Genomic DNA, 57,317 nt, shown 5'->3' on the forward strand with positions numbered 1-57,317 from the left:
ACCTTTCCGAAGAAAGAAGCAGACCAAACTTGGCTCAAGGTTCAAACGTCTCAAAAAATCAGCCGATATGGCTTCTTTTGACGAGTCGCTTGCCTTGAAGTATCGGTGACTGATCACCCCTTCATCGACAAGCGCCCACATGAATTATCTGATCGATTGTTAAAGAGCAGCTCCGGGCTCTTAAAGAGTGGAGCATCTCGCATTTGCCTGGCCGTTCGGCCGGCGCCCTGCGAGGAAGGCGTATTCTACTGAATCGGCGGCGAATGTCAACCCCTGCTGTTATCGTTCGCTCTAGATGACCGAGTGAACCAGCGGCGAGTTGAGCGCCTATCGAGTGGAGGAGCATTTTACCGTTTCCGGCGTTTTTGTCAATGCTTATCGACTCAAGCGAACCGAAAAACCTTAACGAAAACAAGTTCTTCCAACACCCTTCACCGCTTCCGACGTTTGCCCGTCGGCGGCAGCGGATGCGTACTTTACGGATTATCGACGGGTCGCACAACCCCTTTATGCGAAAAAGGTGACAAAGGGGTTGTGGATAGATGACGGCGACCGACCGGGTGTGGATAAACAGGCCCGCCAGACACGATAACGCCCGCACGAGGGCGGGCGTTTCACGTACCTTTATTCGCATACTACTAATAGCGGGGCCACTATCAGCTAAGGACGTCGATCACTTAGTCGAGGATCACCCGAGCATAGCGCTTCTTGCCGGCCTGGATCACATAGCTGGCACCAGTCGTCAGCATATGATCGCGAGCGACCACCTCGCCATCGACCTTAACGCGACCGTTACCAAGCATGTCCTTGGCCTGGGCGCTGTTGTTGGCAAGACCGGAGCGGTTGAGCACTGCGGCGATCGGCGCCTGCTCATTGCCTTCGAAATCGACATGCACTTCCGGCAGATCTTCGGGCAGCTCACCATCGGCCAACTGGTTGCCGGCAGACTTGTGCGCGTTAGCCGCGGCTTCTTCGCCGTGATAGCGGCCGACCAGCTCGCGGGCCAGCACCATCTTGATGTCGCGCGGGTTGGCGCCCTGCTCGACGTCGCGCTTCAACGCCTCGATGTCTTCGTTGGACTTCAGCGACAGCAGCTCGAAATAGCGCCACATCAGGCTGTCAGGCATCGACACCAGCTTGTTGAACATGGTGCCCGGCGCATCATCGACGCCGACATAGTTACCCAGCGACTTGGACATCTTCTGCACGCCGTCCAACCCTTCCAGCAGCGGCATGGTGATGACCACCTGCGGTGATTGGCCGAAGTGCTTCTGCAGCTCGCGGCCCATCAGCAGATTGAACTTCTGATCGGTACCCCCCAGTTCGACGTCGGCTTCCAGGGCTACCGAGTCATAACCCTGCACCAGCGGATAGAGGAACTCGTGGATAGAGATGGACTGACCGCCCTGGTAGCGCTTCTCGAAGTCGTCGCGCTCAAGCATGCGCGCCACAGTGCTCTGGCCGGCAAGCTCGATCATGTCGGCGGCACTCATCGCGGAGAACCACTCGGCGTTGAAGCGCACCTCGGTTTTCTCAGGATCGAGAATCTTGAAGACCTGTGCCTTGTAGGTCTCGGCATTGGCCTTCACTTCTTCCTCGGTGAGAGGCTTGCGGGTGACGTTCTTGCCGGTGGGGTCGCCGATGCGCCCGGTGAAGTCGCCGATCAAAAAGATCACTGTATGACCGAGGTCCTGAAACTGGCGCATCTTGGTCAGCAGCACGCTGTGGCCCAGATGCAGGTCCGGCGCGGTCGGGTCGAAGCCGGCCTTGATACGCAGGGGACGACCGGACGCGAGCTTCTCCTTGAGCTCATCGGCCAGCAGAATCTCATGGGTGCCGCGCTCAAGCAGCGCCAGCGCATCAGCGACGTCGGACATCGTTACCGTTCTCCCCTCAAAAGCAGTTGATCGCCAGGCAAGACCCTTGGCATCTAGAGCAGGCCTGATAATGGGGGCAGATGGTAGCATGTCTTGCTCAATCGGTTGAGCGCCGGACACACCAGGGAGACAAGCATGCCACTGTTGATTGGATTGATGTCGGGAACCAGCCTCGACGGCATCGACGCGGCCCTCGTCACCTGCGACGAGCCTGGGCCGGATGGCGCAACGCAAGCGCCGCGCCTGCTGGCTACGCATGAAGTCGCCATGCCCTCGGACCTGCGCGCGACCTTGCTCGAACTCTGCCATGCGGATGCCGTGCGCTTTGCCGACCTGGCCCGCGCCGAAGACGCCTTTTGTCGCCTGCAGGCCCGCGCCGTGAGCGAACTGCTGGCAGCGAGTCACACCCCCACAAGCGCGGTAGCCGCGATTGGCAGCCACGGCCAGACTATCGAGCACGCGCCCCTCGGGCATCCTGATAAGGGTAAAAGCGTCCCCTATACCCTGCAGCTCGACAACCCCAGCCTGCTGGCCGAACTGACTGGCTGCCCGGTGGTCGCCGACTTCCGGCGTCGCGACCTGGCCGCCGGCGGCCAGGCCGCGCCACTGGCCCCCGCTTTTCATGCCGCGCTGTTTCGCCATCCACACGACTGGCAGCTGGTGCTCAACCTGGGCGGCTTCGCTAACCTGACCCTGCTACCGCCGGCCTCCAGTTCCGCCGAGGTGATCGGCTTCGATACCGGCCCGGCCAACGTGCTGCTGGATGCCTGGCACCAGCGCCACCGGGGCACGCCTATCGACAGGGACGGCGCCTGGGCCGCAGGCGGGCGCGTCATCGAGCCGCTGCTGTCTCGCCTGCTGGCGGATCCCTTCTTTACCACGCCGCCACCCAAGAGCACTGGCCGCGAGGCCTTTCACCTGCCCTGGCTAGAGGCGCAACTGACCGGCAATGAGTCGCCCCAGGACGTGCAGGCGACCCTCGCCGAACTGACCGCGGCAAGCGTGGCCTCCGGCATCGCCCAGGCCATGGCCCACTATCAGGCACCGCCACCTAGCCGCTTACTGCCCTGCGGCGGCGGCGCCCACAATGCGGATCTGCTCGCACGCTTGGCCCGGCGACTGCCTCAAACCGAGATCAGCCGCATCGACCAGGATGGCTGGAGCGCCGACTGGCTTGAGGCCGGCGCCTTCGCCTGGCTGGCCTGGCGACGCCTGGCTGGCCTGCCCGGCAACCTGCCTGCGGTCACCGGCGCCGCTGGCCCGCGGGTGCTTGGCGGCATCTATTCACATTAATCCGGCCACTGGAGCCATAGGCCCTGATCGAAGCACATCGGCTTCTACATAACCGATGTGAGGGCCTGAATCACCAGCAGGGCAGCGCTAGAAATCATCGCCGCGTCGCAGCTCGAGGTGGCTGGCGGCACCCTGGGCGTCGGCCACCCCTTCTTCATCACCGAACTTGATCATCATGCGCAGATCATTCGCCGAGTCGGCGTGGACCATGGCGATATCCTCACTGATCACCCCTTCCTGATAGAGCTCGAAAAGCGCCTGGTCGAAGGTCTGCATTCCGAGATCCCGAGAGCGGCGCATGATGTTCTTGATCTCGGCGACATCTCCCTTGCGGATCAAGTCGCCGACCAGCGGTGAGCGCAGCATGATCTCGATGGCCGCACGGCGCCCACGATTCTTGGTGGGCAATAGTTGCTGGGCGACGATGGCCTTAAGGTTCAGCGATAGATCGAGCCACACTTGATCGTGGCGCTCGGAGGGGAAGAAATTGATGATCCGGTCGAGGGCCTGGTTGGCGTTATTGGCATGCAGGGTCGCCAAGCACAGGTGGCCGGTCTCGGCGAAGGTCAGCGCATGCTCCATGGTCTTGCGGGTACGGATCTCGCCGATCAGGATCACATCAGGCGCCTGGCGCAGCGTGTTCTTAAGCGCCACTTCGAACGACTCGGTATCGATACCCACTTCCCGCTGATTGATGATCGCCTTCTTGTGTGGGTGCACGTACTCGATCGGGTCCTCGATGCTGATGATGTGCCCGCCCTGAGTCTCGTTGCGCTGCTGGATCATCGAAGCCAGGGTCGTCGACTTGCCGGTGCCGGTGCCGCCGACGACCAGCACCAGGCCGCGCTTGGCGCCAGCCAACTCACCGAGCTTCGCCGGTAGTTTCAGCGTCTCGAGCCGAGGAATCTCAAACGAGATGCGCCGCAGCACCATGGCCGGCTGGTTACGCTGCTGGAAGGCGCTGACCCGAAAGCGCCCGCGCCCAGGAAGGCTCAAGGCAAAGTTGGCCTCCTGCTCGGAGGCGAAGCGCTCACGCTGGGCCTGCGGCAGGGCCGCCTTGACCAGTTCGGCCACCTGAGCCGGCGATAGCACCTGATCGCCCAGCGGGATAAGCTGCCCGGCCATTTTCAGGGTAGGCGGCGCGTTGACCGAGATCAGAAGATCCGAGGCTTCCTTATCGACCATGATCTCGAGCAGTTGCTGCAACCATTCGTTCGCTTTCATGATATTCCGTCTGCTCTCTCTTTATGCTCGCTCAGAGCGGTGGATCATTGGTGTGCTTAAAGGCTAACGGCCCGGCTCATCAATGGCCTCAACTGAGCACACCCTTGGCCACGGCCTGTGCCTCTTCGCGCACCACGACGCCATCGTGGACCATCTTGGCCAGGGCGCCATCCAGCGTCTGCATCCCCAGGTTGCCGCCGGTCTGAATGGCCGAATAGATCTGGGCCACCTTATCCTCACGAATCAGATTGCGAATCGCCGAGGTCGCCACCAGGATCTCGTGAGCGGCTACCCGGCCACCGCCGGCGCGCTTGAGCAGCACCTGCGAAATCACGCCCTGCAACGACTCCGAGAGCATCGAGCGCACCATATCCTTTTCTGCACCGGGGAAGACGTCGATGATGCGGTCAATGGTCTTGGCCGCCGACGTCGTATGCAGGGTACCCAGCACTAGATGCCCGGTCTCGGCAGCGGTCAGCGCCAGCCGAATCGTCTCTAGGTCTCGCAGCTCGCCGACCAGGATCACGTCCGGGTCCTCGCGCAGCGCACTGCGCAGCGCCGGGGCGAAACCACGAGTATCGCGACTCACTTCACGCTGGTTGATCAGGCAACGCTTGCTACGGTGAACGAATTCCACGGGGTCTTCGATCGTCAGGATATGGTCGTAACGCGTGTCGTTGATGAAGTCGATCATCGCCGCCAGGGTGGTGCTCTTGCCCGACCCGGTCGGGCCGGTGACCAGAACCAGGCCACGCGGAAGCTGCGCCATGCGGCGGAAGACATCGCCCATGCCCAGCGCTTCCATGGTCAGCACCTCTGAGGGCACGGTACGCAGCACCGCCGCCGCGCCGCGGCCCTGCTGAAACGCGTTGACGCGAAAGCGAGCCACCCCAGGCACCTCGAAGGAGAAGTCTGTTTCCAGGAACTCTTCGAAGTCGCGGCGCTGACGATCCCCCATGATGTCGTAGATCAGAGCCCTCACTTCACGATCATCCATGGCGGGTACATTGAGCCGGCGAATATCACCATCGACCCGAATCATCGGCGGCAGGCCGGCGGAAAGGTGAAGGTCCGACGCGTTCTGCTTTGCCGAGAATGCCAGCAGTTCGGTAATATCCATTAGGTTCCCTGCTCTCAGGTAAGGTCGCTCCAGTATGACAGAGGTTGTATTAACCGAAACCTTCGCCGCTGCCAAGTCGCGGCTCGCTGCAGCGCTTAGCGCCGCAGGAAGAGCCCCGCAGGCAGCCGAACTGCTGGCCGTCAGCAAGACAAAGCCTGCGGCGATGATTCGTGAGGCCCATGGCCTCGGTCAGCGCCAGTTCGGCGAGAACTATCTGCAGGAGGCCCTCGACAAGCAGTCCGAGCTTGCCGATCTCGACGATATCACCTGGCATTTCATCGGCCCGCTGCAGTCGAACAAGACCCGTCAGGTCGCCGAGCACTTCGACTGGGTTCATAGCGTCGATCGTGAGAAGATCGCCCGACGCCTAGCCGAGCAGCGTCCCGCCGACCTGCCGCCGTTGAACGTCTGTCTACAGGTCAATATCAGCGATGAGCCCAGCAAGTCAGGCGTCACTCTCGAGGCGCTCGAGCCGCTAGCGGAAACGGTGCTATCGCTGCCAGGGATACGCCTGCGTGGCTTGATGGCGATTCCCGCCCCGAGCGACGGCCTCGACGAGCAGCGCGCCCCTTTCGCCAGGCTTCGCGAAGCCCTCGAAGCCCTCAAGGCACGCTTCCCCGACGCCGAGCTCGACACCCTATCGATGGGCATGAGCGACGACCTCGAGGCCGCCGTCGCCGAGGGAGCGACCCTGCTGAGGCTGGGCACGGCGCTATTCGGCGCGCGGCAAAGCGCAGCGACCTGATGCAACGGCGCAGCAGAAGACATGTCGCGCTGAAGAAATAGCAGGCTGACCGGACACGCTAACCTAGCAAACAACGCAGGCATGGCGACGAACACGACCAGGCAGACGGCCAACCAGACACCAGAAGAGGATTCCAGCATGGCGAGCAACGTGACTTTCATTGGTGCCGGCAACATGGCCAGCGCCATCTTCGGCGGCATGATCGAGAGCGGCTACCCCCGCGAGGCGATTACCGCCACTTCCCCCGACGACGCAATGCTGGCGCCGCTGCGCGAGCGGTACGGCATCCACACCGAGACCGACAATAATGCTGGCGTGGCCAACGCAGATGTCGTGGTGCTGGCGGTCAAGCCGCAGATCATGCACGACGTCTGTGCCGCCATGCGCGATGCCACTCAGGATCGCAAGCCGCTGATCGTCTCCGTCGCCGCCGGCCTGACCGCCGAAACCCTCGAGCGCTGGCTGGGCGGGGACCTGCCGGTGATCCGCTGCATGCCCAACACGCCCTCTCTGGTGGGTAGCGGCGCCAGCGGCCTCTACGCCAACCGCCTCGTCGATGACAGCCAGAAATCGATTGCCACCACCCTGATGGAATCCGTGGGCATCGTGGAATGGGTCGACGAGGAAGTGCTGCTCGAAGCCGTGACCGCCGTTGCCGGCAGCGCCCCCGCCTATTTCTATCTGGTCTTCGAGGCTCTCGAGGAGGCGGGCGTCAAGCTTGGCCTACCGGCCGAGAGCGCCCGCCGTCTGGCCGTGCAGACCGGCCTTGGCGCTGCTCGAATGGTCCAGCAGGGTGACGCCGACCCCGCGCAACTGAGGCGCAATGTCATGTCGCCGAACGGCACCACCGAGCGCGCCGTGACCCACCTCGAAGAGGCCGGCCTGCGCCAGATCTTCCTCGAAGCCGCCGAGGTCTGTGCCGCCCGCGCCCGCGAGATGGGCGAGGAACTCGGCAAGCAGTAAGCCGCCAGGGTAAGACGGGCAGCGATGCGTCGCTGCCCGTCTCACCGTCGCCACCGCCGTTCGTTGCCGTCTTTTATCAACAAGGAGCCCCCATGGGCAGTCAATTGGGAAGTGCCGGCCTGCTGCTGGTCAATACGCTGATCAACATCTATCTGCTGATGCTGATGATGCGCTTTCTGCTGCAGGCCTCCCGCGCCGACTACTACAACCCGATCAGCCAATCGGTGGTCAAGGTGACCCAGCCGGTAGTAAGGCCCTTCCAGGGCTTCCTGCGCCCGGTGGGACGCTTCGACCTGGCCACCCTGGCGGCAGCCTTCTTGATCAAGGTGGTCAGCATCATCCTGATCCTGCAGGTCGCCGGCTACGGCATGCCGCCGATCGCAGGCGTTGCCATCGCCGGCGTCGCCGCGCTGGCCAGCGGCATCCTCAAGATCTACTTCTTCGCCCTGATCGTAATGATCATCCTCAGCTGGGTGGCGCCGCAGGCCAGCCACCCGGCCGCGCTGCTGGTCATGCAACTGGTCGAGCCGATCATGGCCCCGGTGCGCAAGGTGATCCCGCCGCTTGGCATGATCGACCTGTCACCGATCGTGGTGTTCATCTCCATCAGTCTGCTCGACAACCTGGTGGTCGGCTCATTGACCCGTGCCGCCGGCGTCTCCGGTGCTCTGGTGGGGCTGTGATCGCTGGCCTCCTGATGGATGCCACCGAGACGGATAAGGTGCTGATGGACAACACCTTGAGCGGGGCCGAGCGCCCCGCTGTCGTATATCTTCTTCTGACAGGACACTGAAACCGCCATGCCCGAGCTTGCTTCCGACTCGGTCGGCGTGGTGGCGCCACAGACGGCCCACTTCGACGACCCTCTGGCCCTGGCCTGCGGCAAGACCCTGCCGAGCTACACCCTGGTCTACGAGACCTATGGCACTCTCAACGCCGAGGGCACCAATGCGGTACTGATCTGCCATGCCCTGTCCGGGCACCACCACGCCGCCGGGCGTCATCATGAAGATGATCGCAAGCCTGGCTGGTGGGATGCCCATATCGGCCCCGGCAAGAGCATCGACACCAACCGCTTCTTCGTCGTCTCGCTCAACAACCTGGGCGGCTGCCACGGCAGCACCGGCCCACTGAGCATTAACCCTGATACCGGCCGCCTCTGGGGCCCGGACTTCCCGATGATGACGGTCAGCGACTGGGTGCACAGTCAGGCAAGACTCGCCGACCGGCTCGGCATTGAGCGCTTCGCCGCGGTAGTCGGTGGCAGCCTGGGCGGCATGCAGGTCATGCAGTGGGCGCTAGACTACCCGGAGCGCATCGCCCATGCCGCGGTGATCGCCGCGACGCCGCGCCTTTCGGCTCAGAACATCGCCTTCAACGAGGTCGCGCGCCAGGCAATCCGCTCCGACCCCGACTTCCATGACGGCTGGTACGGCGAACACGACACCCTGCCACGGCGCGGCCTCAAGCTGGCGCGCATGGTCGGTCACATCACCTACCTCTCCGAGGCGGCGATGGGCTCCAAGTTCGGCCGCGACCTGCGCCAAGATCTCGGTTATGGCTACGACGTCGAGTTCCAGGTGGAGTCCTATCTGCGCCACCAGGGCGATACCTTTTCCGAGTCCTTCGACGCCAACACCTACCTGCTGATGACCAAGGCGCTAGACTACTTCGACCCCGCTGCCCCCCACGGAGGCGACCTTGCCGCGGCGCTGGCCCCGGCGAAGTGTCCTTTCCTAGTGGTCAGTTTCTCGACCGACTGGCGCTTTCCTCCCTGGCGCTCCCGAGAACTGGTCGACGCCCTGGTGCGTGCCGACAAGCCGGTCAGCTATGCCAACATCGATTCCCCCCACGGCCATGATGCCTTCCTGCTGCCCGAGCCCCGCTATCAGGCGGTGTTTGCGGGCTTCATGGCGCGCGTGGCCAGAGACCAGCAGTTGGAGGGCTCATAATGCGCGCCGACCTTAAATTGATTCATGGCTGGGTGCCCGAGGGCGCCCGGGTACTCGACCTGGGCTGCGGCGATGGCACCCTGCTCGACGCCCTGTCCCGCGACAAGCAGGTCAAGGGCTACGGGCTCGAGATCGACCCCGACGGCCTGACCGCCTGCGTCGCACGCGGCGTCAACGTCATCGAGCAGAACCTCGACGAGGGGCTCGCCAATTTCGACGACAACGCCTATGACCTGGTGATCATGACCCAGGCGCTACAAGCCTTGCGCCGCCCCGACCTGATGCTCGACGAGATGCTCAGAGTGGCCGGGGAATGCATCATCACCTTCCCCAACTTCGCCTACTGGCGCCATCGCCTGTATCTGGGTTTCAAGGGCTATATGCCGGTGTCCAAGTCGCTGCCCCATGCCTGGTACGACACCCCCAACATCCACCTGTCGACCTTCAACGACTTTGAACGCCTGTGCCGCGACAAGGGGCTGACCATCACCGACCAGGCCGTTGGCAACGGCGAGCACGAGGCACACTGGAGCTCGCGACTATGGCCTAACCTGTTTGGTGAAACGGCGATCTTCCGCGTCAGCCGTGCAGGCGACGCCTGACCGCCACCGAGCCTTGCGCGTGGGACGTGATCATGATGAAGCATGGGCACCGGCCAAGCGGCCGGGCTTTCAGCCGTGAAATGGCCTGGTGGCTTGGCCTGGTACTGCTACCCGTGCTGCTTGCCGGCGCAGGCATGGAAAGGGCCCAGGCCGAGCAGTTCGAACGCTTCGGCCGCTACCAGGTCCACTACAGCGCGGTGAACACAAGCTTTTTGACACCTGAGGTCGCGGCGGCCAGCGGCATCCAGCGCAGCCGGGTGCAGGCACTGCTGAACATAAGCGTGCGCGAGGAACGGCCGGACGGCACCACTCGCCCGGCGCAAGCCTCGGTGGAAGGCCGGGTCGGCAACCTGGCCGGCCAGTCGCAGCCGTTGAGCTTTCGCAGCGTACGCGAGAATGGAGCCATCTATCACCTGGCGACCTTCCGCATTCTGGAAGACGAGCCGATGCGCTTCGATCTCAGCGTACGCTACGACCGCAATGAACCACCTGGCGAGGTGAGTTTCATCCAGCGCTTCTATATCGACCGCTGAAACGACCGGGAGCGTCCATGCCAGCCCCCCTTCTAGCCCATCTTGCCGACCTCGACGCCACCGGCGGTCTGGCCATCGCCCTCCCCGATGGCCGGGCGGGCTTCCTGGTGCGAGTACATGGCCGGCTGTATGGCTATGAAAACCGCTGCCCGCACCGCGACAGCCGGCTCGATATCGACGCGAATCGTTTCCTTGCGGATGGCGGTGAGCTGATTCAATGCGCCCACCATGGCGCCCTCTTCTTGCCTGAGAACGGCGAGTGCGTGGCCGGCCCCTGCCAGTACGAATCACTGGAGCCGCTAGCGCTCCGCGTCGACGACCAGGGCGGCATCTACCTGGCGAGTGAGTGATACCGGCAAGGGCCGCGTCAGCCGTATGCCAACCGGCGCACCCTCTTGCCAGTCGACCTCACACCCATAGGCCAGCACCTCGACGCCCGCGGCAACGGCCTCGCCAAGCGCCTGGGCATAGGCAGGGTCGATGTGCGCCGCCGGGGCGACGTCCTCGATCCTGGTATGCGCCACGCAAAACAGCAATACCGCCCGCCGGCCTTCAGACGCCAGACGACTCAGCACCTCGAGATGTCGACGACCGCGCTCGCTGACGGCATCCGGAAAATAGCCGTGGCCGTCGGGCTCCCTCAGGGTGACCTGCTTAACTTCAACATAAGCTTCGACATAAGCCGCGCTACCGGCGTCCACGCCAGGCTTGGCCAGGCGGAAATCGAGGCGCGCGCCCTCGACGCGCACTTCTCGCTTCAGTTCGCAGAAGCCCGCCAGCGGCGCGATACGCCCGGCACGCAGCGCTTCCTCGACGATCGCATTGGTGCGCCCGGTGTGCACCGAGACCAGCGCCGTGCCACCGTCCGGCTGTGGCAGCGCGATCAGTTCCCAGGTCCAGCCAAGTTTGCGCTTGGGGTTATCGCTCGGTGACAGCCAGACCCGGGCCCCGGGCACGTTCACGGCGCGCATCGAACCGGTATTGGGGCAGTGCGCCACCACCTCGCGACCATCCTCGAGACGCACATCGGCGAGAAAGCGCTTGTAGCGACGAATCAGGATGCCGGGCACCAGCCGGGGATAGTCCATCAGCGGCGCTCCGCCATCGACGGGCCCGACTGACGCGCCAGGAAGCGCCCGAGGCGCGCCACGGCCTCCTCGAGACGCGCAATATCGGCGGTAAAGGCGATGCGCACATGGTGCTCGCCACCGGTGACCGCGAAATCGATACCCGGGGTGATGGCGACGTTCTCCTCCTCCAGCAGGCGACGGCAGAAGGTCAGGCTGTCCTGACTATAGCGGCTAATATCGAGCCATAGATAGAAGGCGCCCTGAGGCACCAACGAGGGCGAAAGCCCCAGGCCCGCAAGCCCTTCCAGCAACGCATCCCGGCGGCGATGCAGCTCGCGACGGCGGCGCTCCAGCTCGTCGCGGCATTCCGGCGTAAAGGCGGCTAGCGCGGCATGCTGGGAGGGCGTAGGCGCGGCGAGAAAGACATTCTGGGCGAGTCGCGTCAGCGGCTCCACGGCGCCCTCAGGCGCCACCAGCCAGCCGAGGCGCCAGCCGGTCATGCCGAAATACTTCGAGAAACTGTTGACCACATAGGCCTCGGGCGCCACCGAAGCCGCCGACACAGGCGCCACGTCATAGGTCAGGCCCTGATAGATCTCGTCGACCAACAGCGCCCCTTGGTGTGCCGCCACGGTCTCGGCCACCGCGGCGATCTGGCCGGCATCCAGGGTATGCCCGGTGGGGTTGGAGGGGGTGGCCAGCATGGCGAGCCTGGTCTCATCGCGCCAGTGACGCTCGATCAGCCCGGCATCCAGCTGCCAGCCGCTGTCCGGGCCCACCGCCACGGTATCCAGTTCGGCCTCGGCCAGCGCCATGAAATGCCGGTTGCAGGGGTAGGTCGGATCGGCCATCAGCACCCGATCGCCGCGCTGCACCAGCAGTTGGCTGGCCAGCAATAGAGCCCCGGAGGCCCCCGGAGTGACGATGATCCGCGAGGGATCGACCCGGGCACCGAAGTGCTCGGCATAATGGCCGGCAATGGCCTCGCGCAGCGCCGGCAGCCCGGCGGCAGGCGTGTAACGAGTATGGCCCGCGGCCAACGCCTGTTGGCCGGCAGCGATCACCGGCGCCGGCGTCGGAAAATCGGGCTCGCCGATTTCCAGGTGAATCACGTCGTGGCCCGCCGCCTCGCGCGCCTGAGCGACCTCGAGCAGGCTCATGACCCGAAACGGCTGAACCCGATCCAGCCTGTCACTGAACGACCCGGCATTGAACGACCCAGCATTGAACGACATAGACGACTCCCTGACGTGACCCCACGCGTGGCCAAGATGAATAGCTAGAATAAGCGACCGATGGCGAGAAATGCCGGGCATTACCAGCAGACGGCATGGTCAATACGGTATGGTAACCGGTTCACGCAGCGCCTCTACAGCAACGAAGGTGTCACAACGGTTGCGTTCGCGGCTTTTTTTCGCTAAATACACTGGGTTTTGGGCCCGCGATGGATAGCACCCGTCGAAGGGTATCGGCCCCAGTCACTCGAGCAATGAGGCAGCCAAATGCCAGCAGCAGCACAAACCCCGGAAGCACTCCAGCGATTCACCCCGTACGAGCCGGCACCGGGTGAAGAGTATATGAATGACAAGCAGCTAGCGCACTTCCGGCAGATCCTGCTCGACTGGAAAAAGGATTTGATGGAAGAGGTGGATCGCACCGTGCGCCACCTGCAGGAAGACGCCAATAACTACGCCGATCCGGCGGATCGCGCCACCCAGGAAGAAGGCTTCAACCTGGAACTGCGCACCCGCGATCGCGAGCGCAAGCTGCTCAAGAAGATCAACGAGACCATCGACAAGATCGACGAGGACGATTATGGCTTCTGCGAGGCCTGCGGCGTCGAGATCGGCATTCGTCGCCTCGAGGCGCGTCCGACCGCGACCCAGTGCGTCGACTGCAAGACCCTCGCCGAACTCAAGGAAAAGCAGCTCGGCGGCTGATCGCCCCTTGCCCGCCAGATCTGCGCGGTCACCTTGGCCATCTTCGACGGGCACCCTCGGGTGCCCGTCGGCGTATCAGCCCCTTGTCACCTGTGCCGATGAGCCCCTGCCATGAACGATTACCGCGGACGCTTCGCCCCCACTCCCTCCGGCCCCTTGCACTTCGGGTCGCTGGTCGCGGCGCTGGGCAGCTATCTGGATGCCCGTCAGGCGGGAGGGCGTTGGGACGTGCGCATAGAAGACATCGACCCGCCGCGCTGCCCGGAAGGCGCGAGCGATACCATCCTGCGCCAGCTCGAGGCCTTCGGCCTTCACTGGGATGGCCCGGTGCGCTACCAGCAAACACGCGGTGAGGCTTACGCGGCGGCGCTGGAACGGCTCGCTAAGGCAGGGCTCGCCTACCCCTGTAGCTGCTCGCGCAAGCAGTGGCGGGATTACCCCATCTACCCCGGCTGGTGCCGCAACGGCCCCTGCAAGCCCGAGGCGCCCCTGGCCTGGCGGCTGCGCAGCGACCTTGGACTGCGCCCGGTGGTCTGGCACGACCGCCTCTATGGCCGCCAGTGCCTGGACCCGGCCGACCTCGGCGACGTGGTGCTCAAACGCAAGGATGCCCTCTGGGCCTATCAGCTGGCCGTGGTGGTCGACGATGCCGACCAGGCAATCAGCGATGTGGTGCGCGGCTTCGACCTGCTCGACAATACGCCCTGGCAGCGACAGCTGCAGGCTGCCCTGGGGCTGCCTGAACCCCGCTACCTGCACCTGCCGCTAGTGATCGGCGATGACGGCCAGAAGCTCTCCAAGCAGAACCTGGCCCGGCCGCTGCCCGAAGACGAACGCGTCCGCCCGCTGTTGCACCAGGCCATCGCATCGCTCGACCAGGCACCCGACCCCGCTCTTGCCACCGCACCGGTCGAGGACCAGTTGGCTGCCGCCATCGCTAACTGGACCCCATCGCGAATGACCGCTGGCAGCACATCCAAGGCCCCGGACTGGCCCGATGCCTGACGCAGAAGAGGTCACTGCGCCTGGGTAACGCCGGTCGCCTGGTCGGTTAGCCACGGCGAAGCCGGCTCGCCAAGCAGTACCAGCGCCACGGGCGTCCACCATGAGGAAAGATTCATGTACGTCTATCGCATCATGCTGTTGCTGGTCTTCGTTGGCTACCTGCTCTCCCCGGTGCTGATGAATGGCTGGGCCAGCCCCGATAGCGCCTGGTATCGCCCTTTCGTCATCTGGGGGGTGCTGATCGCGCTATCGCTATGGCTGGAGCAAAAGAGGGCCCTGGATGAGCGCTGAAGGCCTGTCCCCCTTGCTGCTGGTAGGCGGTGGCTATCTGGCGCTGCTTTTCCTGTGTGCGCTGGCGGTAGAGCGGCGCTGGCTCCCCTCGCGCCTCGTGCACCATCCGGCGATCTATACCCTGGCGCTCGGCGTCTACGCCAGCGCCTGGGCGGTATATGGCAGCGTGGAGCTGGCCGGCCGGGTCGGCTATGGCTACCTGGCCTACTACCTGGGAGCGGCAGGCGCCGTCCTGCTGGCCCCGGTGGTGCTACTACCGATCCAACGCCTGACCCGCACCTATCAACTGGCGTCACTGGCCGACCTGTTTGCCTTCCGCTTTCGCTCGCGCTGGGTCGGCACTCTGATCACCGTGATCAGCGCCATGGCGGTATTGCCGCTTCTGGCCCTGCAGGTGCAGACCCTGGGCCAAGCGATCCAGCAGCTCACGGGCACGGCGTCGCCGGCGCTTGCGGCGCTCGGGTTCTGCCTGGTGATCGCCGTGTTCGCGGTGCTCTTTGGCGCGCGTCACACCCACCTCAACGCCCATCAAGACACCCTGCTTGCCGTGATCGCCGTTGAGTCGTTGGTTAAGCTCGCCGCCATGCTGGCGCTGGGGGCCATCGCCCTGTTCGGCATCTTCGACGGCCCCAGCGACCTGCAGGCCTGGCTCGAAGGCCCGGGGCTTGCCCATCAAGCCGGCATCAGAGAGCTTGATGCGGGGCAGTGGCGCACCCTGCTACTGCTGTTCTTCGCCGCCGCCTTCCTGATGCCGCACATGTTCCACCTGACCTTCGCCGAGCGCCTTTCCCCGCGTGCGCTGCTGCAGGCCGGTTGGAGTCTGCCGCTGTATCTCTTGCTGATGGCCCTGCCGGTACCACTGATCCTGTGGGGCGCTCAGCGCGTCGGCATTGCGCCTCCGGGCCTTGAGAGCGCCTATCTAGCCTTCGCGCTGTCCGCCTCGCCGTGGATCGATGCGCTGGCGTTCCTGGCCGGCCTCGCCGCAGCCAGCGGCACCCTGATCATCATTGCCCTGGCCCTGTCGGGCATGATCCTCAACCACCTGGTGCTGGTCGCCCATCCACCGGATCACCGGGGCGACCTATACCGCTGGCTGCGCTGGCTTAGGCGGGCGCTGGTAGTGGCGGTGATTCTTTCCGGCTGGCTCTACTATCGCACCCTGGGGCTTGCCCATGACCTGACGACCCTCGGCATCGCCTCCTTCTCCGGTATGGCGCAATGCCTGCCGGGGCTGTTAGCCCTGCTCTACTGGCCCGGCGCCAACCGTAAGGGCATGGTCAGTGGACTGCTGGCGGGCACGGGTCTGTGGATGCTGGGCCTGTGGCTGCCGCTGGTCACCGGCCTCTCGCCCTGGGTGCTGGTGCCACCGGGCTTGGAAAGCCTATCGAACTCACCCGCCTGGTATACCGTGACGCTGGTGGCGCTGGCCGCTAACGGTGTGATCCTGATTGTCGTCTCGCTGCTGACCCGCACCTCGGAAGGCGAACGAACCGCCGCCGAGGCCTGTGCGGCGGATCCGGTGATTCGCCCCAAGCGCCTGCCGCTTAGCGTCAGCCACGGCGAAGACTTCAAGCATCATCTCACCCCGGCGCTGGGGGCCGATGTCGCCGGGCGCGAAGTCGAGCGCGCCCTGGCGTCACTCGAGCTCACCTCCTGGGAGCGCCGCCCCTATGCGCTGCGACGGCTGCGTGACCGTATCCAGGCCAACCTTTCGGGGCTGATGGGCCCCTCGGTGGCCCAGGACATCGTCGATCGCTGCCTGCCCTATAGCCGCGACCGGGCCAGTCTGGAAACAGAGGCGGTCGACGATATTCACTTCGTCGAAAGCCGCCTGGAGGCCTATCGTTCACGTCTCACAGGCTTGGCCAGAGAGCTCGACGGCCTGCGCCGCTATCATCGCCGCACCCTCACCCAGCTCCCCATCGGCCTGTGCGCCTTCGGCGACGACGATGAACTGCTGATGTGGAACGACGCCCTGGCAGCGCTCTCCGGCATCGATGGCGAGCGCGTCGTCGGCGCCCACCGAGATAGCCTGCCGGCGCCCTGGGCGGAACTACTCGGTCGGCTGCTCAGCAACGGCCAGCGCCATCTCTACAAACAGCCGGTGACGCTTGCCGGCAGTACGCGCTATCTGAGTCTGCACCAGGCTACGCTGGATACGGATGACGACGCCTATGGCGGCCGAGTGATCCTGATCGAGGATCACAGCGAGATGAAGTGGCTCGAGGACGAGCTGGCGCACGCCGCACGACTGGCCTCGATCGGCCAACTGTCCGCCGGGGTCGCCCATGAAATCGGCAATCCCATCACCGGTATCTCATCGCTGGCCCAGAACCTGCGCTACGACACCGATGATCCCGCGCTATTGGAGACCGCCGATCAGATCCAGAGCCTTACCGAGCGTGTCTCGCGCATCGTCGGCTCGTTGGTCGGCTTCGCCCACGGCGGCCATCAGGACAACGCCGGGCGCTATGCCATGGTCAAACCCCGCGAGCTGACCGACGAGGCGCTTCACTTGATTCAGTTGGCACGCACGGGTCAGGATGTGATCTATCACAATCATTGCCCCGTCGACCTGGAGCTTGAGGCTGATGCCCAGCGGATGGTCCAGGTGATGATCAACCTGCTGGGCAACGCCCGCGATGCCAGCCCCGCCGGTGGCACGATCGAGATCGATGCCCGGCGGCTTGAGGATGTCGATGGCCGTAATGGCATAGAATGGAGCGTGACCGATGCCGGCACGGGCATCGACCCCAGTGTCCGCGATCATCTATTCGAGCCCTTCACCACCACCAAGGCACCCGGCGAGGGCACCGGCCTGGGCCTCGCCCTGGTCTATGGCATCCTGGCCGACCACCAGGGGCGGATCCACATCGAATCGCCCCCCACCGGGCGCGAACGCGGCACTCGCATCGTCATGTGGCTTCCTGTCAGCAGGCGACCACCGAGCAAAGAGGACAACGAGCTCCCCCATGAGCCGGATTCTGATCGTTGAAGACGAAAGCATCATCCGCAGCGCCCTGAAGCGGCTGCTGGAGCGCCATGGCCACGAGGTCAGCGAAGCCGCTTCGGTGGCCGAAGCCGAGGCGCTGGATCCCCAGCACTTTTCCTTGGTGATCAGCGACCTGCGTCTGCCCGGCGACCCCGGCACCGTGATGATCGAGCGTGCCTCACCGGTGCCGGTGCTGATCATGACCAGCTACGCCAGCATGCGCTCGGCCGTGGATGCCCTGAAACAAGGCGCGGTCGACTACATCGCCAAGCCCTTCGACCATGACGAGCTGCTTGAAACGGTGGAACGGGCGCTACGTGAACATGGCGGCGAGCTCCCTGAGCCTGAACAGGCAAGCGAGACTGCCCCTCAATCGATGATCGGCGACTGCCCGGCCATGCAGGTGGTCTATACCCGCATCCGCAAGACCGCTCCGGCCGACGTCACGGTATTGATCCAGGGAGAGTCGGGGACCGGCAAGGAACTGGTGGCCCGCGCCATTCACCGCCAGAGCAAGCGCACCGCGGCACCGCTGATCTGCGTTAACTGCGCGGCGATTCCCGAGACCCTGATCGAGTCCGAGCTTTTCGGCCACGAGAAGGGCGCCTTCACCGGCGCCAGCGCGGCCCGCACCGGCCTGGTCGAGGCCGCCGACGGCGGCACCCTGTTTCTGGATGAAATCGGCGAGCTGCCGCTGGACGCCCAGGCCCGGCTACTGCGCGTGCTGCAGGAAGGCGAAATCCGCAAGATCGGCTCGGTGGAAACCCGTCACGTCGATGTGCGCCTGATCGCCGCCACCCACCGCGACCTGCAGGCACTGTCGAAGACCGGCGAATTTCGCCTCGACCTCTACTATCGCCTCAACGTGATGCAGATCGACCTGCCGCCGCTGCGCGAGCGCGATGACGATATACTGACCATTGCCGACGTGCTGCTCGAAGCCGCCTGCCGCCGCCATGACCGCCAGGGCCTCAAGCTATCGCGCAGTGCTCGCCGCGAGATCCGCGACTACCTCTGGCCCGGCAATGTACGCGAGCTCGAGAACGCCCTTGAGCGGGGCGTGATCCTCGCCGAAGGGCATCTGATCCACCCCGATGACTTGGGCCTGCGGCCGGTGTCGACCCTGGCTCACCCCACCGCCAGCCCCGCGGCGACCACGGATGACATATCTACTCCAGGAGAGATCAGCGAGGAAGATCTCTCGCTGGAGGACTACTTCCAGCACTTCGTGCTCGAACATCAGGAAGAGATGAGCGAGACCGAACTGGCCCAGAAACTCGGCATCAGCCGCAAGTGCCTGTGGGAGCGCCGGCAACGCCTGGGCATCCCCAGAAAGCGCAGCGCCCGCAGTCGTCAGGCCTGATCAGGCCTGCTTTTCCGCCTCTACACGACCATGGTCTAAGCGCCTGTGAGTTCCAATCGCAGGCGCTTTTCCGCATCATGGCAGCCATCTCTGCACCAGTTGTTACCATCCCACACAAGAAATGCCCCAGTATGCGGCACCAAGGGGTAACACAATCGATGTGCATATCAGACGGAACTGATTCGAAAAAACATAACAAACTGATTTTACTGGACTTTCTTAAACATGGCATGAGCAGTGCAATGTTTAAGGCAAGAAAAACAACAGCCGGACGTCACTGAGCTCTCGTGCCAACAAAAACAAGAACGAGGCCTCAGACACCGCCAACAGCCCAATAACAACAATGCTGATGGCAGACACGGCACCCATGATGGCAATGACGCCAACAAGAACAACGACAAGCCATCCCGGTGCGGCTCGACCACCACAACAATAATTGCGGTCGAGGGTCCGGAAAGCTGACCAGGACGAAACGCATCCCGACAGGGCATAACAACAACAAGCCCGCACGCGATGCACCTCCGGTAACAACAACAACACACCGGAGGTAGGCAAATTCTTTGCCGTCGTGGTTGGACTATTGTTTTGAATACGAGACGGTCGCCATCAGGAAGGTCGACAACAATAAGAATCTTGCTTGCCTGAACCAGATTTGGTGACTGTGGTGCGTATTCAAGGCGATGCGCCATCACGAAGAAAAACCAACAGCAGGGATGCTGATTTCAAGCTTACAGGGGAGGCCAGCTGGCCTCCCCTTTCTGCGTCTGGCGACCACGCTAGACCAGACATTTTTTACGCCAACCCGTTCCCCCAACTAGGCAATGGTTCCCAAGGTGTCGGTGGTCGGCTACACTTGGGTTTTGCCTTAGCGAGTCGATTTCGCTGCATGTTCAAAGGATTTACCCGCTTTCTACAAGCTCCCGGTGAGCGCTTGAAGTCGCTTTTCAGCCCTCAAGGGGCCGCCGACACGACACCCGCGCTGCGCGTGATTCCCCGCGATGACCACGACGTATCCCGCAAGCTCTTCTCTGATGCCGCGCTGAAGGTTCTCTACCGCCTGCACAATGCAGGCTTCGAGGCGTACCTGGTCGGCGGCAGCATTCGGGACTCTCTGCTCGGCAAGACGCCCAAGGACTTCGACGTCGCCACCGATGCGACCCCCGAAGAGCTACGCGATCTGTTCCGCAATTCGCGGATCATCGGTCGGCGCTTTCGCATCGTGCATGTGCGCTTCGGCCGTGAGGTGATCGAGGTCACCACCTTCCGTGGGCGTCCTGGCGACGACCACGGCGGTCAGCAGTCACAGCAGTCTCAAGACGGCCTGCTGCTGCGCGACAACGTCTGGGGCAACGTCGAAGAAGACGCCCTGCGCCGGGACTTCACCGTCAATGCGCTCTACTACAACATCGCCGACTTCTCGATCCATGACTGGGCGAACGGCGTGCGCGACATCGAGTCGCGGACACTGCGCCTGATCGGCGACCCGGCGACCCGCTACCGGGAAGACCCGGTGCGCATGCTGCGCGCGGTGCGCTTCGCCGCCAAGCTCGACTTCGACATGGACGCTGCCACCGAGGCACCGATCCGCGAGCTGGCGCCGCTGCTGTTGCAGATTCCGCCGGCCCGGCTGTTCGACGAGATCCTCAAGCTGTTCCTGGCAGGCCATGCCCTGGATACCTTCCACGCGCTGCGCCACCACGGCCTCTTCCCGATGCTCTTCCCGGAAGCCGACGAAGCACTGCAGGTTCTTCCCTGGGCCGAGCCGCTGATGGAACGAGCACTGGCGAACACCGACGACCGTATCCGCCGCGACCGGCCGGTAACCCCGGCCTTCCTGATCGGCGCCATACTGTGGCCGGCCGTGACGCTTCGCCATCAGGCATTGATCGATGACGGCATGCCCGAGGTTCCGGCCCTGCATAGCGCCGCCCAGCAGGTAGTGGGCCGCCAGCTCAAGCATGTCTCGATCCCCAAGCGTTTCAGCATCCCGATGCGCGAGATCTGGGATCTGCAGATGCATATGCCCAAGCGCCACGGCAAGCGAGCCTTCCAGACCCTCGAGCACCCGCGCTTCCGAGCCGCCTACGACTTCCTGCTACTGCGTGAGGAAGCCGGTGAGATCGACCCCGGCCTGGGCACCTGGTGGACGGCCTTCCAGGACGCCGACGAACACGAACAGCGTCGCCTGCTGCAGAAGCTCGGCAGCGACCCTGCCGGCAGCGGTGGCGGCAAGAAGCGCAAGCGCCGTCCCCGCAAGCGCCGGCGCAGTGCGGCCCCTTCTGCACCGAGCCAGCAGGACTGAGCAGATGCTGTCGCATGCTTACATCGGCCTTGGCAGCAACCTCGACGGCCCGCGCGATCACGTCGAGCGGGCACTCGATGAGCTGGATGGCCTGAAGCTGACCCGCCTGCTGGCTGCGTCATCCTGTTACGCGAGCCGCCCGGTGGGCCCCCAGGACCAACCCGACTTCGTCAATGCCGTGGCCCACCTCGAGACCCGGCTATCGCCGCTCGCACTACTCGACCAGTTGCAGGCCCTCGAGCAGCGTCACGCCAGGGTGCGGCGCCGCCACTGGGGGCCGCGCACCCTGGACCTTGATCTTCTATTGTACGACGATCAGTGCCTGGACCATCCGCGGCTGCGCCTTCCCCATCCCGAGATCGCCGGGCGCGCCTTCGTGGTGGTGCCCCTGCACGAGCTGGCACCGACACTCGAACTACCGGGGCTGGGTCCTTTAAAGGCGCTTCCCGCCTGGCAGGACGCCGACGACTTGCGGGCACTGTTACCCCAAAGGTAGAGTTGCCCGACTTTTGTTACCATTCCACACTCTCAGGGCCGCCGGGGTAACAACCCGATGGCTCCAGCCCCGATGTCATCCCAGTGACCGCGTATCTTCAACGCGGTCCCATGACGCTATCGACGAGACCGCAATACTATGAAAACCGTCACCTTGAGCACGCTTTCGGCCCATAAGCGGGCGGGGGAGACCTTCAGTTGCCTGACCGCCTACGACGCCTCCTTTGCCCGCGCCGCCAGCGACGCCGGGATCGAGGTGCTGCTGGTCGGCGACTCCCTGGGCATGGTGCTGCAAGGCCACGACAGCACCCTGCCGGTCACTCTCGACGACATCTGCTATCACACCCGCTGTGCCGCCCGCGGCAAGGGTTCCAGCCTGCTGATGGTCGACCTGCCCTTCATGAGCAACTCAAGCCTACCCAGGCTGCTCGACGACGCCGGCGCCCTGATGCGCGCGGGAGCGGAGCTGATCAAGGTCGAGGGCGAGGCCTGGATGGCCGAGGGCATCCGCGAACTGACCCAACGCGGCGTGCCGGTGTGCGCGCACCTGGGCCTGACGCCGCAGTCGGTTCATCAGTTGGGCGGCTACAAGGTACAGGGCCGTGACGACGAACGCGCCGAACAGATCCTCCATGACGCCAAGGTCCTACAAGATGCCGGCGCCTCGGTGATCCTGCTCGAATGCGTGCCGGCAAGCCTCGGCCGCGCGGTGCGCGATGCGCTGGACGTACCGGTGATCGGCATTGGCGCGGGCCCCGACGTCGATGGCCAGATCCTGGTCATGCACGACGTGCTGGGCATCACCCATGGCCGCACCCCGCGCTTCGTCAAGAACTTCATGACGGAAGCCGAGGACATTCAGGACGCCTTCCGCCGCTATCACGACGCCGTCAAGACACGCTGCTTCCCGGCCGAGGAGCACAGCTTCTGATGAATACCCTGCATCACATTCAGGCGCTGCGTGAGGCGCTGGCCGGCCCTAGGCGCGCCGGGCAGCGTATCGCCCTAGTGCCGACCATGGGCAACCTGCATGCGGGTCACCTGGCGCTGGTCGCCGAGGCGCGGGCCCGCGCCGACCTAGTCGTGGCGACGATCTTCGTCAATCCGCTGCAGTTCGGCCCCGACGAGGACCTGGACGCCTACCCGCGCAGTCTCGCCGAGGATCAGGCCGGGCTCGCCGAGGCCGGCTGCGACCTGCTGTTTGCACCGTCGACCCGCGAGCTCTACCCCGATGGCCCCGACATGCAGACTCGCGTGCGCGTCGCCGGCATCAGCGAAGGGCTGTGCGGCGGCTCCCGCCCGGGGCACTTCGATGGCGTAGCCACCGTGGTCAGCCTGCTCTTCAACCTGGTGCAGCCCGATCTGGCCTGCTTCGGTGAGAAGGACTACCAGCAGCTGGCGGTGATTCGCCAGTTGACCCTGGACCTGCACTTTCCCATCGAGATCGTCGGCGTGCCGATCGTGCGCGCCGAAGATGGCCTGGCACTGTCATCACGCAACGGCTATCTGAGCGACGAGGAACGTGCACGGGCGCCTGGCCTTCACCTCACGCTTTGCGAGCTGCGCGATGCCATCGTCGCCGGCACCCCAGCGGCCGATGCCCTCGCCATCGCCAATGAACGCCTGGTCTCACGTGGTTTCGTGCCCGACTACCTGGCGCTGCGCCGTGCCGATGACCTCGGCGAGATTGACGCCGATACCCGAGAGGCGGTGATTCTCGCCGCGGCCCAGTTGGGGCCGGCCCGCCTGATCGACAATCTAACCGTTAGCCTGTCGCGTCGCGACGGATAAGGAACGCAATCCGATGTACACCATTATGCTCAAGGCCAAGCTACACATGGCCCGCGTCACTCACGCCGTGCTCAACTACGAAGGCTCCTGCGCCATCGACGGCGAGCTGCTCGATATGGCCGGCATTCGCGAAAACGAGCAGATCCAGATCTACAACGTTGAAGGCGGCCAGCGCTTCACCACCTATGCCATCCGCGCCGAGGAAGGCTCAAAGATCATCTCGGTAAACGGCGCCGCGGCCCATCAGGCCAATGTCGGTGACCGGGTCATCATCTGCAGCTACGCCCACTACGATGATCGCGAAGTGGAGCATCATCAGCCGGCTCTGGTCTATCTGCAGGAAGGCAATGACGTCAGCCACACCAGCCATGCCATTCCCGTCCAGCTCGCCTGAGGCGCAAGGCAAGCAAGGGAAAAGCGTGGCGCCAAGCCGTTAACGGCCAACCACTCGACCACCGGTTCCATCGCCGCGGCCGGCACCTTCGTGCTCGCCGGCCGCGACGCTCTGCCTCCTCGAGTCGCTCAGCTCCCCTTCCCGAATTGCGCTTTGGTCCCATGTAGGCCATTAGCCATTGTCGCGGTGCAAAAAACTCCCCTATGCTAAGTGGTCACTACCCCTTATCGAGGAGTCTCTTTATGCAAGACGTGGTGATTGTTGCGGCCCGCCGCACTGCCGTTGGCACCTTCGGTGGCTCACTCGCCGGCATCCCTGCAAGCGAGCTGGGCGCCTTGGTCATCAAGGATATCCTCGCGCAGACTGGCGTTGCGGGTGACCAGGTCGACGAAGTGCTGCTCGGCCAGGTCCTGACCGCCGGTGTCGGCCAGAATCCGGCACGCCAGGCGGCCATCAAGGCCGGCTTGCCCGACGCCGTGCCGGCCATGACCATCAACAAGGTCTGCGGCTCCGGTCTCAAGGCGCTGCACCTTGCGACGCAGGCGATTCGCTGTGGCGACGCCGAGCTGATCCTCGCCGGCGGTCAGGAGAACATGTCCGCCTCGCCCCACGTACTGCCGAATTCGCGCACCGGCCAGCGCATGGGCGACTGGAAGGCCGTCGACAGCATGGTTCATGACGGCTTGTGGGATGCCTTCAACGACTATCACATGGGCATCACCGCCGAGAACCTGGCCGAGAAGTACGGCATCACCCGCGAGGAGATGGACGCCTTCGCCGCTGGTTCCCAGCAGAAGGCGACCGCCGCCATCGAGGCCGGCAAGTTCAAGAGTCAAATCGTTCCGGTCGAGATTCCCCAGCGCAAGGGCGACCCGGTAGTCTTCGACACCGACGAAGGCCCGCGCCCGGGCGTGACCGCCGAGAAGCTTGGCGGCATGCGTCCAGCCTTCAAGAAGGACGGCACCGTGACCGCCGGCAACGCCTCCTCGATCAACGATGGCGCCGCGGTAGTCATGCTGTGCTCCGCCGACAAGGCCAAGGAGCTGGGCCTCGAGCCGCTGGCTCGCATCAAGGCCTACTCCAACGCTGGCGTCGAGCCGGCGATCATGGGTATCGGCCCGGCGCCGGCAACCCGTCGCTGCCTCGAGAAGGCCGGCTGGGCGATCGGTGAACTGGACCTGATCGAGGCCAACGAGGCCTTCGCCGCCCAGGCGCTGTCGGTCAACAAGGAGCTTGGCTGGGATGCCGACAAGATCAACGTCAACGGCGGCGCGATTGCCATCGGCCACCCGATCGGCGCCTCCGGTTGCCGAATCCTGGTGACGCTGGTTCACGAGATGATCGCCCGCGACGCCAAGAAGGGTCTGGCGACGCTGTGCATCGGCGGCGGGCAGGGCGTTGCGCTAGCGATTGAGCGCTAAGCAACCCTCTGGCCTGACCGAGAAACACTGATCGACGAGTAGCAGCACTAAAAAAAACGCCCCCGCAGCCAAGGCTGCGGGGGCGTTGTCGTTGCGGGGTCGGTCGGGATCAGTCGACGACCACCTCGTCGGCCTCGAAGGCGGCCTTCTCTTCCGGCGTGATCTCCTTGATGGAGAGCTTCACGCGGTTGCGGTTGTCGATATCCAGCACCTTGACGATGACGTCGTCGCCTTCGTTGAGGAACTCACGCACGTCGTTGACCCGCTCGGGCACGATCTGGGAGATGTGCACCAGGCCGTCGGTTCCCGGCATGATATTGACGAAGGCGCCGAAGTCGGCGATGCGCACGACCTTGCCCTTGTAGAGCTTGCCGATCTCGGCTTCGGCGGTGATCGCCAGCACCGTGTCGATAGCGGCCTTAGCAGCTACCTTGTCATCGGCATAGATACGCACGGTGCCGTCGTCGTCCAGGTCGATGGAGGCGCCGGTATCGTCGCAGATCTTGCGGATGGTCGCGCCGCCCTTGCCGATCACGTCGCGAATCTTGTCCGGGTTGATCTTGATGGTGGCCATCGACGGCGCGTTATCGGACACCTCGCTGCGGCTCTGACCGATCACCTGGTTCATCTGCTCGAGGATGGTCAGACGCGCCTCATGGGCCTGCTGCAGCGCCTGCTCCATGATCTCCTCGTTGATCCCCTCGATCTTGATGTCCATCTGCAGGGCGGTGACGCCGGAGGCCGAGCCGGCCACCTTGAAGTCCATGTCGCCGAGGTGGTCCTCGTCACCCAGGATATCGGTCAGCACGGCGAAGCCATCGTCGTCTTTGACCAGGCCCATGGCGATACCCGCCACCGGCGCCTTGATGGGCACGCCCGCGTCCATCAGGGCCAGCGAAGTGCCACACACCGAGGCCATGGAGCTTGAGCCATTGGACTCGGTGATCTCGGAGACCACACGGATGGTGTAGGGGAAGTCGTCATCGCTGGGCAGCATGGCTTGGACGCCGCGGCGTGCCAGACGGCCGTGGCCGATCTCGCGACGCTTGGGCCCGCCCATGAAGCCGGCCTCGCCCACGCAGTACGGGGGGAAGTTGTAGTGCAGCAGGAAGCGATCCTTGCGCTCACCTTCCAGGGACTCGATCAGCTGGGAGTCACGCAGGGTGCCGAGCGTCGCCACCACCATGGCCTGTGTCTCGCCGCGGGTGAACAGCGCCGAGCCGTGCGTCTTGGGCAGCACGCCCACCTGGATGTCCAGCGGACGCACCGTCTTCAGGTCGCGGCCATCGATGCGCGGCTCGCCCTTGACCACTCGTGAGCGCACGACACGCTTCTCGAGAGCGGCGAAGGCCTTGGCCACCTCTTCGGCGTCGAAGGTGCCTTCTTCTTCACCGGCCAGCGCTTCGATAGCGGTGTCCTTGGCAGCGCTCAGGGCATCCTGGCGAGCCATCTTGTCGGTGATGCGATAGGCTTCGCCGACCTTGGCTTCGAAGTCCTTGGCCAGGGCTTCCTTGAGGGCGGCATTCTCTGCGGCCGGCTGCCAGTCCCACTTCGGCTTGCCGGCCTCAGCGACCAGCTCGTTGATGGCGTCGATCGCCACCTGCATTTCCTGGTGAGCGAACAGCACCGCCCCCAGCATCTCGTCTTCGAGCAGTTCCTTGGCTTCGGACTCGACCATCAGCACGGCCTTTGCGGTACCGGCGACCACCATGTTGAGTTCCGAATGGGTCAGCTCTTCGACGGTCGGGTTGAGGAAGTACCCCTTTTCCTCGTCGAAACCGACGCGGGCAGCGCCGATCGGGCCGCTGAACGGCAGGCCAGAAATGGCCAGCGCCGCGGAGGTGCCGATCATGGCGGCGATATCCGGGTCTTCATTGCGGTCGGCGGACATCACGTTACAGATGACCTGGACCTCATTCATGAAGCCCTTGGGGAACAGCGGGCGGATCGGGCGATCGATCAGGCGCGAGGTGAGGGTCTCTTTCTCGGTAGGACGCCCTTCACGCTTGAAGAAGCCGCCGGGGATCTTGCCCACGGCATAGGTCTTTTCCTGGTAGTGCACGGACAGCGGGAAGAAGTCCTGGCCAGGCTTGAGGGTCTTCTTGCCGACCACGGTGCACAGCACCACGGTATCGCCCATGGTGACCTGGACGGCACCAGTGGCCTGACGGGCGATGCGGCCCGTCTCGAGAGTCACGGTGCTGCGACCGTACTGGAATGTTTTCTTGACCGGATTCACGGCGGCTTCCTTCAACTTGTCGAATTCATATTGGGTCTTTTTGACACGTCGACCATTTTAGGAGGTCGTCGGGGCAAGGGCTACCAAGATCCCATAAAACAACAAGCAACCCCTTGGGGTTGCTTGTTCGAAGAACCCTGCGGCGCTGCCGCGGGTTCGGGAAGAATCCTTGGACCCTTCCCTGTCTAGCTACCGGCTGCCGCTTAGCGACGCAGGCCCAGGCGCTGGATCAGCGACTGGTAGCGCTCGAAGTCCTTGCGCTTCAGGTAGTCGAGCAGCTTACGACGCTGGTTGACCATGCGGATCAGGCCACGACGAGAGTGGTGATCCTGCTTGTTGGTCTTGAAGTGATCCTGCAGGCCATCGATGTTGGCGCTCAGCAGAGCCACCTGAACTTCGGGGGAACCGGTGTCATTTTCGACACGGCCGAATTCACTAACGATCTCGGCCTTCTTTTCAGCGGTCAGTGCCATCTGTTTCTCCAGTAAGCAATATGCCTGGTGATGAATGTCGGAGACCACGCATATTTGCAGTCTCCACGCCTGCCCCGCGTGGCAGGTTCCACGCAGGACGGGTTGCTTTACGCGTCGCCACCCGACTGGGCAGCGGCGGTATTCAACAAGCGACGGGGAGCAATCTCCCCAGCCGCCTTGACCGTGACCAGTCCCAGAAAGGCCTCGCCACGATAGAGTCTTACGGTGTCATCGACGCCGAGCTCTCCGGTATCCACTCGGGCCTGCTGGCCGTGCTGGATCCGTGAGGCCGCCACGTCGTCGACCTCGAGGGCCGGCAGATGCGCGACCAGCACATCGATCGGCATCAGCAGGGCTTCCCGCGCATCCTGATCGGCCAATGCTTCCAGCGCCTCCAGGGTGTGCATGCCCTCGCCGTCGAAGGGACCGGTCTTGAGCCGACGCAGGGCCGTGATATGACCACCGCAGCCAAGCGCCTGGCCGATGTCCTCGGCAAGCGTGCGGATGTAGGTGCCTTTACTGCACCGCACCCGCAGCTCGAAACCCTCGGCATCCGCCGCGAGCAGCCGGCTATCATAAACGCTCACGCGCCTGACTGCACGCTCGATTGTCTTGCCTTCCCGGGCCAGCTCATAGAGCTTGCGCCCTTCGTGCTTGAGCGCCGAATACATCGGCGGCACCTGGTCGATTTCACCGCGAAAGCGGGCCAGCACCGCCTCGATATCGGCCTCGTTCAAGGCCGGCACCGGAGTGCTCTCGACGATCTCGCCCTCGGCATCGCCGGTGTCGGTCACCTCGCCCAGCTTCACCCGGGTCTCGTAGACCTTGTCGGCCTCGAGCAGGAAGGAGCTGAACTTGGTGGCCTCGCCGAAACAGATCGGCAGCAAGCCGGTGGCCATCGGGTCCAGCGTGCCGGTATGGCCGGCCTTCTGAGCCTGATAGAGCCGCCGGACGCGTTGCAGTACGTGGTTGCTCGATGCGCCCTTGGGCTTGTCGAACAACAGCACGCCATCGACCGGCAAACCGCGACGCTTTCGCGCCATCAGTGGCCTTCCTCGTCACGATGTTGCTCACCGTTAGAGTCGGCGACATCGCCGTCATCGCCCGGCTCTTCGTGATGCTGGGCACGATCGCTAGCGACCGCTTCCTCGATCAGCGAAGACAGCTGCTGGCCGCGCACCACGCTCTCATCGTAATGAAAGCGCAGTTCCGGCACGTGGCGCAGCTTGATGCGACGGGCGATCTGGCTACGCAGAAAGCCTGCCGCGCGCTTGAGCACCTTGAGGTTGTCTTTGACCCGCTCGGCGTCGTTCTCGCCGAGCAGGGTGACATAGACGTCGGCATAGCCGAGGTCACGGCTGACCGTGACCCCGCTGACGGTGATCATGCCCAGACGCGGGTCTTTGACCTCGCGCTGGATGAGTACCGCCAGCTCCTGTTGCAGCTGGTCGGCTACCCGATCGGTACGCTTGAACTCGCGCATGACCAGCTCTCCTCGGTCGGTTACAGGGTACGCTCGACCTTGACCTGATCGAAGACCTCGATCTTGTCACCGGCCTGGACGTCGTTGTAGTTCTTGACGCCGATACCGCACTCCATGCCGTTGCGCACTTCGTTGACGTCATCCTTGAAGCGACGCAGGGATTCCAGCTCGCCTTCGTAGATGACCACGTTGTCGCGCAGCACACGGATCTTCTTGTTGCGGTGAACGGAGCCCTCGACCACCATGCAGCCGGCCACGGCGCCGATCTTCGGCGCGCGGAAGACGTCGCGAACCTCGGCCACGCCGACGATCTCTTCCTTCCACTCCGGTGCCAGCATGCCGCTCATGGCCTGCTTGACCTCGTCGATCAGCTGGTAGATCACGCTGTAGTAGCGCAGATCCAGGCCTTCACGCTCGATGATCTCGCGGGCCGCGGCATCGGCACGGACGTTGAAGCCGACCACGATGGCCTCACTGGCCAGCGCCAGGTTGGCGTCAGTACCGGTGATACCGCCGACACCCGAGGACACCACGGCGACCTCGACTTCTTCAGTGGACAGCTCTTCGAGGGCGCTCTTGATGGCTTCCAGCGAGCCTTGGACGTCGGCCTTGAGGACGATGTTGACCTTGGCGACTTCTTCCTTGCCCATCTGGCTGAACATGTTCTCCAGCTTGGCTTTCTGCTGGCGAGCCAGACGCACTTCGCGGTACTTGCCCTGACGGAAGTTGGCGATCTCGCGGGCCTTCTTCTCGTCTTCGAGCACCATGAAGTCGTCACCGGCGTCCGGCGTGCCGTCGAGACCCTGGATCTCGACCGGCATGGACGGACCGACCTCGTCGACCTGCTTGCCAAGCTCGTTGGTCAGTGCACGCACGCGGCCGTGGTGAAGGCCGGCGAGTACGATATCGCCCTTCTTCAGGGTGCCGTTCTGGACCAGCACGGTCGCGACCGGGCCACGGCCCTTGTCGAGACGCGATTCGACCACGACGCCCTTGCCGGGCGCTTCCGGTACGGCCTTGAGCTCGAGCACTTCGGACACCAGCTGGATGGATTCCAGCAGGTCTTCGATGCCTTCGCCGGACTTGGCAGAGACGTGGACGAACTGGGTGTCGCCGCCCCACTCTTCGGAGATGACGCCGTGCTGGGACAGCTCGTTCTTGACCCGGTCCGGATCAGCGCCCGCCTTGTCGATCTTGTTGACCGCCACGACCATCGGCACGCCGGCAGCCTTCGAGTGCTCGATCGCCTCGATGGTCTGCGGCATCACGCCGTCGTCCGCTGCCACCACCAGGATGACCACGTCGGTCGCCTTGGCACCGCGAGCACGCATGGCGGTAAACGCCGCGTGGCCCGGGGTATCGAGGAAGGTCACGCCACCGTGATCGTCCTCGACGTGATAGGCACCAATGTGCTGGGTAATGCCGCCGGCTTCACCGGTCGCCACCTTGGCACGACGCACGTAGTCGAGCAGCGAGGTCTTACCGTGGTCGACGTGACCCATGACGGTCACCACCGGAGAGCGGGTAATTTCTTCGCCCTCGTAGGAGATGCTCTCGAGCACTTCGGTCTCGAGCGCATCGTCCTTGACCAGCTTGGGCTTGTGGCCCATTTCCTCGACCACGATCACTGCCGTGTCCTGATCGATGGTCTGGTTGATGGTCACGGCCGCGCCCATGTTGAACATGGCCTTGATGACTTCGTTGGCCTTGATCGACATCTTGTCGGCCAGTTCGGCGACGCTGATCGATTCGGGAATCGACACTTCGCGCACGATCGGCTGCGTCGGCTTCTGGAAGCCGTGCTTGCCGCCGCCTTCGCGACCGCCACGGCGGGTGCCGCGACGCTCGGCGCGCTTGGCCTTCTTGCCGCCACGACGACGCTCTTCGCGGTCGTCATCATCACGCTCGTGACGCCCCTTCTTGGCCTTGGCACCGGCTTTCTTGGGCGCTCGGCGCGTATCGCCACGCGGCTCCTTGGGCGGTGCGTTGACTTCAGGTGCAGCCGGCTCGGCAGTCGTCTCGAGCTCCGGCACCGGAATTTCCGGCTCGGGCTCGGCGGCCACGGCCTTGGCCGCTTCTTCCGCCTTGGCGGCTTCGGCATTGGCCTTGGCGGCTTTTGCTTCTTCCGCTTCGCGGGCAGCCCGCTCGGCCTGGGAGTCGGCCATGTCGCCAACCAGCTGACGCGGGCCGGTGTCCTCGGCCTTGGGTTTCTCGGCCGGCTCTTCCTCGCGCTTCACGTAAGTGCGCTTCTTGCGAACCGAGACCTCGATGGACTTGCCACGATCACCGGAGCGGATCCGGCTCTTGGTCTTGCGCGTCAAGGTGACGCGATTCTTGGCCCCGGCGTCGCTTTCGCCGCCGTGGCTCTTGGTCAAATAATCGAGCAGGCGCTTCTTGTCCGCTTCGGACACAGCGTCGCCCTCGGCCTTGTGAGGCAGGCCGGCTTCTTTCATCTGTTCTAGTAAGCGGGGCACTTCACGCCCCACTTTTACGGCAAAATCTTTTACGGTCATGTCTGACATTAACGACCCTCCTGAGCCCGTGACCTGTTTACTGTTCGCTCTCGAACCAAGGCGCACGGGCAGTCATGATCAGTGCCGCAGCGCGCTCCTCGTCCACGCCCTCGATGTCTTCAAGATCATCGACGGACTGCTCGGCAAGGTCTTCCATGGTGACAATGCCCCGGCTGGCCAGAATGAAGGCCAGGTGACGCTCCATCCCTTCCATGTTGAGCAGGTCGTCGGCGGGCTGAGCGCCATCGAGCTGCTCTTCGGAAGCGATTGCCAGGTTCAACAGCTCATCTTTTGCGCGTGCACGCAGCTCCTCGACGAGATCCTCGTCGAATTCCTCGATCTCGAGCATTTCCTCGAGGGGCACGTAGGCGACTTCTTCCAGGGAAGTGAAGCCTTCTTCGACCATGATCCGTGCCAGTTCCTCGTCGATTTCCAGGTGGTTGATGAAGAATTCCACCTGACTATCGATTTCTTGCTCGCGCTTACCCTCGGCCTCGTCCTCAGTCATCACGTTGAGTTTCCAGCCGGTCAGCTCTGAGGCGAGCCGCACGTTCTGGCCACTGCGACCGATGGCCTGGGCGAGGTTGTCCTCGGCGACGGCGACATCCATGGCATGGCTGTCTTCATCGACGAGAATCGAAGCGACATCCGCCGGCGCCATGGCGTTGATCACCAACTGCGCGGGGTTGTCGTCCCAAAGAATGATATCTACACGTTCGTTCTGCAGCTCGGTGGACACCGCCTGCACGCGCGAACCGCGCATGCCGACGCAGGCGCCGACCGGGTCGATACGACGGTCGTTGGTCTTGACCGCGATCTTGGCTCGCGAACCGGGATCCCTTGCCGCGCCCTTGATCTCGATGAGCTGCTCGGCAATTTCCGGCACCTCGATCTTGAACAGCTCGATGATCAGCTCCGGGCAGGTCCGCGACAGGATCAGCTGGGCGCCGCGCGCTTCAGCGTCGACCTTGACCAGCAGTGCACGCACCCGCTCGTTCATGCGGTAGCGCTCACCGGGGATCATCTCGTTACGCGGCAAGAACGCCTCGGCGTTGTCGCCCAGATCAATGATCAGGCCTTCACGTGTCGTCTTCTTGACAATGCCGGCCACCAGCTCGCCTTCGCGATCGGCGTACTGACGCACCACTTCGGCGCGCTCGGCCTCACGGACCTTCTGCACGATCACTTGCTTGGCGGTCTGCGCCGCGATGCGACCGAAGACGGCATTCTCGATGCGCTCTTCAACCACGTCGCCTACGGTCAGCGGCGGATCGCGGCGCTCGGCGTAGGACTGCTTGATCTCAGCGTCCGGGTTCTCGAACTCGTCGTCCTCGATCACCACCCAGCGCCGGAAGGTGTCGTAGTCACCGGTCGCACGATCGATTGCCACGCGCACGCTGACTTCCTCGCCATCGAACCGCTTGCGCGATGCACTGGCCAGTGCCGCTTCTACCGCTTCGAAGATGACGTCACGGGGCACGCCCTTCTCATTCGAGATCGCGTCAACGACCATCAAAATCTCTTTGCTCATGCCTTTGCCTCGCCAGAAAACCTGTCCTTATGCATCGACCTCAATCCTCGAACTGGGGCACGACACGCGCCTGATCGATGCTGTCGATGGGAAAGCAGTACTCCTCGCCGTCAACCTGCAACAACACTTCGTCCTCTTCGATACCGGCCAGCAGTCCCTGAAACTTGCGCCGACCGTCGAAGGGCGTGCGCAGCTTTATCGAGACCACATGTCCCTTGAAGCGTTCGAAATGGTCGAGGGTGAACAGCGGCCTATCCATACCAGGTGACGACACCTCAAGCCGGTACTCGCCGGCAATGGGGTCCTCAACATCCATGACCGCACTGATTTGACGGCTGATATCGGCACAGTCGTCGACGGTCACGCCGTTGGGGCCATCGATATAGATCACCAGACGGGAGTGTTTGCCCTGGGACAGGTAGTCGAGTCCCCAGAGCTCGAAGCCCATGGCGGAGGCCACCGGCTCGATTAACGCGTATAGCGCAGCGTCCTTGATTGCCACAGACGAAAACTCCTACAGCCGTTGCGTCAGGCACCTGGCCGGGAGATAAAGAGAAAGCGAGGTGGCTGATTGGCGTGTCGCCAGCGAAGGCCGGCAACAGGGGAACGGCTAACAGATGAGCTACTAACAAAAAGCCCCTTCACTGGAAGGGGCCTTTCACAAGAATCCTTATATCCCATTTGGCGTCAACTGACGGCCTAAATGGTAGCGGGGACCGGATTTGAACCGATGACCTTCGGGTTATGAGCCCGACGAGCTACCAGACTGCTCCACCCCGCATCACAGGTTGGCGATAATACCTGTCACTCTGGCTCACGTCAAGATGTCTTATCTTGCCGTGGGAATGACAATCGCCTGGAATGCCAATCTTGCTACTGAAGGCCTCGGCATAACAAGACGCTTCAGATGGTGCCGAAGGCGGGACTTGAACCCGCACGACCGTAAGGTCACTACCCCCTCAAGATAGCGTGTCTACCAATTCCACCACTTCGGCATCAGGGGAGCACTAATTGAGACCGGCTTAGCTGCCGCTCTCCTCTAGCACTGGCGCAGTATTATCCATATTGGATGAGGAGTCGTCAAGCGTTGGCACGTTGTTTTGCTGCTCAACAACCTTGGCGTCCGGAATACCGGCTTCAGGCGCCTGGCCGGCCTGGGAGGCAAAGTAGGCAAGCGTCAGCGACGTCGCAAAGAACCCCGCCGCCAGCAGCGCCGTGAACTTGGACAGGAAGCCGCCGCTGCCGCGGGACCCGAACACGGTCTGCGAGGCACCGCCGCCGAAGGAGGCGCCGGCATCGGCACCCTTGCCCTGCTGCAGCAGGACGAGAACGACCAAGGCGATGGCGATCGCCACGTGGATCATGAGAAAGGCAACTTGCATGGGGTTCAACCTGCTGACTGGCAAATGGCTAGAAAATCGTCGACCTGAAGGGAGGCTCCCCCCACAAGGCCGCCGTCGATGTCCGGCTGCGCGAGCAGCTCGGCGGCGTTGGCAGCCTTCATGCTGCCGCCGTACAACAAACGCAGGCCTTCGGCCAGCGTCGGATCATAGGTCGCAAGATGCGCACGAAGCGCCGCATGCACCTGCTGAGCCTGCTCGGGCGTCGCGGTGCGCCCGGTACCGATGGCCCAGACCGGCTCATAGGCCACCACCACTCGAGACCGCTCATCCGCAGCAAGGGCGTCGAAGACCGCCGCCAATTGCCCAAGCACCACGGCCTCGGTGCGGCCGGCATCTCGCTCTTCGAGGGTTTCACCGACGCACAGCACCGGCGTGAGCTCGGCGGCGAGTGCCGCCTTCACCCTCGCCAGCACCTCGGCATCGTCTTCACCGAACAGCTCGCGGCGCTCGGAGTGACCGACCAGCACATAGCGAGCCCCGCAGTCGCCGAGCATGCTAGCACTGACTTCGCCCGTGAAGGCGCCGCTTGTTTGGTGATACAGCGTCTGACCGCCCAGCGCCACCGGCAATTCGGCAAACGCCTGACGAGCGGCATACAGATAGGGCGCCGGCAGCATGAGTGCCGCCTCGACCGTCGCAGGGATGCCGCGCTCGGCAAAGGCGCGAGCGAAGCTATCGACCAGCGCCAGCGAGCCATTCATCTTCCAGTTACCGGCGATCAGCGGAGTACGCATAGACGGTCCTCTTTCAAGGTGGTGCGAAATGGTATAGGAGCGCTCATAGCATGACAACCAGCACACCACAAGGCATGCCGGCCATCAGCGGGTATAGCTCAGTCGACCAGCGACTCGACCTCGCCGGCTAGGCGCTTGGCCAGGCCATCCACGTCGAGATGAGGACGACCTTCGACCATCACCCGAATCAGCGGCTCGGTCCCGGAGGGGCGCAACAGCACACGCCCTTCATTGCCGAGTTCGGCCTCGACGCTGGCAACGGCCTTCTTCAGCGACTCGCTGTCCATCAGCGCGCCGCGATCGGTGGCGGCATTGAGGCGCACATTGACCAGGGCCTGGGGCGCCTTCTCGAAACCGCCCAGCAGCTTGGCAAGCGTCTGCCCCTCGCGGACCATGATCGCCAGCACCTGAAGCGCCGAGACAATGCCATCGCCGGTGGTCTGGATGTGGCCGCAGACGATGTGCCCGGAGGACTCACCGCCCAGCTGCCAGCCATTGGCGACCAAGCGCTCTATCACGTAACGGTCGCCGACCTTGGCGCGCTCGAAGGGAATACCCAGCGCCTCGAGGGCCGCGGCAAGGCCGAAGTTGGACATAAGGGTGCCGACCACCCCGCCGCCCAGCTCACCGCGAGCATGACGGTCGCGAGCGATCAAGAACAGGATGTCGTCGCCATCGAGTTCGCGGCCATCAGCATCGACCAGCAGCACCCGGTCGCCATCGCCATCGAAGGCAACACCCAGGTCAGCGCCTCGCGAAATCACGGCCGCCCGCAGGCTGGCCGGGTGCGTCGAACCGACCTCATGATTGATGTTGAGACCATCTGGGCTACCCCCGACCACGCTGACCTCGGCGCCGAGCTCGCGAAAGACGCTGGGCGCGATATGGTAGGTGGCCCCATGGGCGCAATCGAGCACGATCTTCAAGCCATGCAGGCTGACCCGATCAGGCACCGTCGACTTGCAGAACTCGATGTAGCGCCCCGGTGCGTCGTCGATGCGCACGGCCTTACCGAGCCGGTCCGGCGCCACGGTGGTCAGCGGCGCCTCGAGCATCTCTTCGATGCGCTCCTCGACCTCGTCGGGCAGCTTGGCGCCCTCGGCGGAGAAGAACTTGATGCCGTTATCCTCGAAGGGATTATGCGACGCCGAGATCACGATTCCGGCATGCGCCCGGAAGGTGCGGGTCAGGTAGGCGATGGCCGGTGTCGGCATCGGCCCCAGCAGCGAGACATCGACGCCAGCCGCCGAAAGGCCCGACTCGAGCGCCGATTCGAACATATAGCCGGAGATCCGGGTGTCCTTGCCAATCAGCACCTTGGTGCGCCCTTCACGGGCCAGCACACGCCCCACGGCCCAGCCGAGCTTGAGCATGAAATCAGGCGTGATTGGGTAATCCCCCACCGTACCGCGGATACCGTCGGTACCAAAATAACGTCGACTCATGGGGTAAACCCCTCCTCCATCACGGCCCAGGTCATGTTCACGGCATCCACACTGGGCCCTACATCGTGGACACGCAGAATCCGTGCGCCGCGCTCGACGGCCATGGCAGCCAGCGCCAGGCTACCCGGCAACCGCTCTTCCACCGGGCGTTCGAGCACCTTGCCGATCATGCTCTTGCGCGACATGCCGGCGAGAATCGGTAGCCCCAGCACCTCGAGGCCCGCCATGCGGTTGAGCAAGCGCAGGTTGTGCTCGACGCTCTTGCCAAAGCCGAACCCAGGGTCGAGGATCAAACGCTCGCGCCTCAGGCCCGCCGCTTCGCAGGCGCGAATGCGCTCTTCGAGAAAGGCTTTCACGACCTCTTCCACCGGCTGCTCGTAGCCCGGGGCACGCTGCATGGTGTCAGGCTCGCCGACCATGTGCATCACGCACACCGGCAGACCACTGTGTGCGGCCGCCCCTAACGCACCCTCGCGACGCAACCCCCTCACGTCGTTGAGCATGCCGGCTCCCAGTGCGGCGGTCTCACGCATCACCTCGGGGGCGCTGGTGTCGACCGATACCAAGGCATCCAGCTCGCGTACCAAGCGTTCGACGACCGGGGCGACCCGGTCGAGCTCTTGCTGGGTCGATACCTCGCTTGCCCCCGGACGGGTCGACTCCCCACCCACGTCGATGATCGCCGCGCCCTCGGCCAGCATGCGCTCGGCATGGCGCAACGCATCGTCGATGGCGGTGTGCTGCCCTCCGTCGGAGAAGGAATCCGGGGTCACGTTGAGGATTCCCATCACGCGGGGAAAGGAAATATCCAGGCGATGCCGGCCGCATTGCAGCGCACTGGCGCCTTGTCCGTCATTCATGGCTTGCTTGATCCTGCTGACTGGCGATTGGCCCCGCACGGGGGATGCTGGTGCGCATGATACCCAATAAACGCAAGAGGCGCCCACTAGGGGCGCCTCGCGTCTTGCTGGGATGCCCTGCCTTAATGACCGGCGGGGCCTCCCAGGGGGTCGGAGGGACGGCGACGCGGCTCGTCGTCGTCCTCATCGGCGTCAGGCGAAGCGTCCTTGTCGTCTTCCTTGCCGCTGGCCTTGTCGTCAGCGCTGGGCGCACCGCCGATCGGCGAACCACTGCCGCCTTCATCATCCCAGTCCTTGGGCGGACGCGGCGGACGACCGTCCATGATGTCGGCAAGCTGATCGGCGTCGATGGTTTCATACTGCATCAGCGCTTCGGCCATGGCATCCAGCTTGTCGCGATTGTCTTCGAGGATTTGCTTGGCCTGGGCATAGCAGCCATCGATGATGCGACGCACCTCTTGATCGAGCTTGGTGGTGGTATCACCGGATTTGAACTTGCCGCCACCCTGACCCGGGCCGCCGAGGAACTGATGCGACTCGTCCTCGTCGTACATGATCGGCCCCATCTCCTCGGACAGGCCCCACTTGGCCACCATGTTATGGGCAAGCTCGGTGGCGCGCTTGATGTCGTTGGAGGCACCGGTGGTGACGCCGTTCGGGCCAAGCGTCATTTCCTCGGCCAGGCGGCCGCCGAACAGCGAACAGATCTGACTGATGATCTGCTGGCGGGACAGGCTGTAACGGTCTTCCTCGGGGAGGAACATCGTCACGCCCAGCGCCCGGCCACGCGGAATGATGGTGACCTTGTAGACCGGATCGTGCTCGGGCATCACCAGGCCGATGATGGCGTGACCGGACTCGTGATAAGCCGTGTTGAGCTTTTCCTTGTCGGTCATGACCATCGACTTGCGCTCTGAGCCCATCATGATCTTGTCTTTGGCAAGATCGAGCTCTTCCATGCCCACTAGGCGCTTGTTACGACGCGCCGAGAACAGCGCCGCCTCGTTGACCAGGTTGGCCAGGTCGGCGCCGGAGAAGCCCGGCGTACCGCGAGCGATCAGCGACGGTTTGACGTCATCGGCCAGCGGCACCTTGCGCAGGTGAACGCCGAGGATATGCTCGCGGCCGCGAATGTCCGGCAGGCCAACGGTGACCTGACGGTCGAAGCGGCCCGGACGCAGCAGCGCCGGGTCGAGCACGTCGGGACGGTTGGTGGCGGCGATCACGATGACGCCTTCGTTGGCCTCGAAACCGTCCATCTCGACCAGCAGCTGGTTCAATGTCTGCTCGCGCTCGTCGTTACCGCCGCCCATGCCGGCACCACGCGAGCGACCCACGGCATCGATCTCATCGATGAAGATGATGCAAGGCGCCTGCTTCTTGGCCTGCTCGAACATGTCACGCACGCGAGACGCGCCGACACCCACGAACATTTCGACGAAGTCGGAGCCCGAAATCGAGAAGAACGGCACCTTGGCCTCGCCGGCGATAGACTTGGCGAGCAGCGTCTTACCGGTACCCGGCGGGCCCACCATCAGCACGCCGCGGGGAATGGTGCCACCCAGGCGCTGGAACTTGGACGGATCACGCAGGAAGTCGACCAGTTCCTCGACCTCTTCCTTGGCTTCGTCGCAGCCGGCGACATCGGCGAAGGTAGTCTTGATCTGGTCCTGGGAGAGCAGCTTGGCCTTCGACTTGCCAAAGCTCATTGGCCCGCCCTTGCCGCCGGCACCGCCCTGCATCTGTCGCATGAAGAACAGGAAGATGGCGAGGATGATCAGGATCGGGAAGCTGGCAATCAGCAGGCGCGTCCACAGGCTCTGCTCTTCGGGCTTCTTGCCGATCACGGTGACATCGTTGGCCAGGAGGTCATCCATCAGCTTGGGGTCTTGCGCTGACGGCCGAATGGTCTGGAAATCCGATCCATCGGTGCGCTTACCGGTGATGGTATAGCCATCGATGGTGACCGAGCGCACCTGTTTCTGCTGCACCTGCTGGACGAACTGAGAGTAGTTCATCGTCTGAGGTGAGTTCTCGACACTGAAGTTGTTGAACACCGTCAGCAGCACCGCCGCGATGACCAACCACAGGATCAGGTTCTTCGCCATATCATTCAAGGGAATACCCTCATTGCTGAAATCAAACTGCTAACGTGGTTATGCGTTCGACACTACAGGAGCCCGGCGCGTTCAACCACCCGACGCCAGCGTCGACCAGCATCGCACACTCTGCAGTACCTGTCCGTACATGAGGATCATAGCCAGTCGCTATGATCGGCGACGAGCACCCTGCCCTCGCCAAAGCGGTGCTCCCCAGGGGAATCAGCCGCGAAAACCGTCCGCCAGCAGGTAGACTTCCCGCGAACGCGCTCGGGAAGCTTCCGGCTTGCGGGTCATGACCTTGGTGAAACTGCCGCGCAGATCCTTGAGGTAGGCATCGAAGCCTTCGCCCTGGAAGACCTTGGCCAGAAAACGCCCGCCGGGCGACAGCGTCTGGCGGGCCAGATCGAGGGCCAACTCGACCAGATACATCGCCTGCGGCTGGTCGATCGCGGCCATTCCACTCATATTGGGGGCCATATCCGACATAACAAGGTCTACCCGCCGCTCACCGAGGGTCTCGAGAATGGCCTCGAGCACCGACTCTTCAGTGAAATCGCCCTGATGGAAAGTCACGTCGGCCAGGGCATCCATCTCAAGGATGTCGGAGGCGATCACCAGACCGCGATCCCCGACCTTTTCGGCGGCGACCTGACTCCAGCCGCCAGGGGCCGCGCCAAGGTCGATGACCGTCATCCCCGGCTTGAACAGCTTGTCCTTGGCATCCAGCTCAAGCAGCTTGTAGCTTGCCCGGCTGCGATAGCCATCCTGCCAGGAACGCTGCACATACTGGTCGTCGAAGTGTTCCTTGAGCCAGTTACCGCTGGTCTTGCTGGCCTGGCCACTGCGTGACCCGGCACTCTTGGAGCTGGTGGAGCGTGCCACGTCATCACCTGAAATGCTTGGAGAATCGAATAACGAGAGGGGCCGGTCGCATGGCGTGGGCGCAGACGGTGTTGCCGCAAGGGTTTTCGCAATGGCCCACGCATTCGCAAAGACCAACGCTTTCGCGAAGACCAACTTCCACGTACCATGGCCTGTTCAGCAAATCTGACAGTACAACCGGAACGATCAAGATATCATGAGCTTGTCACAGGCACAAAAGAAAGCACTGCGCAGCATCGGCCATCACCTCAACCCGGTCGTGACCGTCTCCGAGAACGGCATCTCCGAGGGCGTGCTGGCGGAACTCGATCGCGCCCTGGGCGACCATGAGCTGATCAAGGTCAAGCTGGCCATCCCCGAGCGTGACGACCGCGCCGCCGTGATCGCCGAGCTGACCAAGGCCGCTCGCGCCGTCAACGTGCAGAGCATCGGCAAGGTGGTGCTGCTTTACCGCGCCAACCCCAAGGCCAACCCGAAGCTCTCCAATATCAAGCGCTTCGAAGAGCACCACGGCCGCCGCTGACGCGCTTCGCGGAAGCTGGAAGCTGGAAGCTGGAAGCTGGAAGCTCAGCAATATCAGCAGGCCCAGAAATGCAAACACCCCCGCAGCGGCGCTGCGGGGGTGTTTTTCTTCCAGCCTAAGGCTTCAAGCTCGCGTCATAGGTGCTCGACGCTTGAGATCTCGTATTCGACCTCGCCGCCTGGCGTCTTGACCACGACCACATCACTCTCTTCCTTACCGATCAGGGCACGGGCGATCGGAGAGGTGACCGAGATCTTGCCGGACTTGATATCGGCTTCGTCCTCGCCAACGATCCGGTAGCGGACTTCCTCGTCGTTTTCCAGATTGATCAGCTCGACGGTCACGCCGAAGATCACCTTGCCAGTCTTGGGCAGCTTGGTGACGTCGATCACCTGGGAGCTCGAGAGCTTGCCCTCGATCTCCTGGATGCGGCCTTCGATAAAGCCCTGCTGCTCACGAGCGGCATGGTATTCGGCGTTCTCCTTGAGATCGCCGTGCTCACGGGCCTCGGCGATGGCGGCGATCACCTGGGGGCGCTCAACGCCCTTGAGCTGCTCTAGCTCTTTTCGCAGGCTCTGCTCGCCGGCCACGGTCATCGGGACCTTGTTCATTGTGTCGCTCCTGCATGCAGTTCCTGAAGCCGCCGCACTGTGATCTGATTGCCGTACTCGAGCGCCAGACAAACGGCTCGCGCCCCCGCCAACGTGGTGGCGTAGGGAACCTTGCGAGCGAGAGCGGTGCGGCGGATGACCGAGGAGTCGGTGATGGCTTGGCGCCCCTCGGTGGTATTGACGATGTAGGCCACCTCGTCGTTCTTGAGCATATCGACGATGTGTGGCCTGCCTTCATTGACCTTGTTCACGGACTCGACGGCAATGCCCGCGGCCTCCAGGGCGCGTGCGGTGCCGCGGGTAGCGCAAAGGGTGAAGCCCAATTCTACCAAAGAATGGGCGACCTCGATAACGCCCTCCTTGTCGGGCTCGCGGACCGACAGGAAGGCCTTGCGCTCGCCGGTCAGACGCGGAATCGCCTCGCCAGCGCCCAACTGTGCCTTGTAGAAGGCCTCGGCAAAGGTCTCGCCAGAGCCCATCACCTCACCGGTAGACTTCATCTCCGGCGCCAGGATCGGATCGACGCCCGGGAACTTGTTGAAGGGGAAGACCGCTTCCTTGACGCTGTAGAAGTGCGGCACGATCTCGCGGGTGAAGCCCTGAGAGGCCAGGGTCTGGCCCGCCATGCAGCGTGCCGCCACCTGAGCAAGCGAGGTGCCGATGCACTTGGACACGAAAGGCACGGTGCGCGAGGCGCGCGGATTGACCTCGATGACGTAAATCTCGCCGTCCTGCCAGGCGAGCTGCACGTTCATCAGGCCCACCACATTGAGCTCCACCGCCATGCGCTTGATCTGGTCGCGCATCTCGTCCTGGACGTCGGCCGGCAGCGAGTACGGCGGCAGCGCACAGGCAGAGTCACCGGAGTGAACGCCGGCCTGCTCGATATGCTGCATGATGCCGCCGATCACCACCTGCTCGCCGTCGCTGACCGCGTCCACGTCGACCTCGATGGCGGCCTTGAGGAAGTGATCCAGCAGCACCGGCGAGTCATTGGAGACCTTGACCGCATGGGTCATGTAGCGCTCCAGCTCGGTGGCTGAATAGACGATTTCCATCGCCCGGCCGCCCAGCACGTAGGAGGGGCGCACCACCAGCGGGTAGCCGATGGCCTCGGCCTTGGCGAAGGCATCCTCGAAGCTTCTGGCGGTGGCGTTGGGCGGCTGCTTGAGGCCCAGCTTATCGATCATGTGCTGGAAGCGCTCACGGTCCTCGGCGCGATCGATGGCGTCCGGCGTGGTGCCAATGATCGGCACGCCAGCGGCCTCCAGAGCACGCGCCAGCTTGAGCGGCGTCTGGCCGCCGAACTGCACGATCACGCCCTCCGGGCGCTCCTTGTCGGCAATTTCCAGCACGTCTTCCAGGGTCACCGGCTCGAAGTAGAGCCGGTCGGAGATATCGTAGTCGGTAGACACGGTCTCCGGGTTGCAGTTGACCATGATGGTCTCGTAACCATCCTCGCGCATGGCGAGCGCCGCGTGCACGCAGCAGTAGTCGAACTCGATGCCCTGGCCGATCCGGTTGGGCCCGCCGCCCAGTACCATGATCTTCTTCTTGTCGCTGACCTCGGCCTCGCACTCCTCCTCGTAGGTGGAGTACATGTAGGCGGTGTCGGAAGCGAACTCGGCCGCACAGGTATCGACGCGCTTGTAGACCGGGCGCACGTCATGGCCGTGGCGCACCTTGCGGAACTCACCCTCGGAGACCCCGAGCAGCGCCGCCAGGCGAGCATCACTGAAGCCCTTGCGCTTGAGCGCGTAGATCTCGCGGCCACTCAAGTCGGACAGCGAGCGGCGCTTGAGGTCTTCCTCGTGGCGAATCAGGCCCTCAAGCTGCACCAGGTACCAGCGGTCGACGTTGGTCAGCGTAAAGATCTCGTCGACGGAAAGACCGGCGCGCATGGCATCGGCAATATAGAAGATGCGCTCGGCGCCGGCGGCCTGCAGCTCGCCCTTCATGAGTGCCATGCTCTCCGGCGAATAGTCGTCGACCACCGGGTCGAGACCGTCCTTGCCGGTTTCCATGCCACGCAGCGCCTTCTGCAGCGACTCCTGGAAGGTACGACCGATCGCCATCACCTCGCCCACTGACTTCATCTGAGTGGTCAGACGGTCGTTGGCCTGGGGGAACTTCTCGAAGGTGAAGCGCGGAATCTTGGTGACGACGTAGTCGATGGCCGGCTCGAAGGACGCCGGGGTGCGACCGCCGGTGATGTCGTTGTTGAGCTCATCGAGGGTGTAACCCACCGCCAGCTTGGCGGCGATCTTGGCGATCGGGAAGCCGGTAGCCTTGGAGGCCAGCGCCGATGAACGCGACACCCGGGGATTCATCTCGATCACGACCATGCGGCCGGTGTTCGGATCGACGCCAAACTGCACGTTGGAGCCGCCGGTCTCGACGCCGATCTCGCGCAGCACCGCAAGCGATGCGTCGCGCATGATCTGGTATTCCTTGTCGGTCAGCGTCTGGGCCGGAGCCACGGTGATCGAATCGCCGGTGTGCACGCCCATCGGGTCGAAGTTCTCGATGGCGCAGACGATGATGCAGTTGTCGTTCTTGTCGCGAACGACCTCCATCTCGTATTCCTTCCAGCCGAGCAGCGACTCGTCGATCAGGAGTTCATGATTGGTGGAGAGCTCGAAGCCGCGATCGCAGATCTCCTGAAACTCTTCCTTGTTGTAGGCCACGCCGCCACCGGAGCCGCCCATGGTGAAAGAAGGACGAATGATGGTCGGGAAGCCGAGCTCGGCCTGAATTTCCCAGGCTTCGTCCATGGAGTGGGCGACCTTGGCCTTGGGGCACTCCAGGCCGATTTTCTTCATCGCCTGGTCGAAGCGATCGCGATCCTCGGCCTTGTCGATGGTGTCGGCATTGGCGCCGATCATCTCCACGCCGTACTTGTCGAGCACGCCGTGCTTGTCGAGCTCCAGGGCGCAGTTCAGCGCGGTCTGGCCGCCCATGGTCGGCAGCACCGCGTCGGGGCGCTCGGCCTCGATGATCTTCTCCACCGCTTCCCAGGTGATCGGCTCGATGTAGGTGGCATCGGCCATCACCGGGTCGGTCATGATGGTTGCCGGGTTGGAGTTGACCAGGATGACCCGGTAGCCCTCCTCGCGCAGGGCCTTACAGGCCTGGGCGCCGGAGTAGTCGAATTCGCAGGCCTGGCCGATGACGATCGGGCCAGCGCCAATGATCAGGATGCTCTGGATATCGGTACGCTTGGGCATGACGTTTCCCGCAGAAAAAAGGTGACAGACGACGGCGCGATCGAGCAGGAGCCGCTTAGCGGCGGGCCTGCATCAGGTCAACGAACTTGTCGAACAGCGGCGCGACATCGCGCGGGCCAGGGCTCGCTTCGGGGTGGCCCTGGAAGCTGAACGCCGGACGATCGGTGCGCTCGATGCCCTGCAGCGAGCCATCGAACAGCGAGCGATGCGTCGCGCGCAGCGTTTCCGGCAGGCTCGCTTCGTCGGCGGCAAAGCCGTGGTTCTGGCTGGTGATCATCACCTGGCCGGTTTCCAGGTCCTGGACCGGATGGTTGGCGCCGTGGTGGCCAAACTTCATCTTGACGGTCTTGGCACCGCTGGCCAGCGCCAGCAGCTGATGCCCCAGGCAGATGCCGAACACCGGCAGCTCGGTGTCGAGGATCTCGCGGATCGCCGTGATGGCGTAATCGCAGGGCTCGGGGTCGCCCGGGCCATTGGCCAGGAAGACGCCGTCCGGGTTGAGCGCCAGCACCTCGGCGGCCGGGGTCTGGGCCGGCACCACGGTCAGGCGGCAGCCGCGGGAAGCCAGCATCCGCAGGATGTTGCGCTTGACGCCAAAATCATAAGCGACCACATGGAAGGGGCGCTCATTAGCGGTGGTATCGGCATAGCCCTGGCCCAGGGTCCACTCACCTTCGCTCCACTCATACGGGCTCTGACAGGACACCACCTTGGCCAGATCCATGCCCTTGAGACCCGGGAAGGCCTTGGCCGCGGCCAGGGCACGCTCGACGGCGTCATCGCCCTCGGCTTCCGCGCCGGCCAGGATGGCGCCGTTCTGGGCCCCCTTGTCGCGCAGGATGCGGGTCAGGCGGCGGGTGTCGATGTCGGCGATGCCGAGCACATTCTGGCTTCTCAGGTAGTCGTCGAGGCGCTGCTCGCTACGAAAGTTGCTGGCCAGCAGCGGCAGGTCGCGAATCACCAGACCGGCAGCGGCAATGGCGCCGGATTCGACGTCTTCTGAATTGATGCCGGTATTGCCGATGTGGGGATAGGTGAGGGTGACGATCTGTCGGGTGTAGGAGGGGTCGGTGAGAATTTCTTGGTAACCGGTCATGGCGGTATTGAACACCACTTCACCGCTGGTTTGCCCATCGGCGCCGATCGCGGTGCCATGGAATACGCTGCCATCTTCCAAGGCCAATATCGCGGGTTTGTTCAACGCAACTTCCTCCCATGCTCAGGAGACCGTCAGGGGCAACGGTCTCATCGTCCGACGACTAGTGTGTTTTTGCGGCGGGCGCTGCCGGCGGCTCGTAAAAAAGCGGGACGAAACCCGAAAAACCGGTTCCATCCCGCTTGTTGTCATTCGCTCGACGTGCCTGCTTGGGCGATTCGCTACAAGCGAGATAACACCGCCCGGCCAAAAAATTTGATCAATGTTACCGGAAACAGCGCCCGGCGGCTAGCCCTTTGGTCCAATGGACGCCAGACGCCGTGCGGGTTTGCGTTATTTCAATTCGAGCACATCCTGCATGTCATAGCGACCAGCCTCCCGGCCGGACACCCAGCGCGCCGCGCGCACCGCCCCCTTGGCGAAGGTCATGCGGCTCGAGGCCTTGTGGGTAATCTCGATGCGCTCGCCTTCGGTGGCGAACATCACCGTGTGCTCACCGACGATATCGCCGGCGCGCACGGTGGCGAAGCCGATCTCCTTGTCGGTGCGCGGCCCGCACTGGCCGACCCGCTCGAAGACGCCGTATTCCTTGAGGGGACGCTCCAGCGCATCGGCCATCACCTCGCCCATCTTCAGTGCCGTGCCGGAAGGCGCATCGACCTTGTGGCGATGGTGAGACTCGATCACCTCGATATCGTAGCCCTCGTCACCCAGCGCCTTGGCAGCGGTCTCCAGCAGCTTGAGGGTCAGATTGACGCCGACACTCATGTTTGGCGCGAAGACCATCGGCACCCGATCACGATAGCCGTCGAGCGTGGCGATCTCAGCGTCGGAAAGCCCGGTGGTGCCAATCACGATTGCCTTGCCATGCTCGGCGCACAGCGCCAGGTTGGAAAGCGTGACCTGAGGGGCGGTGAAGTCGATCAGCACATCGACGTCATCAAGCACGGCGCCAAGGGAGTCGCTTGCCACCACCCCGAGCTTGCCGAGCCCCGCAAGCTCGCCGAGATCGGCACCCGCAAGCGAGCTACCGGACTCGACGATGCCCGCGGCCAGAATGGCATCCGGATCCTGAGTGACGGCGTTAACCAGGGTGCGGCCCATGCGGCCAGCGGCACCGACGATGGCAATGCGGGGAGCGTGAGAGGACATAGGGTCTCCAGGCGGTTGGCGAAACTCGCGGGGCAAATCGCGGAGCATCACGAGGCAGGTCGTGTAAGTGGAACGTCGTAGGAAACGTCGTACAAAAAGTCGCGGGAGTATAGCAACTGTCGGCGCGGCGCGTCTGTCATGCGCGCGCCACGCGACTGGCCTAAGCTCCAAGGGTCATCACACCGGTTACCACCATGCCTCGTCCCCATTGGCCCTACTGGCCTGCTTCGGGCCCTGACTCAGCTCCTCACGCAGCTCCTCACGCAGCTCCTCACGCAGCCCCGCGAGCAGGCGCGCGCACAAGGCCCTGGCGCCTGCTGCTGCGACTTGGCGCCTGGCTGCTGCCCGTCATCGTTACACTTGCCCTGATACCCCTGGGCTGTGCGGGCGGCGTCAGGCCGACCCAGCTGGCCCCGTCAACTGGCGCACCTAACGCAGGCATCGAGGAGTGCGGCACTCTGCAACTGCCCTCCCAATGGCATTCCGAGAGCCAGCGTGGCGGCCCTCTGAACGACACGGCGCTGGGCGGACTCTCGGCGCTGGGCTGGGACAGCGATGCCCAGCGGCTCTACCTGTTATCCGATCGCGGCCAGCTATACCAGGCACAGCTCACCTTCACCGCCGGCAGGCTCAGCGGTTTCACGCTGCTGGCCTCTCTAGCCCTCAAGGATGCCGCTGGCCAGCCGCTCGAAGACGACGCCGCCGATGCCGAATCGCTGATCGTCGAGAATGGCGCCAACGGGATAGCCGGCGACGCTATCCTGCTGGTTGGCTTCGAGCGCGAACATCGCCTGCAGCGTTTCACGCCCGACGGCCGGCCGGTGGGTCAGCCGATGCGACCAAAGGGCTTCGAGGGCGCCGACTTCAACGCCGGCGCCGAGGCTCTCGCCATTGACCGTCGCGAGGGGCTTATCGTCGGCCTGGAAAGTTCGCCCGCCGGCATGCCGGCGGGCACCACGCGCCTGTTCGCCCCCGCCAGCGGTCGACAATGGCGCTACGCCTTGGCGCCGGAGGCGGGCAGCAGCCTGACGGATATGGAAGGAAACGGCGATACCCTGCTGGCACTGGAACGCGCCTTTGCGCCGCCGGCGCCGCTGGTAATCAGCCTGCGTCGCGTGCGCCTCAGCGACAGCCAGGAGGCCGAGGTCGAAACCCTCGCGCGCCTTTCCAGCGGCGAGGGCTGGCGGCTGGATAACTTCGAAGGACTGACACGGCTCGACAATGGCCGCTTCCTGATGGTCAGTGACGACAACTTCATCGCGCTGCAAACGACCCTGCTCAGCTGTTTCTCGCTGCCAAGCGACTGAGAGCATCATCACGCCACAGCAATCCCATCGCCGCCAGCACCAGCACACTACCGGGCAGCCACTCCCAGCCAAGCCGGCCAGGCGCCTGGAGAAACAGCAGCAGCATCGACACGAAGGGCACCAGGTAGCCATAGGCCGTCACGGCAGCGGGGGTGAGCACCGCCGTGGCTCGCTGCTGCAGCCAGAAAGTCACCGCGCTGGAGAAAAGCCCCAGGTAGACCACCACCAGCGCGTCTCTGAGGCGCATCTTGGATAGCGCCGCTACAGGCTCAACGACCAGGCCCAGGGCGCCGATCAGGGTCCCTCCCAGCGCCAGACTCCAGAAGGTGCGCACCGCCGCCGAGCTCGACAGCCACCCCCGAGCCAGCCCCCATTTGGACAATACCGGATAGAGCGCACTGGCCATGCAGCCGAGCAGAAACACCGCCTCGCCGCGCCCGAAGACGATACCCTGGCTGACACTGGCCCGACCCTCGGCCTCGACTACCGCCAATAGCAGCGCACCGGCGGCCCCCATGGCAAGCAGCAAAGGCAGCCGCCAGCCGCGGCGCTCGAGCCCTGCGGCAAGGCCGAACAAGAAGGCCAGCAGCGGCACACTGACGAACAGTGTGGCCATCGACAGCGCCGTCGCATGATGGGCCGCCCAGAACATGGCCGCAAAGAAGCCGGCCAGGCACAGGCCCATGGCCCCGTAAAGCAGCCAGGCAGCGCCATGGGGCCAGCGATCCGGCGCTCGCCTAGCCAGCCCCCAGAGCGCCAGCGCCGCTATCGCAAAGCGCAGGGCCGTCAGCAGCATGGGCGGCAGATCGGCGCTGATCAGCCCCACCGCCGGAAACGACAGGCCGACCAGCAGCGCCCACAGCAGCAAGCCAAGGTGGGCCTTGAGGATCACGGAGCGCGTCTAGTCAGTTTTCCCAGACCAATGTCAGCGGCTCATCGCCGGCCATGCGCTCCAAGTGGCTCGCGACCACGCCTTCCAGCGTATCGAGGCTCTCGACATCCAGCGCCTCGACGGCTACCCGCAGGTGGGTGGCATCGGCTTCCATCAGGCAGGTGCCAGCCTCGAAGTGGATACGGCCATGTCCCTCTTCGTGCTCGACTTGGAACTTGTGCGCCCAGTGCTTGCAAAGCCGCTTGATCAGCTTGGCTCCGGACTCGGTGGGAATTTCAGTACGTGAAATGGGCATCGTGGACTCTTCATTCCTTAGTGATGGACCTCCAGCCTAAGACCGCAACCCCAGCGAGCGCCAGCCCATCGGGGGACAAACAGCGCCCCGGCTATCTAGACGCTGCCTGGGGATTGCGCCATACTGCGCCTCATTTGCAAATAAGAATCAGAACTAAACGGCAACAGGACCTGTCAGCGTCCGCTGGCCGCTCTCGACGTGACCCAACCACGAGTAAGACATCCGCTCATGCATAGCTCACTGCTCAAGACCATCATTGGCACGGCCATCGCCCTCACCTCCATGGCCACACAGGCCGATCCCATCACCGTCACCGACATCGCCGGCCGCGAGGTCACCCTCGACGCGCCAGTGGAGCGCGTGATCCTGGGCGAAGGGCGCCAAATCTATCTATTGGGAGCACTGGAGCCCGAAGATCCCTTCGCGCACGTCGTCGGCTGGCGCAAGGACTTTTCCGAGGCCGATCCGGACAACTACGCGGCCTATGCCGCCAAGTTCCCGGAACTGAAGGACATTCCCACCTTCGGCGGCTTCAAGGACGGCACCTTCGACGTCGAGCAGGCCGCCACGCTGCAGCCGGACGTGGTGCTGATGAACCTCGAGGCCAAAGCGGCCACCGAGGATGCCGCCTACGACGACAAGCTGGCCCAGCTCGGTATTCCGATCGTCTATGTGGACTTCCGCGAGGACCCCATCAAGCACACCATCCCCTCCATGCGTCTGATGGGCCGCCTATTGGGCGATGAGGAAAGGGCGCAGGACTTCATTGACTTCGCCGAAGCGCAGATGGCCCGGGTCACCGACACAATCGAGGCGGCCGACCCCGAGCGTCCAAAGGTCTTCATTGACCGTGCCGGCGGCTACTCGGAAGACTGCTGCATGAGCTTCGGGCCGGCCAACTTTGGCGAGTATGTCGAACTCGCGGGAGGCGCCAACATCGCCGCCGATATCATTCCCAACACCTTCGGCACTCTCAACCCCGAGCAAATCATCGCTGCCAACCCCGACCACGTGGTCGTCACCGGCGGCAGCTGGGACGCCTACGTGCCCGACGGTAACTGGGTCGGCGTGGGGCCGGGTGCCGACCTGGACGTGGCCCGAGAGAAGCTTCAAGCGCTGACCGAGCGCACCGCCATGACCGGCATCAACGCCGTCAAGAATGACAACTTCCATGCCATTTGGCACCAGTTCTACAACAGCCCCTATTACTTCGTGGCCGTGCAGCAGCTCGCCAAATGGCTACACCCGGAACTGTTCAGCGACCTGGACCCCGAGGCGACGCTAAAGACCCTGCACGAGCGCTTCCTGCCGGTCGATTACCAAGCCGGCTATTGGGTTTCCTTGAATGAGCACTGAGACGACCTTAAGCACGGCCTCCCCAGATGCAAAAGAGGGAGGCTTCTACCGCTCTTTAGTGATCCGGCGCCAGCTGATTCTGGCCGCCCTCACCCTGGCGCTGGGCCTGAGCCTATGCTTTGACCTGGCACTTGGGCCGGCGCGCTATGGCCTGGGCCAAGTGATCACCGCCCTGCTGACACCGGATGCCGTGAGCGAGCCGGTCAGGGTCATCCTGTGGGAAATCCGCATGCCTGTCGCACTGATGGCACTGGTGGTCGGCGCCAGCCTGTCGATCGCCGGCGCCCAGATGCAGACCATCCTCAGTAACCCGCTGGCCAGCCCCTTCACGCTGGGCATTTCCGCTGGTGCCAGCTTCGGCGCCGCGCTGGCGCTGGCCTTTGGGGTGTCACTGGTGCCGGCGGCGGTCGACTACATCATTCCGATCAATGCCTTCGTGATGGCCATGCTGACCGCCGGCGCCATTCATCTGCTGAGCATGCGGCGCGGCGTCACCATCGAGACCATCGTGTTGCTGGGCATCGCCATGGTGTTCATCTTCAACTCGCTGATGGCACTGATCCAGTTCTTCGCCAGCCAGCAAGCGGTATCGGCGGTAGTGTTCTGGACCATGGGCAGCCTGACCAAGGCCACCTGGTCCAAGCTGTGGATCGCCCTTGGCGTGCTGGCCGTTATTCTGCCGCTGCTGGCGCGTCACGGCTGGGCGCTGACCGCCATGCGCATGGGCGATGCCAAGGCCGAGAGCCTGGGCGTCAACCCGAGGGCGCTACGCCTGGAGGTGCTGGTGCTGGTCTCGCTGCTGGCCGCCATCTCGGTTGCCTTCGTCGGCACCATCGGCTTCATTGGCCTGGTCGGGCCGCATATCGCCCGCATGCTGCTGGGGGAAGACCAGCGCTTCTTCTTGCCTGGCTCGGCGCTCTGCGGCGCCCTGATCCTCTCGGTCGGCTCCGTGCTGTCGAAGATCATCCTGCCCGGCACCATTATCCCCATCGGCATCATCACCTCGCTGGTGGGCATTCCGTTCTTCCTGTTCCTCGTGCTCCGCCACAAGAAGGCTTCATGGTAACGCTTACGCTAGAACACCTTTCGGCACACTACGGCCGGCGCCAAATTCTCTCGGAGATCACCACGCCCACCTTCGCCGGCGGCCAGATCGTGTCTCTGCTAGGCCCCAACGCCGCCGGCAAGTCGACCCTCTTCCGGCGCATCCTTGGGCTGCTCAAGGGCGGTGGCGAAGTACGCATCGAGGGCGCCACCAGCGAGCGCCCGGTGGCCTATATGCCCCAGGAAACGGGTTCCAGTGCGGTGCTAACGGTCTACGAATCGGTGCTGCTGGCACGCATGCAGGGGCGTAGCCTGAAGGTTCAGCCCGAAGACCTGCGCGAGGTGGATCGCGCCCTCGAGGACCTGGGCATCGAAACACTGAGCAAGCGCGATATCGGCGACCTCAGCGGCGGGCAGCGACAACTGGTGAGCGCGGCTCAGGCGCTGGTCCAGGCGCCAGAAATCCTGCTACTGGACGAACCAACCTCGGCGCTGGACCTTCACCGCCAGATCAGCCTGCTAAGCATCCTGCGGCGGCTGGCCCGCGAGCGAGAGATGCTGGTCATTGCCTCGCTGCACGACATCGGCCATGCGCTGCGCTTCACCGACCAGGCCATGGTGCTGGAAAACGGCCAGCTGGTGGCCTGCGGCACCACCGAGCAGGTGGTGACTCCCGAGCTGCTGCGACAAGTCTTCCAGGTCGACGCCCGTATCGAGCCATGCTCGATGGGACGCCCCCAGCTCATCGTCGAAGCAGCCGTTTAAACCGCCCTTCGAACCCCGCAAGGACAGCGCCACCCAACACCAGCGGCAGGGCCAACAGGAAGCCGCTGGTGAGCGGTAGGCCAAATATCCACAGGTCTGCCAGTACCGGCCAGATCAGCGCCACATACTCGAACGGCGCCAGACGCGAGACCTCGGCGTAGCGCAGCGCCAGCGTCATGCAGATGTGCGCCGCACCGCCGAACAGCCCCGACAGCACCAGCAAGCCAAGCGTCTCTCCGGATACGGCCACCCAACCCAGCGGCAGTGTCGCCAGCCCCGCCAGGGTGGTGACCATCACGAAGTAGAAGGCGATGGAGGCCGCCGTCTCGGTGCGCGAAATGCGCCGTACGGTCATCAACGCCCCCGCCGTCAGCAAGGCCGCCAGGATACCCAGCAGATACCCCAGCACGCGCACGCCCTCCTGAGGGCCCTGCAGGTCCGGCACCACCAGCACCGCGACCCCGCTGAGCACCAGCGCCAGGGCTAGCCCCCGGTGCAGGGAGAACCGCTCGCCCAGCAGCAGCACCCCGCCCACCGCCATGGCGACCGGCGATAGCTGTGCCAGCAGCGTGGCTTCGGCCACCGGCAGCCTCGCCACGGCCGCGAAGGAGGCAAACATAGCCGCCGCCCCCAATCCCGAGCGCACCAGGTGCCCAAGCGGGCGACGCGTGGCCAGGGCCGCCGGAAACTGCCGGCGCCACGCCATGAAGGCCACGATCGGCAACAGCGCAAACACCGAGCGAAAGAACACGGTCTGCCCCAGCGGCACATCCACACTCACCGCCTTGACGCACACCATCATCCCGGTGAAGAGGATGCCTGATAGCAGCCTGAGCAGAATGCCGGCCAAGGGCCGATCCGCAACATCGTCCATGAGTGTCCTTATCGTTCGATCTAGGTAAAAAAGGGTGGCCTGCGTCTTGCCGTCGAAAGGCGGCTCACCGGCAAGCGAGGCAATATGGTACACGGGAATCAGGAATGATTCCCATCTTCAGACGAAAAAGGCCCCGCTCCCTTAACAGAGAGCGGGGCCTTGATCGTTCGGGAAAGAAACCGACTTACGGCTTCATGTCCTCGAAGAACTTCTTCACGCCGTCGAAGAAGCTGGTCTTCTTCGGCGAGTGATGGCTGTTGCTGCCTTCCAGGCTGTCCTGGAACTGGCGCAACAGGTCCTTCTGGTCGTCGCTGAGCTTGACCGGTGTTTCCAACACGACCTTGCACAGCAGATCGCCTGCGGGACCACCGCGCACCGGCTTGACGCCCTTGCCGCGCATGCGGAACAGCTTGCCGGTCTGGGTCTCGGCGGGGATCTTCAGCTTGACCCGGCCATTCAGGGTCGGCACTTCGAGCTCACCGCCGAGGGCGGCGTCGACGAAGTTAATCGGCACTTCGCACTGCAGGTCGCGACCGTCGCGGCGGAATATCTTGTGCGGCTTGATCGCCACCTGCACGTAGAGATCGCCGGGCGGCCCACCGTTGAGGCCGGCTTCGCCTTCGGCGTTGAGGCGAATGCGGTCACCGGTATCGACGCCTGCGGGAATCTTCACCGACAGGGTGCGGGTCTCGCGCACGCGGCCCTCGCCATGACACTCGTGGCAGGGCACCTTGATCTGCTGACCGCTGCCGTGACAGGTCGGGCAGGTCTGCTGCACGGCGAAGAAGCCCTGCTGCATGCGTACCTGGCCGTGACCGGCACAGGTCGGGCAGGTTTCCTTGGTGGAGCCGGGCTCGGCACCACCGCCGTCACAGCGGCCGCATTCGACGTGGCGCGGCACCCGAATATCCACCGAGGTACCGGCCACGGCATCCTCGAGGTCGAGCTCGAGGTTGTAGCGCAGGTCGGAGCCGCGCTGCGGGGCGTTCGGGTTGCGCCGACCACCGCCGCCGCCGAAGATATCCCCGAACACGTCGCCGAAGATATCGCTGAAGCCACCGGCGCCGGCGCCGCCGCCGAAACCACCGCCGGCCTGACCGTCAACGCCGGCATGGCCGAACTGGTCGTAGGCCGCACGCTTCTCGTCGTCGCTCAGAACCTCATAGGCCTCGGAGACCTCTTGGAACTTCTGCTGGGCGCTTTCGTCATCCGGGTTACGGTCCGGGTGAAACTTCTGGGCAAGGCGTCGGTAGGCTTTCTTGACCTCTTTCTGGTCAGCCCCGCGCTCGATGCCCAGAACTTCATAGTAATCACGTTTGGACATAGTTCTGTCCGCCTCCGTAGCGACAGTGCGGAAACACCAACGCGGGAGTCAGGCTCCCGCGCTGGCGTCATCCATCATTCAGATGTCGTGGTTTACTGCTTTTTCTGGTCGTCGTTGACTTCTTCGTACTCGGCGTCGACCACGTCATCTTCCTGCTTGGCACTCGCCTCGGCGCCAGCTTCGGCCTGCTCGCCTTCGGCCTGCTCGGCGTACATCTTCTGCGCCAGGGCACCGGAGGCTTCGGTCAAGGCATCCAGCTTGGCCTGGATGTCTTGCTGGTCATCGCCCTTGGAGGCTTCTTCCAACTCGGCAATTGCCGTTTCGATCTTCTGCTTCTCATCGTCGGTCGCCTTGTCGCCGGCTTCCTCGATGGTCTTGCGGGCAGCGTGGACCATGCCGTCGGCCTGGTTACGCAGCTGGACCAGCTCCTCGAACTTCTTGTCCTCGTCGGCGTGAGCCTCGGCGTCGCGGACCATCTGCTCGACTTCTTCATCGGACAGGCCACTGGAGGCCTTGATGACGATCGACTGCTCCTTGCCGGTCGCCTTGTCCTTGGCGGACACGTTCAGGATGCCGTTGGCGTCGAGGTCGAAGGCGACTTCGATCTGCGGCACGCCGCGCGGCGCCGGCGGAATGTCGGCCAGGTCGAAGCGACCCAGAGACTTGTTACCGCTGGACTGCTTGCGCTCGCCCTGCAGGACGTGAATGGTCACGGCCGTCTGGTTGTCATCCGCAGTCGAGAAGGTCTGAGTCTTCTTGGTCGGGATGGTCGAGTTCTTCTCGATCAGCGGCGTCATCACGCCACCCAGGGTCTCGATGCCGAGGGTCAGCGGGGTCACGTCGAGCAGCAGCACGTCCTTGACGTCGCCGCCCAGCACGCCGCCCTGGATCGCGGCGCCCACGGCCACGGCTTCGTCCGGGTTGACGTCCTTGCGGGCGTCCTTGCCGAAGAACTCGGCGACCTGCTTCTGCACCATCGGCATGCGGGTCTGACCGCCTACCAGGATCACGTCGTCGATCTCGGAGGAGGACAGGCCGGCGTCGGACAGTGCAGTCTTGCAGGGGCCCATGGAGCGCTTGACCAGATCTTCGACCAGCGACTCGAGCTTGGCACGGGTCACCTTGACGTTGAGGTGCTTGGGACCGGTGTTGTCGGCCGTGATGTACGGCAGGTTGACGTCGGTCTGCTGGGCGCTGGACAGCTCGATCTTGGCCTTCTCGGCAGCTTCCTTGAGGCGCTGCATGGCGAGGTTGTCGCCGGACAGATCAATGCCGCTGTCAGACTTGAACTGATCGACCAGGTAGTTGATCAGTTGCATGTCGAAGTCTTCGCCGCCCAGGAAGGTGTCGCCGTTGGTGGCGAGCACTTCGAACTGGGTTTCGCCGTCGACGTCGGCCACTTCGATGATGGAGATATCGAAGGTACCACCGCCCAGGTCATAGACCGCCACGGTCTTGTCGCCGCGCGCTTTGTCCATGCCGTAGGCCAGTGCGGCTGCGGTCGGCTCGTTGATGATGCGCTTGACCTCGAGGCCGGCGATGCGACCCGCGTCCTTGGTAGCCTGACGCTGAGAGTCGTTGAAGTAGGCCGGCACGGTGATGACCGCCTCGGTCACTTCTTCGCCCAGGTAGTCCTCGGCGGTTTTCTTCATCTTCTTCAGGACTTCAGCGCTGACCTGCGGCGGTGCCAGCTTCTTGTCCTTCACCTGCACCCAGGCGTCGCCATTGTCGGCTTCGGTGATGGTGTAAGGCA

At 63.8% G+C, this 57,317-nt stretch carries 51 protein-coding genes and 2 tRNA genes (1 of these 53 running past the window's edge); 24 read left to right on the top strand and 29 right to left on the bottom strand.

Features of this window, described 5'->3' with window-relative positions; genetic code table 11:
* Positions 1 to 677: 677 nt before the first annotated feature.
* Positions 678 to 1,877 (bottom strand): tyrosine--tRNA ligase, encoded by a 1,200-nt coding sequence (gene tyrS / locus BLR71_RS11515; RefSeq protein WP_092526321.1) that lies wholly within the window; start codon positions 1,875 to 1,877, stop codon positions 678 to 680.
* A 135-nt stretch (positions 1,878 to 2,012) separates the two neighbouring features.
* Between tyrS and BLR71_RS11520 the strand changes: the two genes are divergently transcribed.
* Positions 2,013 to 3,170: an anhydro-N-acetylmuramic acid kinase gene (locus BLR71_RS11520; protein ID WP_092526324.1), complete on the top strand. Its 1,158-nt coding sequence runs from the start codon at positions 2,013 to 2,015 to the stop codon at positions 3,168 to 3,170.
* An 87-nt stretch (positions 3,171 to 3,257) separates the two neighbouring features.
* Here the strand turns inward: BLR71_RS11520 and BLR71_RS11525 are convergent, their stop codons facing one another.
* Entirely contained in the window at positions 3,258 to 4,394 is a 1,137-nt protein-coding gene (locus BLR71_RS11525; protein WP_092526327.1) for a PilT/PilU family type 4a pilus ATPase, read from the bottom strand.
* Between the two features lie 88 nt (positions 4,395 to 4,482).
* On the bottom strand, positions 4,483 to 5,514 hold the full coding sequence (locus BLR71_RS11530; protein ID WP_092526330.1) for a type IV pilus twitching motility protein PilT: 1,032 nt from the start codon (positions 5,512 to 5,514) through the stop codon (positions 4,483 to 4,485).
* A gap of 34 nt (positions 5,515 to 5,548) precedes the next feature.
* On the opposite strand from BLR71_RS11530, the gene BLR71_RS11535 reads away from it, so the two are divergent.
* The 7 genes from BLR71_RS11535 (at position 5,549) to BLR71_RS11565 (ending at position 10,659) form a co-directional block, all read left to right on the top strand.
* Positions 5,549 to 6,259, top strand: a complete 711-nt coding sequence (locus BLR71_RS11535; RefSeq protein WP_092526333.1) for a YggS family pyridoxal phosphate-dependent enzyme — start codon at positions 5,549 to 5,551, stop codon at positions 6,257 to 6,259.
* Positions 6,260 to 6,397: 138 nt separating this feature from the next.
* On the top strand, positions 6,398 to 7,222 hold the full coding sequence (proC, locus tag BLR71_RS11540) for a pyrroline-5-carboxylate reductase (RefSeq protein WP_092526336.1): 825 nt from the start codon (positions 6,398 to 6,400) through the stop codon (positions 7,220 to 7,222).
* Between the two features lie 92 nt (positions 7,223 to 7,314).
* Positions 7,315 to 7,905 (top strand): YggT family protein, encoded by a 591-nt coding sequence (locus BLR71_RS11545; protein WP_092526339.1) that lies wholly within the window; start codon positions 7,315 to 7,317, stop codon positions 7,903 to 7,905.
* Positions 7,906 to 8,022: 117 nt separating this feature from the next.
* Positions 8,023 to 9,174: a homoserine O-succinyltransferase MetX gene (gene metX, locus BLR71_RS11550; RefSeq protein ID WP_092526342.1), complete on the top strand. Its 1,152-nt coding sequence runs from the start codon at positions 8,023 to 8,025 to the stop codon at positions 9,172 to 9,174.
* A complete protein-coding gene (gene metW / locus BLR71_RS11555) occupies positions 9,174 to 9,776 on the top strand; it encodes a methionine biosynthesis protein MetW (RefSeq protein ID WP_092526345.1) in 603 nt (200 codons plus the stop codon). Before metX ends, metW begins: the two co-directional genes overlap by 1 nt.
* A 32-nt stretch (positions 9,777 to 9,808) precedes the next feature.
* The gene (locus BLR71_RS11560; RefSeq protein ID WP_245696423.1) at positions 9,809 to 10,309 is read left to right on the top strand and encodes a DUF4426 domain-containing protein; all 501 of its coding nucleotides are present in this window, start codon (positions 9,809 to 9,811) and stop codon (positions 10,307 to 10,309) included.
* 17 nt (positions 10,310 to 10,326) lie between these two features.
* A complete protein-coding gene (locus BLR71_RS11565; protein WP_092526348.1) occupies positions 10,327 to 10,659 on the top strand; it encodes a Rieske (2Fe-2S) protein in 333 nt (110 codons plus the stop codon).
* Here BLR71_RS11565 and sfsA read toward each other — a convergent pair.
* Both sfsA and BLR71_RS11575 read right to left on the bottom strand, forming a co-directional pair.
* The gene (sfsA, locus tag BLR71_RS11570; RefSeq protein WP_092526351.1) at positions 10,609 to 11,397 is read right to left on the bottom strand and encodes a DNA/RNA nuclease SfsA; all 789 of its coding nucleotides are present in this window, start codon (positions 11,395 to 11,397) and stop codon (positions 10,609 to 10,611) included. The genes BLR71_RS11565 and sfsA overlap by 51 nt on opposite strands.
* Entirely contained in the window at positions 11,397 to 12,614 is a 1,218-nt protein-coding gene (locus tag BLR71_RS11575) for an aminotransferase class I/II-fold pyridoxal phosphate-dependent enzyme (protein WP_092526354.1), read from the bottom strand. The genes sfsA and BLR71_RS11575 overlap by 1 nt, the downstream gene beginning before the upstream one ends.
* 267 nt (positions 12,615 to 12,881) lie before the next feature.
* On the opposite strand from BLR71_RS11575, the gene dksA reads away from it, so the two are divergent.
* The 11 genes from dksA (at position 12,882) to BLR71_RS11625 (ending at position 25,373) form a co-directional block, all read left to right on the top strand.
* On the top strand, positions 12,882 to 13,319 hold the full coding sequence (gene dksA, locus BLR71_RS11580; protein WP_092526357.1) for an RNA polymerase-binding protein DksA: 438 nt from the start codon (positions 12,882 to 12,884) through the stop codon (positions 13,317 to 13,319).
* A gap of 111 nt (positions 13,320 to 13,430) precedes the next feature.
* Entirely contained in the window at positions 13,431 to 14,324 is an 894-nt protein-coding gene (gene gluQRS, locus BLR71_RS11585) for a tRNA glutamyl-Q(34) synthetase GluQRS (RefSeq protein WP_092526360.1), read from the top strand.
* A gap of 114 nt (positions 14,325 to 14,438) precedes the next feature.
* Positions 14,439 to 14,615 carry a hypothetical protein gene (locus BLR71_RS17645; RefSeq protein ID WP_175491668.1) on the top strand — a complete coding sequence of 59 codons (177 nt, stop codon included), beginning with the start codon at positions 14,439 to 14,441 and terminating at the stop codon, positions 14,613 to 14,615.
* Complete coding sequence (locus BLR71_RS11590) at positions 14,605 to 17,610, top strand: ATP-binding protein (RefSeq protein WP_092526363.1); 3,006 nt, start codon at positions 14,605 to 14,607, stop codon at positions 17,608 to 17,610. The genes BLR71_RS17645 and BLR71_RS11590 overlap by 11 nt, the downstream gene beginning before the upstream one ends.
* Positions 17,588 to 18,970, top strand: a complete 1,383-nt coding sequence (locus BLR71_RS11595) for a sigma-54-dependent transcriptional regulator (RefSeq protein ID WP_092526366.1) — start codon at positions 17,588 to 17,590, stop codon at positions 18,968 to 18,970. Before BLR71_RS11590 ends, BLR71_RS11595 begins: the two co-directional genes overlap by 23 nt.
* 886 nt (positions 18,971 to 19,856) lie before the next feature.
* On the top strand, positions 19,857 to 21,272 hold the full coding sequence (pcnB, locus tag BLR71_RS11600; protein ID WP_092526369.1) for a polynucleotide adenylyltransferase PcnB: 1,416 nt from the start codon (positions 19,857 to 19,859) through the stop codon (positions 21,270 to 21,272).
* A 4-nt stretch (positions 21,273 to 21,276) separates the two neighbouring features.
* Positions 21,277 to 21,768 carry a 2-amino-4-hydroxy-6-hydroxymethyldihydropteridine diphosphokinase gene (gene folK / locus BLR71_RS11605; protein ID WP_092526372.1) on the top strand — a complete coding sequence of 164 codons (492 nt, stop codon included), beginning with the start codon at positions 21,277 to 21,279 and terminating at the stop codon, positions 21,766 to 21,768.
* Between the two features lie 138 nt (positions 21,769 to 21,906).
* A complete protein-coding gene (gene panB / locus BLR71_RS11610) occupies positions 21,907 to 22,698 on the top strand; it encodes a 3-methyl-2-oxobutanoate hydroxymethyltransferase (RefSeq protein WP_092526375.1) in 792 nt (263 codons plus the stop codon).
* Positions 22,698 to 23,558, top strand: coding sequence for a pantoate--beta-alanine ligase (gene panC, locus BLR71_RS11615; RefSeq protein ID WP_092526378.1), 861 nt, complete (start codon positions 22,698 to 22,700; stop codon positions 23,556 to 23,558). The genes panB and panC overlap by 1 nt, the downstream gene beginning before the upstream one ends.
* 13 nt (positions 23,559 to 23,571) lie before the next feature.
* Positions 23,572 to 23,952, top strand: a complete 381-nt coding sequence (gene panD / locus BLR71_RS11620) for an aspartate 1-decarboxylase (protein ID WP_092526381.1) — start codon at positions 23,572 to 23,574, stop codon at positions 23,950 to 23,952.
* Positions 23,953 to 24,194: 242 nt separating this feature from the next.
* Positions 24,195 to 25,373 carry an acetyl-CoA C-acetyltransferase gene (locus BLR71_RS11625; protein WP_092526384.1) on the top strand — a complete coding sequence of 393 codons (1,179 nt, stop codon included), beginning with the start codon at positions 24,195 to 24,197 and terminating at the stop codon, positions 25,371 to 25,373.
* Between the two features lie 109 nt (positions 25,374 to 25,482).
* Here BLR71_RS11625 and pnp read toward each other — a convergent pair whose 3' ends face one another.
* From pnp to rlmE, 15 genes are all read right to left on the bottom strand, one after another.
* Positions 25,483 to 27,612, bottom strand: coding sequence for a polyribonucleotide nucleotidyltransferase (gene pnp, locus BLR71_RS11630; RefSeq protein ID WP_092526388.1), 2,130 nt, complete (start codon positions 27,610 to 27,612; stop codon positions 25,483 to 25,485).
* A gap of 203 nt (positions 27,613 to 27,815) precedes the next feature.
* Positions 27,816 to 28,085 carry a 30S ribosomal protein S15 gene (rpsO, locus tag BLR71_RS11635; protein WP_092526390.1) on the bottom strand — a complete coding sequence of 90 codons (270 nt, stop codon included), beginning with the start codon at positions 28,083 to 28,085 and terminating at the stop codon, positions 27,816 to 27,818.
* Positions 28,086 to 28,192: 107 nt separating this feature from the next.
* Positions 28,193 to 29,128 (bottom strand): tRNA pseudouridine(55) synthase TruB, encoded by a 936-nt coding sequence (gene truB, locus BLR71_RS11640; protein WP_092526393.1) that lies wholly within the window; start codon positions 29,126 to 29,128, stop codon positions 28,193 to 28,195.
* Positions 29,128 to 29,568 (bottom strand): 30S ribosome-binding factor RbfA, encoded by a 441-nt coding sequence (gene rbfA / locus BLR71_RS11645; RefSeq protein WP_092526396.1) that lies wholly within the window; start codon positions 29,566 to 29,568, stop codon positions 29,128 to 29,130. The genes truB and rbfA overlap by 1 nt, the downstream gene beginning before the upstream one ends.
* A gap of 20 nt (positions 29,569 to 29,588) precedes the next feature.
* A complete protein-coding gene (infB, locus tag BLR71_RS11650) occupies positions 29,589 to 32,090 on the bottom strand; it encodes a translation initiation factor IF-2 (protein WP_092526399.1) in 2,502 nt (833 codons plus the stop codon).
* Positions 32,091 to 32,118: 28 nt separating this feature from the next.
* Positions 32,119 to 33,612 (bottom strand): transcription termination factor NusA, encoded by a 1,494-nt coding sequence (gene nusA, locus BLR71_RS11655; RefSeq protein ID WP_092526402.1) that lies wholly within the window; start codon positions 33,610 to 33,612, stop codon positions 32,119 to 32,121.
* A 40-nt stretch (positions 33,613 to 33,652) separates the two neighbouring features.
* Positions 33,653 to 34,114, bottom strand: a complete 462-nt coding sequence (gene rimP, locus BLR71_RS11660) for a ribosome maturation factor RimP (RefSeq protein WP_092526405.1) — start codon at positions 34,112 to 34,114, stop codon at positions 33,653 to 33,655.
* Positions 34,115 to 34,316: 202 nt separating this feature from the next.
* A tRNA-Met gene (locus tag BLR71_RS11665) sits at positions 34,317 to 34,393 on the bottom strand.
* 127 nt (positions 34,394 to 34,520) lie between these two features.
* Positions 34,521 to 34,607: transfer RNA gene (locus tag BLR71_RS11670), tRNA-Leu, on the bottom strand.
* A gap of 27 nt (positions 34,608 to 34,634) precedes the next feature.
* Positions 34,635 to 34,994, bottom strand: a complete 360-nt coding sequence (gene secG, locus BLR71_RS11675; protein WP_092526408.1) for a preprotein translocase subunit SecG — start codon at positions 34,992 to 34,994, stop codon at positions 34,635 to 34,637.
* A gap of 5 nt (positions 34,995 to 34,999) precedes the next feature.
* On the bottom strand, positions 35,000 to 35,749 hold the full coding sequence (tpiA, locus tag BLR71_RS11680; protein ID WP_092526412.1) for a triose-phosphate isomerase: 750 nt from the start codon (positions 35,747 to 35,749) through the stop codon (positions 35,000 to 35,002).
* A 98-nt stretch (positions 35,750 to 35,847) separates the two neighbouring features.
* Entirely contained in the window at positions 35,848 to 37,194 is a 1,347-nt protein-coding gene (gene glmM, locus BLR71_RS11685) for a phosphoglucosamine mutase (RefSeq protein ID WP_092526415.1), read from the bottom strand.
* Positions 37,191 to 38,054, bottom strand: a complete 864-nt coding sequence (gene folP / locus BLR71_RS11690) for a dihydropteroate synthase (RefSeq protein ID WP_175491669.1) — start codon at positions 38,052 to 38,054, stop codon at positions 37,191 to 37,193. Before folP ends, glmM begins: the two co-directional genes overlap by 4 nt.
* A 122-nt stretch (positions 38,055 to 38,176) precedes the next feature.
* Positions 38,177 to 40,171, bottom strand: a complete 1,995-nt coding sequence (gene ftsH, locus BLR71_RS11695; protein WP_092526418.1) for an ATP-dependent zinc metalloprotease FtsH — start codon at positions 40,169 to 40,171, stop codon at positions 38,177 to 38,179.
* A 204-nt stretch (positions 40,172 to 40,375) separates the two neighbouring features.
* Positions 40,376 to 41,038 carry a 23S rRNA (uridine(2552)-2'-O)-methyltransferase RlmE gene (gene rlmE / locus BLR71_RS11700; protein ID WP_092526421.1) on the bottom strand — a complete coding sequence of 221 codons (663 nt, stop codon included), beginning with the start codon at positions 41,036 to 41,038 and terminating at the stop codon, positions 40,376 to 40,378.
* 196 nt (positions 41,039 to 41,234) lie between these two features.
* Between rlmE and yhbY the strand changes: the two genes are divergently transcribed.
* The gene (yhbY, locus tag BLR71_RS11705) at positions 41,235 to 41,561 is read left to right on the top strand and encodes a ribosome assembly RNA-binding protein YhbY (RefSeq protein ID WP_092526424.1); all 327 of its coding nucleotides are present in this window, start codon (positions 41,235 to 41,237) and stop codon (positions 41,559 to 41,561) included.
* Positions 41,562 to 41,695: 134 nt separating this feature from the next.
* Here yhbY and greA read toward each other — a convergent pair whose 3' ends face one another.
* The 4 genes from greA to dapB form a co-directional block, all read right to left on the bottom strand.
* Positions 41,696 to 42,172 (bottom strand): transcription elongation factor GreA, encoded by a 477-nt coding sequence (greA, locus tag BLR71_RS11710; RefSeq protein WP_092526427.1) that lies wholly within the window; start codon positions 42,170 to 42,172, stop codon positions 41,696 to 41,698.
* Complete coding sequence (carB, locus tag BLR71_RS11715) at positions 42,169 to 45,399, bottom strand: carbamoyl-phosphate synthase large subunit (protein ID WP_092526430.1); 3,231 nt, start codon at positions 45,397 to 45,399, stop codon at positions 42,169 to 42,171. The genes greA and carB overlap by 4 nt, the downstream gene beginning before the upstream one ends.
* Before the next feature lie 55 nt (positions 45,400 to 45,454).
* Positions 45,455 to 46,600 carry a glutamine-hydrolyzing carbamoyl-phosphate synthase small subunit gene (gene carA / locus BLR71_RS11720; RefSeq protein WP_092526433.1) on the bottom strand — a complete coding sequence of 382 codons (1,146 nt, stop codon included), beginning with the start codon at positions 46,598 to 46,600 and terminating at the stop codon, positions 45,455 to 45,457.
* 288 nt (positions 46,601 to 46,888) lie between these two features.
* Positions 46,889 to 47,707, bottom strand: coding sequence for a 4-hydroxy-tetrahydrodipicolinate reductase (gene dapB, locus BLR71_RS11725; protein WP_092526436.1), 819 nt, complete (start codon positions 47,705 to 47,707; stop codon positions 46,889 to 46,891).
* A 194-nt stretch (positions 47,708 to 47,901) separates the two neighbouring features.
* Between dapB and BLR71_RS11730 the strand changes: the two genes are divergently transcribed.
* Positions 47,902 to 49,014 (top strand): esterase-like activity of phytase family protein, encoded by a 1,113-nt coding sequence (locus BLR71_RS11730; protein ID WP_092526439.1) that lies wholly within the window; start codon positions 47,902 to 47,904, stop codon positions 49,012 to 49,014.
* On the opposite strand, the gene BLR71_RS11735 is transcribed toward BLR71_RS11730, so the two are convergent.
* Positions 48,986 to 49,906 carry a DMT family transporter gene (locus BLR71_RS11735; RefSeq protein WP_245696424.1) on the bottom strand — a complete coding sequence of 307 codons (921 nt, stop codon included), beginning with the start codon at positions 49,904 to 49,906 and terminating at the stop codon, positions 48,986 to 48,988. The genes BLR71_RS11730 and BLR71_RS11735 overlap by 29 nt on opposite strands.
* A gap of 13 nt (positions 49,907 to 49,919) precedes the next feature.
* Entirely contained in the window at positions 49,920 to 50,201 is a 282-nt protein-coding gene (locus tag BLR71_RS11740) for a DUF2218 domain-containing protein (protein ID WP_092526442.1), read from the bottom strand.
* A gap of 228 nt (positions 50,202 to 50,429) precedes the next feature.
* On the opposite strand from BLR71_RS11740, the gene BLR71_RS11745 reads away from it, so the two are divergent.
* The 3 genes from BLR71_RS11745 to BLR71_RS11755 are packed head-to-tail and all read left to right on the top strand — an operon-like array spanning position 50,430 to position 53,366.
* On the top strand, positions 50,430 to 51,557 hold the full coding sequence (locus tag BLR71_RS11745) for an ABC transporter substrate-binding protein (RefSeq protein ID WP_092526445.1): 1,128 nt from the start codon (positions 50,430 to 50,432) through the stop codon (positions 51,555 to 51,557).
* A complete protein-coding gene (locus BLR71_RS11750; RefSeq protein ID WP_092526448.1) occupies positions 51,547 to 52,623 on the top strand; it encodes a FecCD family ABC transporter permease in 1,077 nt (358 codons plus the stop codon). Before BLR71_RS11745 ends, BLR71_RS11750 begins: the two co-directional genes overlap by 11 nt.
* Positions 52,617 to 53,366 (top strand): ABC transporter ATP-binding protein, encoded by a 750-nt coding sequence (locus BLR71_RS11755; RefSeq protein ID WP_092526451.1) that lies wholly within the window; start codon positions 52,617 to 52,619, stop codon positions 53,364 to 53,366. Before BLR71_RS11750 ends, BLR71_RS11755 begins: the two co-directional genes overlap by 7 nt.
* Here the strand turns inward: BLR71_RS11755 and BLR71_RS11760 are convergent.
* The 3 genes from BLR71_RS11760 to dnaK all read right to left on the bottom strand — a co-directional run.
* Positions 53,344 to 54,240 carry a DMT family transporter gene (locus BLR71_RS11760; protein ID WP_092526454.1) on the bottom strand — a complete coding sequence of 299 codons (897 nt, stop codon included), beginning with the start codon at positions 54,238 to 54,240 and terminating at the stop codon, positions 53,344 to 53,346. The genes BLR71_RS11755 and BLR71_RS11760 overlap by 23 nt on opposite strands.
* 184 nt (positions 54,241 to 54,424) lie before the next feature.
* Positions 54,425 to 55,564, bottom strand: a complete 1,140-nt coding sequence (gene dnaJ, locus BLR71_RS11765; protein ID WP_092526457.1) for a molecular chaperone DnaJ — start codon at positions 55,562 to 55,564, stop codon at positions 54,425 to 54,427.
* Positions 55,565 to 55,656: 92 nt separating this feature from the next.
* Positions 55,657 to 57,317, bottom strand: the 3' portion of a protein-coding gene (dnaK, locus tag BLR71_RS11770) for a molecular chaperone DnaK (RefSeq protein ID WP_092526460.1). It continues 265 nt past the right edge of the window; the window shows 1,661 of its 1,926 coding nt (coding positions 266-1,926); its start codon lies beyond the right edge, outside the window; it ends in the stop codon at positions 55,657 to 55,659.

It is taken from the genome of Onishia taeanensis (assembly GCF_900100755.1).
In the GTDB taxonomy this organism is placed as follows: Bacteria; Pseudomonadota; Gammaproteobacteria; order Pseudomonadales; family Halomonadaceae; genus Onishia; species Onishia taeanensis.

Bases quoted from the DNA above. Each gene is read 5' to 3' on its own strand.
- tyrS (WP_092526321.1), bottom strand. From the start codon at position 1,877: ATGTCCGACGTCGCTGATGCGCTGGCGCTGCTTGAGCGCGGCACCCAT.
- BLR71_RS11520 (WP_092526324.1), top strand. From the start codon at position 2,013: ATGCCACTGTTGATTGGATTGATGTCGGGAACCAGCCTCGACGGCATC.
- BLR71_RS11525 (WP_092526327.1), bottom strand. From the start codon at position 4,394: ATGAAAGCGAACGAATGGTTGCAGCAACTGCTCGAGATCATGGTCGAT.
- BLR71_RS11530 (WP_092526330.1), bottom strand. From the start codon at position 5,514: ATGGATATTACCGAACTGCTGGCATTCTCGGCAAAGCAGAACGCGTCG.
- BLR71_RS11535 (WP_092526333.1), top strand. From the start codon at position 5,549: ATGACAGAGGTTGTATTAACCGAAACCTTCGCCGCTGCCAAGTCGCGG.
- proC (WP_092526336.1), top strand. From the start codon at position 6,398: ATGGCGAGCAACGTGACTTTCATTGGTGCCGGCAACATGGCCAGCGCC.
- BLR71_RS11545 (WP_092526339.1), top strand. From the start codon at position 7,315: ATGGGCAGTCAATTGGGAAGTGCCGGCCTGCTGCTGGTCAATACGCTG.
- metX (WP_092526342.1), top strand. From the start codon at position 8,023: ATGCCCGAGCTTGCTTCCGACTCGGTCGGCGTGGTGGCGCCACAGACG.
- metW (WP_092526345.1), top strand. From the start codon at position 9,174: ATGCGCGCCGACCTTAAATTGATTCATGGCTGGGTGCCCGAGGGCGCC.
- BLR71_RS11560 (WP_245696423.1), top strand. From the start codon at position 9,809: ATGATGAAGCATGGGCACCGGCCAAGCGGCCGGGCTTTCAGCCGTGAA.
- BLR71_RS11565 (WP_092526348.1), top strand. From the start codon at position 10,327: ATGCCAGCCCCCCTTCTAGCCCATCTTGCCGACCTCGACGCCACCGGC.
- sfsA (WP_092526351.1), bottom strand. From the start codon at position 11,397: ATGGACTATCCCCGGCTGGTGCCCGGCATCCTGATTCGTCGCTACAAG.
- BLR71_RS11575 (WP_092526354.1), bottom strand. From the start codon at position 12,614: ATGTCGTTCAATGCTGGGTCGTTCAATGCCGGGTCGTTCAGTGACAGG.
- dksA (WP_092526357.1), top strand. From the start codon at position 12,882: ATGCCAGCAGCAGCACAAACCCCGGAAGCACTCCAGCGATTCACCCCG.
- gluQRS (WP_092526360.1), top strand. From the start codon at position 13,431: ATGAACGATTACCGCGGACGCTTCGCCCCCACTCCCTCCGGCCCCTTG.
- BLR71_RS17645 (WP_175491668.1), top strand. From the start codon at position 14,439: ATGTACGTCTATCGCATCATGCTGTTGCTGGTCTTCGTTGGCTACCTG.
- BLR71_RS11590 (WP_092526363.1), top strand. From the start codon at position 14,605: ATGAGCGCTGAAGGCCTGTCCCCCTTGCTGCTGGTAGGCGGTGGCTAT.
- BLR71_RS11595 (WP_092526366.1), top strand. From the start codon at position 17,588: ATGAGCCGGATTCTGATCGTTGAAGACGAAAGCATCATCCGCAGCGCC.
- pcnB (WP_092526369.1), top strand. From the start codon at position 19,857: ATGTTCAAAGGATTTACCCGCTTTCTACAAGCTCCCGGTGAGCGCTTG.
- folK (WP_092526372.1), top strand. From the start codon at position 21,277: ATGCTGTCGCATGCTTACATCGGCCTTGGCAGCAACCTCGACGGCCCG.
- panB (WP_092526375.1), top strand. From the start codon at position 21,907: ATGAAAACCGTCACCTTGAGCACGCTTTCGGCCCATAAGCGGGCGGGG.
- panC (WP_092526378.1), top strand. From the start codon at position 22,698: ATGAATACCCTGCATCACATTCAGGCGCTGCGTGAGGCGCTGGCCGGC.
- panD (WP_092526381.1), top strand. From the start codon at position 23,572: ATGTACACCATTATGCTCAAGGCCAAGCTACACATGGCCCGCGTCACT.
- BLR71_RS11625 (WP_092526384.1), top strand. From the start codon at position 24,195: ATGCAAGACGTGGTGATTGTTGCGGCCCGCCGCACTGCCGTTGGCACC.
- rpsO (WP_092526390.1), bottom strand. From the start codon at position 28,085: ATGGCACTGACCGCTGAAAAGAAGGCCGAGATCGTTAGTGAATTCGGC.
- truB (WP_092526393.1), bottom strand. From the start codon at position 29,128: ATGGCGCGAAAGCGTCGCGGTTTGCCGGTCGATGGCGTGCTGTTGTTC.
- rbfA (WP_092526396.1), bottom strand. From the start codon at position 29,568: ATGCGCGAGTTCAAGCGTACCGATCGGGTAGCCGACCAGCTGCAACAG.
- infB (WP_092526399.1), bottom strand. From the start codon at position 32,090: ATGTCAGACATGACCGTAAAAGATTTTGCCGTAAAAGTGGGGCGTGAA.
- nusA (WP_092526402.1), bottom strand. From the start codon at position 33,612: ATGAGCAAAGAGATTTTGATGGTCGTTGACGCGATCTCGAATGAGAAG.
- secG (WP_092526408.1), bottom strand. From the start codon at position 34,994: ATGCAAGTTGCCTTTCTCATGATCCACGTGGCGATCGCCATCGCCTTG.
- tpiA (WP_092526412.1), bottom strand. From the start codon at position 35,749: ATGCGTACTCCGCTGATCGCCGGTAACTGGAAGATGAATGGCTCGCTG.
- glmM (WP_092526415.1), bottom strand. From the start codon at position 37,194: ATGAGTCGACGTTATTTTGGTACCGACGGTATCCGCGGTACGGTGGGG.
- folP (WP_175491669.1), bottom strand. From the start codon at position 38,054: ATGAATGACGGACAAGGCGCCAGTGCGCTGCAATGCGGCCGGCATCGC.
- yhbY (WP_092526424.1), top strand. From the start codon at position 41,235: ATGAGCTTGTCACAGGCACAAAAGAAAGCACTGCGCAGCATCGGCCAT.
- greA (WP_092526427.1), bottom strand. From the start codon at position 42,172: ATGAACAAGGTCCCGATGACCGTGGCCGGCGAGCAGAGCCTGCGAAAA.
- carB (WP_092526430.1), bottom strand. From the start codon at position 45,399: ATGCCCAAGCGTACCGATATCCAGAGCATCCTGATCATTGGCGCTGGC.
- dapB (WP_092526436.1), bottom strand. From the start codon at position 47,707: ATGTCCTCTCACGCTCCCCGCATTGCCATCGTCGGTGCCGCTGGCCGC.
- BLR71_RS11730 (WP_092526439.1), top strand. From the start codon at position 47,902: ATGCCTCGTCCCCATTGGCCCTACTGGCCTGCTTCGGGCCCTGACTCA.
- BLR71_RS11740 (WP_092526442.1), bottom strand. From the start codon at position 50,201: ATGCCCATTTCACGTACTGAAATTCCCACCGAGTCCGGAGCCAAGCTG.
- BLR71_RS11745 (WP_092526445.1), top strand. From the start codon at position 50,430: ATGCATAGCTCACTGCTCAAGACCATCATTGGCACGGCCATCGCCCTC.
- BLR71_RS11750 (WP_092526448.1), top strand. From the start codon at position 51,547: ATGAGCACTGAGACGACCTTAAGCACGGCCTCCCCAGATGCAAAAGAG.
- BLR71_RS11755 (WP_092526451.1), top strand. From the start codon at position 52,617: ATGGTAACGCTTACGCTAGAACACCTTTCGGCACACTACGGCCGGCGC.
- BLR71_RS11760 (WP_092526454.1), bottom strand. From the start codon at position 54,240: ATGGACGATGTTGCGGATCGGCCCTTGGCCGGCATTCTGCTCAGGCTG.
- dnaJ (WP_092526457.1), bottom strand. From the start codon at position 55,564: ATGTCCAAACGTGATTACTATGAAGTTCTGGGCATCGAGCGCGGGGCT.